Genomic DNA, 57,671 nt, shown 5'->3' on the forward strand with positions numbered 1-57,671 from the left:
AATCACTTTTGAGTTTACATGATTTCTAACGAGGTTTTATTTTTCGCGGCATTTATTGTTTTTATTCTGGGCATGCTTATGCTTGACCTGGGTGTTTTTAATAAAAAGTCACACATTGTATCTTTTCGAGAAGCCACCCTCTGGAGCGTTACTTGGGTAACGGTGGCAATTATTTTTTATCTGATCATAAGAAATTATGGACATGTGATGCATGGCATCGAAAACCAGGCGCAACTCAACGATGTTATTTCTAAATATAGTTCCCTTAAAGAAGCTCCCCCCTCAGATCCAAAAAATTATGAACAAAACCTGGACAACTATCGCCGGGTGATTGCACTTGAGTTTCTCACTGGATATTTGCTTGAATATTCACTTTCGGTAGACAACATCTTTGTAATTATTTTAATTTTTGTCTCGTTCAAAGTGCGTGAACAGTATTATAAAAAAGTCCTGTTCTGGGGCATTCTGGGTGCCATTGTCATGCGCTTTTTGTTTATTTTTCTGGGTTCAGCGCTTATTCAAAACGAAGTGGTGGGCAAATGGATTTTTTACCTCTTTGGTGGTTTCCTGCTCTATTCGGGGATTAAAATGTTTTTTGACAAGGATGATGGTGAAGCCATTGACACCCAAAAACATCCTATAGTAAGGCTTGCTTCGAGGTATTTCTCTGTGTTTCCCCGTTATGTGGGTGACCGTTTCTTTATTCAGCGTTATGGGCGTATTCAGATCACCCCTTTGTTTGTTGTATTGCTAATTGTTGAATTTACTGACCTTATTTTTGCTGTTGACTCTGTACCAGCAGTATTTGGAGTCACCAAAGACCCTTATATTGTATTCTTTTCAAACATATTTGCCATTTTGGGCTTGCGTTCTATGTTTTTCTTCTTGTCTAACATTATGCACATGTTCCATTACCTTAAGTTAGGGTTGGCCTTTTTACTTATTTTTATTGGAGCCAAAATGTTGTTACACAAATGGTTGCATTCTATCGGTTTCGAAAATCACTACTCACTCTTTGTTATTATTTTTATTTTAGGAAGCAGTATTGGTGCTTCGCTTGCTTTTCCGGCAAAAAAGAAAGAAGGAGAAGAGGCAAAAGAACAAGCAAGTGTGTAGCCTCTCTTCCATCTACCGATTTTATAAGCCGCTAAAAATCAACGTTCTATAAAATCGGTAAGTTGCTTGTAGAGCAGTGTCAAACTTGAAGCACCGATATGCATCGGTATCTAAGGACTTGTTGCTAAAAGCACCGATATGCATCGGCATCTAAGGACTTGAGGCTGTAGAAGCTCTTGACTATACATCTGTATGATATTAAAAACCCTTGTCTGAAGAGGTATGTCAGACAAGGGTTTTTGTTTGGTAATATTGAGTTTATGTGTTATTTTGCTTCTAACTAATAAATTTATAATATGTTGAAAATGAGTATACTATGAGTTTGTTAGTTGCATGTGGAACAGGATGTACCTAGTTCCTTGTCGGTGCTTAAGAGTGCCTCATTATCTCTTACCTTTTGCTCTTCTGGCAAATTTTATATCAATAATACTGAAGCCCTTATTGTATTTATCGTGGGTATGTTGTAGCCACTTTGCCCTTTTGTTTGCGGCATGCTCGTGCTCAAAAACTTGTATTTTAAGCTTTTTGTCTTCAAACTTTGTGTGAGTAAAGTCATAATGAACACTACTCATTTTTGCGTGTGAAGGATCAGTCGCGTGTATGGTGGTTTGGTGTGAGTGGTGAATCAATGGGGTAAGGTAGACTTTGATAGGGTGAGTCCAGTCAAAGTTATCTTCTTTATGAACCACAATATGCACAGGGTAATACAAAGCTCCAACAAAGCTCAGTGTGTCTTGCTCTATCACGTGTAAGGTAATGCTGCCATTGGCATCGGTGGCCAGCGAGTCGTCTTTATTGAGGTGGGTCAGCGAGTGCACATTTACTTGTGACAGTGGCAGGTGGGTTTCGGCATCAAACACTTGGAAAACTGCTTTACTTTCGGTTTGTGCAAATGTTGGAACAAGGGCAAAAACCAGAAAAAAAATGGTGAGAGAATGTTTCATATAGTAAAATTTAGTTGTTAAAACTCTTAAGCTCGTCGTCTAGCTTATCAGCCCACCACTCCAGATCAGCCACACAGGTAGCAAGCTCCTGATAATCCATACCGCGAATGTCACGCTCATAAGTAGCATAAATTTTATTGGTATCTTTAGCAATGGTGAGTTTTACTCCCAGATTTACATCATTCATCTCTAGTAAGTTGTTCAAAAACTTTTCACGAGCAGTGGTGCTTAGTTGAGGTACATCGGCAAGAAACGAGAATATGCGTAGGTATTCTCTGGTTTTTTCTTTGCCTACTTCTACCGATTGAATAAAAACTTCGATGTTGGCAGAGCCGTGCTTCCAATGCCATACACGTTTTTCACCATCATAAGTTTGTTCAGTAGTTAAGCCGATGGACTCTACATAATGCCCAATCATAGCTTCTACCATTTCAATACGAATTTCTTTGATTGTTTTCATTTTGCATAAATTTTTCAATTATAAAAATAAAAAAAACTATTCTTTTTCAAATAGCTTGTGGGTAATTTACTTCATGTTTTGTTTTGCTTAATAAGTTCAATGTTTCTGATCCTTATTTGCCAAAGGCACAAAAAAACACCACCTTGTTATTTAAAGGTGGTGTAATGAACCATACAGGCACAAATTAATTAATGACTTACTCTTTACCTTTTATCAGTGATGTTGCACATAGTGTTCCCACTTTTCCATAGCTTTTTGAAAATCTTTGGGCAACTCAGAGTCAAACTGAATAAATTTTTGGGTAGTAGGGTGCACAAAACCCAATGACTTGGCGTGCAATGCCTGACGAGGCATTACTTTAAAGCAGTTTTCTACAAAAGCCCGGTACTTTGAAAATACTGTACCCTTCAAGATCTTGTCTCCCCCATAGGTAGCATCATTAAATAGCGGATGACCCAAGTGTTTCATGTGTGCCCTTATCTGATGGGTTCGTCCGGTTTCGAGGTTACATTGTACCAACGATACATAGCGTAGGTTTTTTAGTACTTTGTAATGTGTAACGGCATGTCTGCCAAAGTCACCCTCTGGGAATGCTGCTGTTACCCGGCGGTCTTTCAGGCTACGCCCCAGGTTTACATCAATAGTACCCGCCTCTTGTTTGGGTTCACCCCATACCAAGGCATAATAGGTACGTTCTATAGTATGGTCAAAAAACTGTTTGGCAAGGTGTTGCAAGGCGTGCTCTGATTTGGCTACTACCAATAAACCAGAAGTGTCTTTGTCTATTCGGTGTACCAACCCAGGGCGACCATCGCGGTTTTCGGGTAAGTTTTTAAAGTGATAAGCCAAGGCATTCACCAACGTGCCTGTCCAGTTGTTGTAGGCAGGGTGCACTACCATGCCTGCTTCTTTGTGTACCACTAAGAGGTCATCGTCTTCGTACACAATGTTTATTGGAATATCTTCAGGGACTACCTCAGACTCGCGGGGTGGCTCTGGCAATGATATAATGATGATGTCTTCAGGGCGCACTTTGTAGTTAGGTTTAACCTCCTGATCGTTTACCTTTACAAAACCTTCACGTATAGCGTTTTGAGTTTTGTTGCGGGTAATGTTGGGTACCCTGTCCATCAAAAACTTATCTATTCTTACAGGTTCTTGCCCTTTGTCTACTACAATGCGGTAATGCTCAAACAAATCGTCATCTTCAGGCGAGTCAGCCTGTATATTTTCCGGGGTATTGCCTGGATTGTCAGCGGCTTGCCAGTCTTCACTAGGGGTCTTCTCTTCTTCCATTTTTTTTAGATGGGGAGTGTTTCAATATATTTATTTGCAAAAATGAAGATTTTCGAGCGTATAAAAAATTTAAAATGTGGACAAATGCATTTGAGGTAGTGTTTGAGTTATAAAAAAGGCAAAAGGAAGGGTAAGAGGGGTAGAAAAGGGGAAAGGCAAGGAATATAGAGCGTGCATTGTTACAAAATGCACACCCTGGATTGAGTCGTTAGTCTTTATCAGGAGAAATGGCCAGGCTGGCTTTTTCTGAATCATTCATCCGGCCAATATAAGATTTTAATGCGGCACGGGTATTTTTTAAAGCCAATTCATAGCTTGCTCCTGTTGCCCTGCATTCGGGTATTTTGGGAGCATAAGCTTCATAATGATTGCCTTTTTCCTCAATAATAATTTCAAATTTATAGCCCATGATAAACCAATAATTTGTTAAACAATAATGTTTGAAAACCCTCAATAAAATTGATGATATATTTAAACTACAATGATAACGTTTTTATATTTGTTTGAATATGTTGCAGGGTCAAATTTAGCATTGCAAAGGCCATTATACTTGGTTATTTGACATAATCTAAGGTAAACTTTTCGAATAGCTGGGCAAACAAAAACATCTCAGGGAGGTTACTTACCTTGATTTTACCCAACATAATGGCCATTTGTGGCTTGGTTTTGCCTAAGTTTACATCTACATAAGTTTGGGCTTTGGTGCGCACCGTGCAAGTAGGTTTGTTGTGGTGCCCTGTCTTTACTTCTAGTTTGCCATTTTGCACTTTTACTGTATACAAATAATTACCTTTAGTCTGGTCGGTTAGAGTAAAGTGTAAGTTGCTATCAATCTTGTGCTCCAGCGCTTTAGCTTCTCTAAACCTAATTGCCAATGTATCAAATATTTGTGTTGGCGTAACGTCTTTCTCTTCCATTAATTTATCAATTTTTTAAACTACCATTGGTTTTAGTGCTTGGTTGTATGGCTGTTTTTGCTAGTTCAAGCATCTTTTTGTTATCATCATATAACGCAGGGTCTTTTGTAATTATCAAAAAAGCCTGGCTAGGTTCTTTTTGTTTTTTATAATCCGACACCCAAATCAAATAAGCCTGTTCCTTTTCCATACGTTGTATGCTTTGATTTACCGCCTCTAGGGGCAATTGGTTGCGGTGGTAATAGTTGTTGCGTGAACTGGTTTTACCAAAGCTTCTAAACTGTGACCTGCCCTTGCCACTTATACTGGACTTACCATCATATACACTTACTGTCCAGTCTATTATATGGTATCCATAAGGCCCCCAAATGTTTAGTTGGTTGAGCCTTTGCGTTTTATTAAAGTAAGTCATCACTGCTTTGCCTTTGGTACGCGAGAAATTACTCTTAAAATAAATGATTGTAGCACCAACAATAAGAATGGCCAGTATAATTGTTTTTTTGTTCATAGTTAAAGTGTTGTAAGCCAGTAGCAACAAACGATAAGTTAACTTCAAAAAACAAAAGTTAACAATGAATAAAAAGCGTTGTGAAGAGATAAGGCTTGCCCCTAAAAATTAATCACTTTTTATCCTCGATGCTTTTAAGCTTTTTACGGGCTTCAGTTACAATATTTCGATTAGGCGAACGGGCAATGATCGAATTAAGGGTGGCTTTGGCTTGAAAATACTCCTTGAGTCCAATATAGTTATCAGCAATGAGCAGAAAGTTTTTACCCCGTAAATCATCGTCCATAGGAAACTCTTTGCTAAGGCGAAACAGGGCATCGAGTGAGGACTTGTATTGTCCTTGATTATAAAGTACGTGCGCGTACGAATAAAGTGCAATGGCTCCTGTTTTGTCTTTGGCACTTTCGCTTACCTTTTTAAATAACGGCAATGCTTCATTAAATTTATTTTCATCGTAATAAGATTGGGCGATATATAAGGTAGCCTTATTGCGTGAAGCGGTAGAGTTACCCTTTTCTATGATTTCGTTGGCATAATAACGCACCGAATCCAGTTTTTTCATTTCATAATAGGTATTCATGAGGCCTTCCCAGGCCTTGAGTTGGTTTCGCGAACTTTTGGTAATAGAAGCCAACATTAGGTAACTGTCAATGGCAGCCCGGTACTGCTCTTTTGCATAAAGCAAATCGCCTACCCGACGCATAGAACGTTCCATATAGGTGCTTTTTTGTTCTTGTACTACTGCCATGTGGTAACGCAATGCATTTTCATTATCACCACTGTTCAGGTAAGCTTCCCCCAGGTAATACTTGGCGTTAGGGCTGCCGCCTTCGGGGTATTTACTAATATAAGCCTTGAACAAAATGATGGCTTCGCTGTACTTTCCGTCAAAAAAGGCTTGCTCGGCATTGCGTAAGTCAATCGTAAGCAATGCTTTACTATTAGGGTTTACTTTTTTGTAATTACGTAAAATTTCGTTGAGCTCATCAGTTCTTCCTGCCTGGGTGAGCAAATCTTGTAAGCTCAACAATGCACTGGGGGCAGTACTATGAGTAGGGTGGTCTTTCAATATAGCCTTATAATCTTTGATCGCCTCATTGGTATTATCAAAGTTTTGGTAAGATAAGGCGCGTTTGAGAAGTGCATTAGGACGTAGTAGCGAATGTGGGCGTTCTTTCATCAAGGTAGAAAATCCTGCAATGGCTACTGAGTAATGGCCATTTTCCAGGTCTATCAAAGCTTTTTCGTATAAAGCCTGGTCGTAATAACGCGAATTAGGGAAGTTTTGGACTACATCCTCAAACTTTTGTTTGGCAAGGTCATAATCGCCTTGTGCTACCTTGATAACCCCTTGTTGGTAATAAGCATAATCCTGTTCGGGATGTTTGCCTGCAATGAGTTCGTCGTATAGATGTAGCGCGTTAGCGTATTTTTTTTGCACATAAAAACAATCAGCCAAACGAGTGACAGCATCACTGTAAGGGGTAGTTTCTTCTTCAGCAGCTGTGCGCAGTTGCCACGAAGTAACACACTGCTGAAAGTAAGGAAGTGCTTTGTCGTATTCACGCAGGTTATAATATGCATAGCCCAAGCCATAGCTTGCTTTCAGGGCGTATTTGTTTTGGTTATCGAAGGCTTTTCTTACTTGCAAATAGTAAGGGATACTTTCTTTAGGCTTTTGCGAAATAGCATAACATTCGGCAAGCCAGTAACGGGTTACATAGCTCAATTGTGGCAGGCGAATGTCTTGCAATGATTTATTGAACATAGCAATGGCTTGGCTATAAGCCTCTGCATTGAAATACTCTACACCACGGGCAAAGGCAATTTGTTGATAAGCCGATTTGATTTCATCGTTTCTATTGGGCAGCTGTTCTATATAAATCAAGGCTTTGTTATATTCTTTAGAGTGCATATATGCTTTGGTAAGCAGTACCTCAGCATCTTTGCGTTGGGGGTACCCTGCATAGCTCTTGATAAACTCCTCGAGGGTTTGAATACACTCAGTATATTGCTCCAGATCGTATTGTAGTTTGCCCAAAGTCCAGGTAGCTGACGACTCAAGACTGGCATCATAGTGCATTTTTCTTACTTGATCGAAAGAAGCCGCCGCAAAGCGTTTGTTATTCATCTTGATGTAACAAATCCCCAGGTAATAAGCGGCTTTTTGCCCCATTTCATTTTCTTGTGCGGCAATGTTCTTAAAACTTTCGGCGGCCAGTGAGTAGCTTTTGAGTTTGTAATGAGTAAAAGCAATCTTATAGGCAACATCGGCAGGTGGTTGATTGCTCAACAAGCCCAGGTAGCGATTAAAATAAGACATTGCCTTGTCGTAGTTGTTGGTATAATAGGCTGCCTCACCTGATAAAAGGTATAAAGTAGCAATTTCGTCTACGTTTTCATTACGTTGAAACAATGAGTCGGTATAAGTGAGCAGGCGGGGGTATTGCTGCTGCGCATAATAATTAGAAGCGATAAGTATTGGTACTGTCTTTTGGTAATCGGGCGATTGAGCGGCCATTTTTAGGTCATTGATAGAGCTTTGATAAGCTTTTTGTTTGTAACGAATATAGCCGGCATAATAGCTCGCTGCATAGCTGTAAGCGTGGTCGAGCACTTTTACCTTATCGAGGTAGGCCAGTGCCTTGTCGTATTTTTCAAGCTCAAAATATGCCTTACCTAGCCTAAAGTCAAGCTTGATCTGGCTATCGTTTGTTTGTACTTTGGCTTGTTGAGCCTGCAAAGTTTTCACTTTTTCTAAGTACTCTATTGCTGTAAGGTATTCTTTTTTTTCATAATAATAGTTACCCCAGGCGTAATGAGCTTGCGCCACTTTGGGGTGGGTAGGGTGAGTACGTACAAACTTTTGGTACAGCTTGGTAGCATTAGACTGTTCCAGTATAAGTGCCAGGTATGCTACATAAAACCGGGCTTCTATCAGGTTTTCCTGATGTTTGGTTTCTTCCTTATTTTTTTGCAGAAAATCCTCAAACTGTTGTTTGGCAGCAACATAGTTTTTTTTGGCAAACAATGCCTTGCCTCTTTTGAAGTAACGGTCAGGGTGTTTGAAAACATGGGTGTGTTGTGCATAGACCGTAGAGCTTAAGGTCACTACACAAAAAATAAACAGGTACAGGGTTTTCAAATACAGTGAATAACGTATGAGTTTTTGCATGTTATTTTTTTTTAGAAGCCAGAAGTCTCAAGCTTCAAGTGGTGGCCAGGTAGCCTTTGATAAAAAGTGAGCTTGACTTATGGCTTGTAGCTAATTACTTGTGGCGAGTTTACGCCAATATTTTAAAAACCAATTCTTGTAATATCTGAGCGTCAGAAGTGTTGCGGGTATTTACCCCCTTTGACTGAAGGTCGGCTTCGCGGAGGTAGTGAATGATATGTACTACCTTACCCAGCGAATAATGCCTCATTGCTACCTTATAGTCTTTGACAAAGTAAGGACTGACCTTAAGTACTTTTGCTAGGTTTTGATCACTTTTATCAGTGACTCTATGCCCCACCAGCAATTTACAAAAGTATTGAAATATCATAGCAATCGTAGGAATTAATGGCTGGCTTTTGGGGTTGGCTTCCCAATACATCAATATCTGACGTATTTTGTACCAATCTTTTACCCCTAAAGCTTTTTGCAGTTCAAATATATTATAAGCTTTGCTGATGCCCACATGTTCTTCTACCAAGTGCTCATCAATGGGTTTACTTTGATCGTTTACGTTTAGCAGCAGCTTGTCAATTTCGGTTTGTAAGCGTCCCAGGTCTGCCCCTATCGATTCGGTCAACATGGCGGTTGCCTTAAAGTTTGCCTGATAGCCTTTTTGTTTAAAATAGCCCTCTATCCAACCTCCTACTTGGTGCTCTCTTATTTTTTTAGACTCTACCACTACAGCTTGCTTGTCAAATAGTTTATAGAGGGTAGTGTTTTTATTGAAGCTTTTATGTTTGTGGTTAAACACTAACACAGTAGAAGGTTGAGGTTGTTTGATATAGGCTTCTATTATTTTTTTGCTGTCAGCCTTGCTCCAGTCAGCCAATTGTTGAGCTTCTTTTACAATGACCACCTGTTTTTCTGCCATCATCGGAAAGCGACGTGCGTTTTGTACTATAGTACCCAGGTTGGTGTCTTTGCCGTATAATACGATTTGGTTAAAACCCTTTTCGTGTTCTTGTAACACGTTTTTTTCGATAAAGTCTGAAATTTGGTCAAGATAATAAGACTCATCACCGTGTAAAAAGTAAATGGGGGCGTATTTTTTTGCCTTCAGGTCTTTCAGTACATTTTCTGGAGTTTGGGGCATATTTTTCTTTTTCTTATCATCATTTGTCAAGGGCAAATCGTTCCTTGACAAAGGTGTGTTTTCACTGCAATTTTAAAATTAGTAAAATTTATAATTTCCCCTAAAGTTTCACCTTCTTTCTTTGTTTATATAAACCTATTGTAGGCATTGATACCAAGTGGGGTAACTTAGGAAACAAGTACTTTGATGGTGTATTATCGTTGGTTTTTTGTTACATTTGTTAGCGTTTTTATTCAACTATTTGTGGGTAAAAGTCGCCATTTCCACACATTCATGTATAGGGTTATGCGATATTATTTTACAAAAAATATATGCCTTTTATTTATTGTATTATCAATCTGCAGTGTGCAGGCACAACCACCTTCTAAAAAAGCTGTAGACAGCCTAGTTAACTTACTTTCGTTGTCTGAAAAAGGCGAGAAAGTAGACGTATTTATCAAGCTTAGTTATTTGTTCAGTGGCGAAGATCGTGGGCTAGAGTATGGTATCAAAGCTCTAAAGCTGGCAAAAAAACTAGAAAATAAAAAGGGGATAGCCAAAGCACAAAACTGTATAGGAAACTACCACCTGCGGCATGAAAACTATGCGGCTTCTATCAAAGCACAACAAGCTGCTTTAGCCGCCTGGCAAGAGTTAGAAAATGAAAAAGCAATTGCAGATACCTATTGGTTTATGGGCAATGCCTATACTGACAAGTCTGAATTTACCTCGGCACTTAAGAGCTATGTCGAAGCCCGAAAGTATTTTGAAAGAACAGCAAGTGATGTACAACACGCCAATACTTTGCGAAAAATAGGAGTGATTTATTCGAAACTAAGTGAATATGAAAAAGCCCATGAATATTACCAAAAAGCCCTTAAACTATACAAAGCCAAACAAGATAATCAGGGCTTAAGCTCTACCCTCAATAACATAGGAGTGGTATACTCTAACCAAAACGAGCAAACCAAAGCTTGGGATTATTACAAAAAGTCGCGATTGATTGCCATGAAAACCAATGACCAGTTTATGATCTCGATAACCACAGGTAATATGGGCGAGGTACTATCAGCACAGAAAAAATACCGGGAAGCGTTGCCCTACTATCAAAAAGAGTTGAAGATTTTGAGAGCGCTCAACATCAAAAACCGTCAAATAGAACCCCTTGAGTATATGGCGCAAGCTTATGCTATATTGGGTAAAATAGATTCGGCAATATACTTTGGTACTAAAGCTTACAACCTAGGTACTCAGATTAAAGAGAAGTTTAGGATGATAGAAGCATCTAAAATCTTGTCGGACATATATTCCGAAAAAGGTTCACCTGATTCAGCTTTGATGTACTATAGGGTATACACCCAATACAAAGACAGCCTCTTTAACCGTACCCGTGCGTTGGAGTTGGCCGAAGTAGAGCAAAAGTATTATGCTGAAAAGTATGCCAATGACCTACAAGATCAACAGAAGCGGCGTAACTTTATTATTACTTTGGGGGCTTTGTTTGTCGTGTCTGTATTTGCTATTTTTCAATGGGTGTTTTTTTCGCGACAGCAAAAACAAAAGAAACAAGCCAGCGAAAACATAGAGTTGTTGAGTCAAATTGGTAAAGAAATCACCTCTTCGCTTAACTTAGAAGAAATCTCAGACAAAACTTATCAGCACCTTAACCAATTGATGGATGCCAGTATTTTTGGCATTGGGATCAATATACCCGAAGCTGAAATTGTAGAGTTTAAGCTTGCGTTGAAGGATGGTAAAAAAATGAAGCCTTACAAGCGAAGCTTACACTACAAAGATCAATTTGCGGTGTGGTGTTTAAAGAACAAAAAGACGGTATTTATCAACGATCTCGAAAAAGACTACAGCCAGTATATTGACCGTTTTGACACCCAGTTGGAAAGTACACTTAGTAAATTTGAAGATGGCACTTCTATTCCTGAGCAACCTCAGTCGAGCATTTATTTGCCACTACTTGCTGATGGCCAGGCGCTAGGGGTAGTATGTGTACAAAGTTTGAAAAAAAACGCCTACACCGATTATCATCTCAATATTTTGGAAAACCTGGCGGTGTATACAGCCATTGCATTGAAAAATGCCAGGGCTTATGAAGAGAAACGACAGAAAAATAAGCAAATAGAGAAACATGTAAAGAAGTTTAGGCAGGCAAATAAGCTTATTCAAGAGCACTACCGAGAGTTGAACCGTCAAAAAGAACACCTAGAAAAAACTAATATAAAGCTTAAGCAAAGCCAAGATTCCAAAGCCCGGCTTACTGCAATGATTGCCCACGACCTAAAAAATCCATTGAATGTAATATTTGCCTATAGCAGCGAAAGTGAAGCGATGAAAGCCGAAAACCCTCAGGTAAGAAAACAGATCCAGGACATACACCGCTCGGCGCGTAGAATAAAATCATATACCAACGACATGCTAGAGGTACAAAAATATGCCTCGTCTAACCTCACGTTGAGCAAGGCACAGCATCGTTTTCATAAAATTGCTCAAGAGGCAATTCACTATATGAAGCCCTTTGTCGAAGAAAAGAGCATAAAGGTACAAAACAATATTGCTGGGCGTTTGCAGGGCAAGTTTGATGCAGTATACCTTGAGCGGGTTTTTGAAAACCTGCTAACCAATGCGATCAAATATACGCCCATTGGCGGAGCCATTACCTTAAGTAGTGAAGAAAAGGGTGACATTGTGTGTATAAAAGTGGCGGATACCGGGCAGGGAATTGATCCAAAAGATTTTGAGAATATATTTGAAGCCTTTAATCAAGTAGGCAATGCCCGTGACTTTGCCAATACTGGGTCTACCGGGTTAGGACTTACTTTTTGTAAAATTGCCCTTGAAGCACATGGTAGTCAAATCAAAGTAGCTTCTACACTAGGCAAAGGTACCGTGTTTTATTTTAATTTGCCCAAAGTAGAAGTTACCGAAACGCTGGCTACTCCTAAAGACAACAAGCCGGAGCCTTTGCCTGCGACTGATGCGGAAGTTACTGGCGAGATAAGTCCTGAAGAGAAAGTGGTGATTCTGTCTTTTATCCAAAGTATAGCAGATGTGCCTTTCTATAAAAGAAAAAAACTGGAGGAATTGGTTGATCAGTTTCAGTGTGATCCAGCACAAACTGGTGTGCAACAATGGAAGTTGAAAGTACAGGAAGCACTGAGAAAGAGAAATAAGATAAGGTACCAGGAGCTCATCGATGAAATAAAGCCTGAGGCATAAACAATGACCTCAGACAATCACAAAGAATCATTGATGAGCGTATATCCATATTTGAAAAGGTATTACCTAATTACTTACCATCAAACATATAAAAATTATGCAAGCAACTGTGTTGATAGCGGACGATAGTATACAGAACTTAGAGATACTACAGAAATACTTAGATAATGCTGTATTTGAGTACGAAATATTTGAGGCAAATAATGGAGAAGAAGCTTGTGAGATTGCTGAAAATGAGGTGGTAGACTTGATTTTGCTGGATTGGGAAATGCCTGTAATGAAAGGGATTGATGCTTTAAGGCGGCTGAAGGCGCAGGAAAAAACCAAAACTATACCTATTATTATGGTAACTGGCAGAGCTGAGTCAGAAGACCTCAAAGAAGCATTTGACGCTGGAGCTACTGACTATGTAGAGAAACCAGTGCGCGAAAAAGAGCTACAGGCAAGGGTAGAGTCTGCCATTAAATTATATAAGGCGATGAGCCTGATCAAGGAACAAAACATAGAAATAGAAAAGCAAAAAGAAATGATAGAAAGTCAGGCAAACCGTGAACTGAGCGTTAAGGCAATGGAGAGCTATCAGAAAAATCAAATGCTTGAAACTATTTATGCTGAGTTGGGCAAAGTGTCGAAGATGACTGAGGGCGAAGCCAACAAAAAACTGCAAAAGGTGCTAAGGTTGATCAAAGAAAGCCTGGCGTTTGAAGATGAATGGAAAAACTTTGTAACTCATTTTGAGAAAGTACATCCTAGTTTTTTTAGAACGCTCAAATCACAGTGCCCCCAGCTTACTACCGAAGATTTAAAGCACTGTGCCTACATTCGTATTTACTTGTCAAATAAAGAAATAGCCCAGTTGCTCAATATCACTCCTAAGAGCGTAATTACCCACCATCATCGCATCAAAAAGAAGATGGCTTTGTCAGACGAGCTCAAGTTTGCCGATTATATTCGGTCTTTAGGAGAATAAAAAGTGCGTTTCTGATCAATATGAGCCTTCGAAACCGTGTTGTCAATACTTTGTCTATCTTTTTGTAGACCTTTTGTCAATACGGTTTTTTTTTCTCTCCCAACTATTTGCCCTACCTTTGTAATGTAATCAATGAGCCAGTTAGCAAACAAACTACAAGGTTCTTCAACCAAAATCCTTTAACACATTCTTTAACCAGCTCACCAGCTAGCAAAACTCAGTGACCACTTTACGTTACACTTATTGATAAAATTATTTTATTAATGTCTAAGGACACAAACAATATCAGCGGCATGAAAGATTATTTTGAAAATCCGAAAAAAGTTAGAAAACTAGGTATGGGTCTAATGGGGTTAAACCTGTTATCTGAAGAAGAAATAAAAGACCTATTAGGAGAAGAAGGAGAATCTTTATTAGAAGCCAATGCAATTGTTGAGTCAAAAAGATAACCAAATTATCAACTGCCCTAAAGATTATAAAAAAGAACAACCTAAAACAAAACATAATAAACAATAGACCAATAAACCACAAAACAAACATCCTTCAACCAGTATTGAAACCAGTTATGCAACTAAGTTTTTCGAAGGAATTTTAGTCAACTATGCCTTACTTTAACGAAGCAGCAACCAGTGGTCGCTGCTTCGTTTTTTTATGCCCTTATAAACATTTATTGGTAGTGTAATAGGTCTGCTCTAAACCCTTTACATTATTTTATCATCTTGTATTCCACTTATTTATCCCCAAGATTTATGCAATTTCTGTCCCAATAGCAGGGTACACATGATGAGCTACCATAATACCCTTGTTTTGTCTTCCTATTTATTATTTTACCATATTGATGCCACGCTTCAGGGGTTTCTGTGGTAACTATTTCACTATTTTTTAAGCAAGCATTTTCTATTGCCTACATTCCGTACAGCCACGGCGAGTTTTCAACTATGTTGTTCCCTCACTGAGTTTGACATATGAAACTAGTGCACTGGGGGTTCAATAAATGCGCTATTTATTCGAGGGTATTTTGTTTGCTGACGCACTTCAAAAAGTGCGCAGAGTTAGTTTACAATTCCGATGTATATCGGAACCGGAGCTACGCAAACTTTTTTAAGTAAAGTCAGCGGGCTAAAGACTCCGAGTAATATGGTAGGAATTTAGTCCCCAGTGCACTAGTGCATTAGGGATTAAATAAGTTGCTTATTAATTTGAATGAATTAACTACGTTGAGCTCGCGAAAAGCTCGGTTTTGTTTTCTGACGAGTCGTGAAAATGGCGGATAGTTCGCTTTCTGAATTCCGATGCATATCGGAACCTTAGCTATCTAACTTTTTTACGAGGAAGTCAGGGGGCAAAAGCTCACAGTCCTCCGAGAACAAGCTCGGAGCTGTGAGCCGAACTTGATTCGGGGACGCCAAATAATATGTGAGTAACTTAGTGCCTAATGCACTAGTGAAAGGTATGAAAGCTTTGGTATACCTGGGCGTTGGGTGAGGCTAACCAAAATCGGATTTATTTGCTTATTTTTACATTTCAAAATACAGTAACCCACTAAAGCATTATGAAAAATACACTTTATCTCTTACTTTTGGCAGGTTTATTATTTAGTAGTGGAGCTACTGCCCAAAGCGACCAAAAACAAATTAAAGAAACCTTAACATCTTATTTTACACTCCTCGAAAAAAATGAAATGATCAAGAGTTTAGATTATCTCTATCCAAGGTTTTTTGAAATAGTACCCAGAAAACAAATAGAGAAATCTATGAATGGTGTGCGCAACCGAGGCATCAGTTTTCAATCTCCTCTATTAACCAGCCTATCCGATGTTATTCAAGTAAATCAAGCAAAATATGCGCTGGCAGCTTATACTTTTAAATTACTCGTGAAAAAGAAAGGAAAAAGCGAAGTTGCTTTGCAAGACCTTGCCTCATTCTTTAAGCAGGTTTATGGCAACAACAATGTAAGTCTGGACCATGCAAACCAACAGTTAGTGATTCAGACCAAAGGTGAAATGTATGTAATCAATGACCCTGCTTATCAAGGCTGGAAGGTTTTAGAGAAAAAGAAAGAGGAACATAAAGTATTAAATAAATTATTACCCAAAGAAGTATTAGAAAAATTATGAAACGTATTGTATTAATTGGATTAGTTATCATAGCGTTAATTCAGGGAGTATGTGCCCAAGATACTGACAAAAATGACATTCGTAAAACCATGCAGGAATATGCCACGGCTTTGAAAACCAGTGGCAACAAAGGTGGTTTACTGTTTGTGTATCCCAAAGTGTTTGGGTTGGCAAACAAACAAGTAGTGCTGCAACGCATGGACAACAAAAAGGAGGCAAGTAAACACCTTATTTTTGAGCGAATTACCGTAACCCATATATCTAAAACAATGGTGGTAGATGGAGTGAAGTATGCGTTGGTAAACTATCAGGACGAGCACAGCCATAGCTTAGCCCAACCACAGCAAGTAAAAAATGCCCACAATATTGCTTCTGCACTTGCTGCCACCCACACGAGCTCTAAAAATCCCCAAGCGAAAAAAATGATTTTAACCAGTAATCGCCAGGCGTATGCAGTAAAAGAGCTGACTTATAAAGGTTGGAAACTGGTAGAAAAAAACGCAGCAATGAAAGATATTTTGCAAAAGGTGTTGCCCCAGCAAGTATTGAAATTGCCATAAAAAGGCTTGAGTAATAAATATGAATAACTGATAATTTAATTACCTTTCTGAAAAAATCAGAAAATCAATCAGACAAAATGAGTGTAGAAAAAGAATTGCTTGCCCGAAGCGAGTCGAAGTGTGAACTGTGTAGTGCTACCAATGGTTTAAGGGTGTATGAAGTGCCTCCAACTGCTGAAGGAACAGCTGAGCAAAGTGCATTGGTATGTAACACCTGTCTTGAGCAAATAGAAGCGCCTGAAAAAGCTGACCCTAATCACTGGCGTTGCCTCAATGATAGCATGTGGAGCCAGGTGCCAGCAATACAGGTGATTGCTTGGCGAATGTTGACGCGTTTGCAGGGAGAAGGTTGGCCTTCTGACTTGTTAGATATACTATACCTAGAGCAGGAAACGCTGGCTTGGGCAAAAGCTACTGGCGAAGGCAACGACTCTACCGAAGATGCCATTGTACACAAAGACAGTAATGGAGCCACCTTGCAAGCAGGCGATACGGTAGTGCTTGTTAAAGATCTCAATGTAAAAGGAGCTAATTTTACGGCTAAACGTGGTACTGCGGTGCGGAATATATCGCTAACGCATGATAATGCTGAACATATAGAGGGGCGCGTAAACGGACAACACATTGTTATTCTGACCAAATTTGTCAAAAAGTCGTAAACAATGAATATAATATTGTTTTAGCTAACAGAGTTGCAACAAAAAAAGTGACCCATTACATATCGCTTGTAGTGGGTCACTTTTTTTGTGTCCATTCCATAAAACCTGGCTTGTTTAAATTGTTGGAGCTTATAATCAGGCTACAAAATGGGTTATTTGAACATAGAAAATATAACAGCCAATGTTCAAACAGATGTTTACAACTTATCTACTACCAATTTATAAGTAGGATCTTCTACAATGTTTACATCAATGATACGCTCTGCGTTCTTGAGTAGTTTATAACAATCGGGGCTTAGGTGTTTGAGGTGTATTTTTTTGCCTACCTTCTCGTAGCGTTCAGTAATCTTATTCAATGCTTCAATGGCTGACATATCTACCACCCTGCTTTCGGCAAAATCGATGATTACTTCCTCAGGATCGCCCAATACATCAAATTTATCACTAAAAGTACTTACCGAGCCAAAAAATAAAGGACCATATATTTCATAGTGTTTTATTCCGTTGTCGTCAACATATTTACGGGCACGAATACGCTTGGCGTTGTCCCAGGCAAATACCAATGCAGCAATGACTACCCCAATGATTACAGCAAGTGCTAGGTTGTGCAATACCGCGGTGATCAATGTTACCAACACCATAATAAAAATATCTGATTTAGGCATTTTGTTAAGTGTACGCAAGCTTGCCCATTCAAAAGTACCAATTGATACCATAATCATTACTCCAGTAAGGGCAGCCATAGGAATCATTTCAATAATGCTGGAACCAAACATTACAAATACCAATAGTAGTATAGCGGCTACAATACCCGATAAACGCGCCCTGGCACCAGAAGAAATGTTAATTAAACTTTGACCAATCATAGCACAACCTCCCATGCCGGAAAAGAAACCAGAAAAAATATTGGCAAACCCTTGCGCCACTGCTTCCTTGTTGCCTCTTCCACGGGTTTCGGTAATCTCATCAATAATATTTAGCGTGAGTAAACTCTCTATCAAACCAACCCCTGCTACTATAAAGGCATAGGGAAGAATGATTTTGAGAGTAGCAAAAGTGAAAGGAATGACTGGGATATGAAAAGGAGGGAACCCACCTTGAATAGAGGCTTTGTCGCCTACTGTAGCTGTATCTATGCTCATAAAAAACACCAGGCCAAATACGACCAATATTGCAACCAGTGAAGAAGGTACGACCTTGGTCAGTTTGGGTAAACCCCAAATAATAACCATAGAAAGTAACACTAACCCAAGGAATATAAATAATGGTTCGCCTGTAAGCCAGTCTCCGGTAGGGCCTTTAAATTCGCCAAGCTGGGCGCTAAAAATAATGATGGCGAGCCCATTGACAAAACCAAAAATGGCAGGGTGTGGAATCAAACGGATGAGCTTTCCTAGTTTTAAAAAACCAGCTGTAGCTTGTATAACACCTGCCAAAATCACGGTGGCAAATATATACTCTGCGCCGTGTGTCTTGGCCAGGGTTACAATCACTGCAGCAATGGCACCAGTAGCTCCTGAGATCATTCCGGGGCGTCCGCCAAAAATAGCGGTGACCAACCCCACCATAAAGGCTGCATAAAGCCCGGTAAGTGGAGACAACTTAGCCATTAACGCAAAAGCAACTGCTTCTGGCACCAAAGCAATGGCTACGGTCAAACCTGATAAAATTTCGTTTTTGTAATTGACCTTTTGAGAAAGATCAAATAAGTTAAAATACTTTTTCATACAATAAGTCTAAGGAGCAATATAATCACTGAGAAGTCTTCTCTGGCCTTTTAATTTTGCAGGCGCGAAGGTAACAATTTTTAATGGAGCTTGGTGGCTTGCTGTCAAAGTTTTGAGGAAGTAGCATTAAAAGCTGATACAACATTGATTTTTGACAAGACCGAATATAATTCTAAAGGAAAAAATGGAGGTTATTTTACGATATACAACAGAAATAATCTTTAATTCATACAATAAAAAACTATTTTTGAGGATGTATACTTAGCTAAATATTAAAAAGGTCTTATTTTGAAAGTATATAGATTTTGTGGGTGTTTATTAAGTGAGAATGGGATTGTAAAACTTGTTTGGAGGGTGTGCTAAAGCTCTAAAGCAAAAAAACTTGAGGGAAGTAGATAATGGTTATCTACCGTCCCCCAAGATCCTTCAACCAGCTATGCATTACAAATGTAAGAAAATATTTTTAAAACACAATGTTTACATGTGAAAAAATATTAAACCTAAGGTTTTTATTGAGCCTTTCATCAACCATCGTTGGGTTACAACCAATCCCTTTTGAGCTTGTCAAAAGCAATGATGCCACTCAATACTGCTCCTGGAATGCCCTGCCCAGGGTAAGCAGTGTCGCCACATAAATAAGCTTTGTGTTGATCAAGACGAGCACCTACCATTTGCCAAGGTTTTGTGTTCATGTATTGTGGGTAACCACCCACAAATCCGTAGGCGCGTCCTGTCCATTTTTGCCATGACTTTTGGGTAGACGAATGACTATAGATAATATCTTCTTTGGCAAGAAAACCTTTTTGTTCCAATGTGTCGAGAATGACTTGTTCTACCAGATCTTTGTTGATGTTTGTATTTTGTGCAGGGTGGGCTATATGTGTGCTTATCGAAGCCACCATTTGTCCTTTAGTGTCACATCGACTGGGGTCTTTGGGGTGGCTTAGGCTTACAAAAATACTGTGTGAACCTACTTCGGGCAATGGCTTGGGTAGGTGTATTTGGTGATGAATGCAATTTTGTGGGGTATGTTTACCAGGTGTAAAACCAATGCCCATTTGAAAAGCACTGTTGAGTTTTTCAGAAGGTAAAACCTTATGCTTAAGTGTAGGCTTTACAGCATTTTTGTACAATTGTACCGTATTATTGAGTGGTACACCTGATATAAGAAAATCACAGGTATAGTTACCTTTTTTTGCTGTTATGTTATATTGTTGATTTACCGTATTGTATTCGATCTGTTGTACTCCATTTCGTAGTATTACTTCCGACCCATGTTGCTCTAAATATTCAATCAATGGATTGACGAGGTTAATCAAACCACCGGGCATATAATAGTTTTTGTAATTAGTATAACAAAGTGCGGTTGCTCCAAACAACACATTTACTTCAGGGTGGTAGTTTTGGGCGGTAATGAGGAGTTGCTCATCTACAAAATTGACAAACAGTTGATTGTCCAATAAATCAAACTTTTTGAGTAGCCACTGCATCGAAAAAAAAGCGTACCGGGCATAATTCACCTGTTGTACACTGGCATTGCGTATACATTGCCACCAGTCGGCTAGTTGAGTAGGAGGGAAGGCTGTTTGACGCAGGGAGGTTTTCCAAACGAATTGACTCACCTTATAGCAGAACTCCCAAAACTTGCGTTGATTTTTTTTGCCAAAAACCCGCTCTGCTTCTGTAATCCAGGCATCTAGTGATTGGTAGCGTTGTGCCACCTGCTGGTCTTTGAGGTGTACTTGCATGGGCAATGACAAATGGATAGTGTTTAGCTTGATGCCAGTCTGATTTAGTAAATACTGTAAAGGCATGTGTGGGTCAAGTCCTACCAGTGTAGTAGCACCACTTTCAAAAACAAAACCTTTACGCCAATAAGAACTAGTGCATCCACCAGGTAAATAATTTTGCTCCAGCACTAAACAGTTGAGCCCTTGTTGGGCAAGCAAACAGGCGGTAGTAAGAGCTCCCATTCCTGAACCCACAATGATGGCTTGATGATGAGTTGATTTCATAGAGTTATCGGCAAAGTTACACTTGTTTCGGTATCAGGCAAGCTGGTTGTTTGAACTTTGCAGATCAGGAGAATGTTTATAAAATTTAAAATTTTTTGCAAGTAGTACATTACAAATAGTAACTTTTGGTCTATATATAGGCAGGTACAAAACTTCACTTTATTTGAAAACATAATTTAGCGGTTTTTGCTAAGCTTTTTCGAGAAAGAAATTGTTCTGAAAAGGAAGGTAAATGCTTGAGTGACCACATAAAATTTTGTTTTTTTTTATTTTTAAAAACTTTTAATAGTTATAAGGTCGGAGTGATTCAAAAAAGCAAAAAAAAAACAACGGTAAAAATACCATTATTAGTAAAGCCAGTATTGGTGGCTTACGCTTTGCTTCTTAGAGTTGTTTCGGATTTATTTATTACATTGCAAAGAAAGTGAAACAAAAACAGTAGAGATATTGTTTGGTGTATGACTGCTTTCAAAATCATTTTTACTAATTTTTTTGTATTAGTAACACTTTATAAATGAGAGCAATAATTGCACGTAAAGAACACTTCAACGCAGCCTATCGTTTACATAACCCTGATTGGAGCGAAGAAAAAAACCAAGATATTTTTGGACCTTATAATAATCCAAATTATCACGGTTGCAATTTTGACCTTGAGGTACAGGTCATAGGTGAGATAAACCCTATAACTGGCTATGTAATGCGTACCGAAGATTTGGCTGTATTGGTGAAAACCCAAGTGTTGAATAAGTTCGACCATAAGAACTTGAATTTGGATCTTGAGGAATTTGAACGCCTGAATCCCACTATCGAAAATATCGCAATGGTTATTTGGCGAATTTTGAGAGAAAAGCTGGATCCTAAACTCGATTTAAAAATCAGACTGTATGAAACAGAGAGAAACTTTGTTGAATTCCCTGCGTCCTAATAATATGAATGGAAAGCACAAAAATGGAGTTCATAATCACAAAAATAATGACAAAATGAACATGGAGGAGATGGGGGACGAACACGTAGCCTCTTCTTATGAGACTCCTTTACGTGAGGATGCATTTGAGGTGAGCGATGATACTAAAATTAAACTCATTGAGGAGCGTTTTCGCGAAATTATGGAAATTATGGGGCTCGACCTAAGTGATGATAGCCTGAATGGCACTCCTCACAGAGTAGCTAAAATGTATATTAAAGAAATTTTTAGTGGGTTAAACCCTGCCAATAAACCAGCACCTACTTTGTTTGAAAACGTGTATAAGTACAATGAGATGTTGGTAGAAAAAGACATTACGTTTTTCTCTAATTGTGAGCATCACTTTGTGCCCATTTATGGCAAAGCCCATGTAGCCTATATTTCAAGTGGTAAAGTGATAGGCTTATCTAAAATTAATCGAATTGTTCAATATTTTTCGCGCCGCCCACAGGTACAAGAACGCTTGACTATTCAGATTGGTAAAGAATTGGAAAAAATGTTAGACACTGGAAGCGTTGCAGTGGTAATGGATGCTGCCCACATGTGTGTTTCATCACGTGGTATACAAGATACCAACAGTACTACGGTAACTTCATATTATAGTGGTAAGTTTCAGGAAGAAGCCACCCGTAATGAGTTCTTAAAGTATATAGGAATGAACAAATAAGTTGCTGTAAGACATACAAATAATATAAGAGGTTGGCTATGGCCAGCCTTTTTTCTTAACAATTGCTTGATAGTAAATAAACAAAAATTTAATTGGTAAGTGTTTGGCTATGAATTTTTTATGGGTTCAAAATGCACTTATCTGAAAAAAAACACCCAGTATTTGTCATTTTTCTGTCAGTAGAGCATTGTTATTAGTGGAAGGATTTTATAATCACCGTTTTTCTAAAAAAAACTAATTCGGGACCTCTTTTTGCCTGATGTAGAGGTACCCACCAACATAAAAGGCATCTGAAACTTCAGATGCCCTTTATCAAAAAATATTGAGGGAATTATTATAAATAATGTTAATCCATTTTTTGCCTGATGGATTATACTTTCACTTATCAAGTACATTTTACCTATCCAATCTCTCCCCCCTTTGTAATAAATTTTTAATGTTTTTTGCAATAGGGGGAAAGATCAGGATAACCTACTCACCTTTACTACCTCATTCCTTAAAGTAACTTACCTAAATTTCATTTCAAAAAAATACCCTCCAGAGAGGGTAACTAATCATTATTCCTTTTTTAGCGGTTTGACAATTAATCATCATTTGTGTCAAAGTCCTTGTCGATGCCATGTATTTTGTAAGAAACCAAACGGCTCAATGGCAGCTGTTTGTTGGTTTTTTTGTTCATTTTTTGGATAAAATCAATGGTAACTCCGTGTATTTTGCACGAAATTAACCTGGAAGCAGATGCTTCTTGATAGCCTAGTTTATTGAGTGCTTGTACAAACTCAGGAGTTACTCCGTGAATCTTAAAACTGGTAAGTTTAGATGCACTTAGTTGGTTATATCCCATTTTCTTAAAATCCTTGACAAATTCAGGCGTGACTCCGTGTATTTTAAACGCAATAAGTTGAGCAGCAGATAAGTTGGTTATACCTGTTCTTTTCATGTCATTCATAAATTCTTCTGTCACTCCATGAATTTTAAAACCTGTAATTTTATTCATAGAAATGTCGCCAAACTTCTCACGCGATGCTTTCACAAATTCAGGTGTGACCCCATGAATTTTAAAAGCAATCAGTTTGCTTGCTTTAAGGTCGCTACCAGCGACTTTTTTCATGGCATTCATAAACTCTTCTGTCACTCCATGTATTTTGAAAGCAATTAGTTTATTCAATGAAATATCTCTAAACCCGGCATTGTGTATTTTTTTGATAAACTCTGGAGACACATTGTGGATTTTTAAGGCAATGAGTTTAGAGGTGGAGAAATTTTTGTACCCCGTTTTTTTAATGTCTTTCACAAACCTTCTACTTACGTTGTGTAGTGTCATTGCCATGAGTTTGTTGTTGCTTATTTTGTCAAAACCTTCCTTTTGCAAGAAATTGCGAAAATCCTGATTGGGTTGAAAAGTAAAATCACCCGCACCTGCCTTGCCTACAAAAGCTCCGTTAAAGCTAAGTTTGCCCGCATCGCGACTGAGCGTGAAAGTATGGTTTTCTTTGCTGTTGGGTTGGAGCCCACTAAATTCCTGTTGTTTGTATGATGAGCTACTGTTCCAACGACTATGCTGCCCATTGTCTCCTTCGCGGTTTATGGTCATCTGCAGCCATACTTTGTTATTTTTTCTTAGTTTGGCTACCCATTCACCTTTTACATTGGTGGTAGATGAATTGTTTTGAGCATTGATTTGGCAAGAAGCCAACATAGTTGCCAGGATAATGAGTGATAATATGCGTTGCATAAAGTACATGGTTATATAGTTTACTAATTGATTATTTGATGCGTTATTTTAAAAATCAAAAAAGGAAACTATTACTTTAGAGAAAGGTTACAGGCAGACCATAAGTTTTCTTGAAAATGTGTATCAGACCAACCACTGTGTAGGCTTGTGTTATGTATAAAAGCAAAAAAATAAACATTAAGTTAAACAACAAATACCAGGTGAGGCGTTTGTTGTGGAACATGAAATAACTGACATGATGAAGAAAAAACTACGAATAGCTCTACTGATACTTTGGTTTATGCCTGGTATGATGTCCAATGATTTAAGTTTTGCTCAAGTAAATGTATCACATACTGGAGCACAGCTTTCTTATGGAACCCGGTTCGACGATATCACCACTGGGCTCAATACCCAGAATGGGCAAATGCTTACCTTTATTATAGATAATTTCTCTACCTGGCCTTACGGTGATAATTTTTTCTTTGTAAACTTCTTTTCGGGTCAGTTTTTAGACGCCAACAATCAACCCACGGGCAACAACTACAGCTTGTATGCCGAGTGGCAACCGCGAATTAGTCTTAAGAAAATATTTAGTGGAGGGGGAGAAGACCCCAAGAAGCGTTACCGGATTAAAAACCGTCAGGCAATCAGTTACAACAATGCGTTTGGCGTAGACGATATTTTATTGGCAGGGCAAATCAACCAGGGTGAAAACTATCATGCTCGAATGATTGGATTATCGGTCAACTTCAGGGTGCCGCTATTCAATGTGTTTTTTATCAACGGGTACTACCGTTATGACAACTCCGATTTTAAGACTTATCAAATTACCGGAGTTTGGGGGTTGCCTATTCGTATTAGCAATCGATTAGAGTTCTCCTTTCAGGGCTATTTTGACATGTTTCAAAGCCAAAACGATGGTTTTGATATTTTGACCCAACCCAATATTGCCTGGAAGGTAAGCAAGCTTTTTAGCGAAGACCCTCAAAATACTTTTAAAATAGGGGTAGAGTGGTTTTATCACCGAAATAGTACCTGGACAACAAGCACCCCACAGTTTTTTGTGCGCTGGGCGTGGTAAATTTCAGCGCATATTTTTAACAATTTAAACGAACTATGTGCATGAGTATTTTTAAAAAGTTTTTGAAGGATTTGGCAGATGATGCCGAAAAAGAAATCAATGGTTTTTTGGATAAATTAGAGGAAGAAGCCAATACACAAAAAACACCATCGCCATCTAATGGAGAAGGCAGTCACTTTCACGACTCTTACTCTAATACACCTCACACCGACGAAGAAGAACAAAGTAGTGGTAGTTATGAGCCTGACAAAACCTGTTGGAAATGTAAGCAGGCTACAGTATATCATCTGGGGACTGATTTTGTCAATGGTAATCCAATGACTGGAGCCAGCGATTGTGAGGTAGATCACATTTATCGTTGCAAAAGCTGTGGAAATAAATGGACAGAATCTTATTAAAACAAAAGGATACATCAACAAAAATATTCTTAAATTGTATCTTCAATAGGCTTTTGATTTATTAACCAAAGGCCTGTTCCTTTTTGTAATTCAAACCAATTATTGTGAAAAAAAACTTGACAGGATTTGCTGTATGCCTCTGCCTTTTGTCTTGGTTTACAGGCTGTGGTAACGCTCAAAAAAATACCGCAAAGGCCGCTTTTTTAGCCGAGCCTGCGGCAATGAAGCAATCACAAATTACCGCACCTAAAACTAAAGTGTACCCTATGTTAGACAGCATTGCTACCCTTACCATTGGTGGGCACAAACTAGACATACGTAGCCCAAAAGGGGAGGTAAAAGGAAATATTGTAGTATTGCCAGGCTGGAACTTCCCTAAAGAAGATTGGTGCAACAAATCATCTTTGTGTAAAAAAGCACTTGAACAAGGGTTTAGGCTAGTTTTGCCCGAAATGAGTAAAAGCGTGTATTCGGCAAAATTTTATCCGCAGACCCTTTCAGGTTGGAAGAAATACCCTGACCTCAATTGGGTAATAAAACAAATGCTTCCGGGTTTACAAAAAGACTATGGTATACTGCTTACTTCACAAAAAAACTTCTTGTTAGGGTTGTCTACTGGTGGGCGTGGGGTAGTAGCCATAGGCATGGCAGCACCAGCGTTGTTTGTAGCAGGTGCGGCGCTTTCGGGTGACTATGACCCTACCAAAATGACTGCTGATCGTTTGATGATTGGGTATTTAGGGAGTTATGGGCAGTTTCCGGCACGTTGGAAAACAGGAGCAGAAAACCTGGTATACCACGCCAAAAAACTAAAAATGGGTTTATACATAGGACATGGCAAGCAAGATCGTATTGTGCCCTTTGCTCAATCTTTGTTGTTATACAATGCCTTAAAAAAAGTAACCCCTGACCTTAAAGTGAAATATCATTGGACTAAAGCAGGACATAATTATAAATATTGGAACTCAGAAGTAGACAATATGCTGGCTTTTTTTTGCGAGTTTTTGTGAGAAAGGCAATGGTTGGTTAATAATACCTCTCTCTGGCTGATTAACCAGAGAGAGGGAAATGTTTAACTATCCCTAGAAAGAAGGACAAGGGAAAAAGGTTTTCTTCCTTTTCCTGGCTTTTTTCCAGGTATAAATCACGCTTATTTCGTGGGCATTGTTCAACCGCATATCCTTACCGTTGATACCTGCATCAAAGCTATAGCTAATGCCCCAGTTATTGAAGCCAAGCCCTGCCATGAGCACTATAGCATCGTTATTAGGCAAATCGTGCGCGTACTTTTCAAATACCCACCCTCTGTATACAACTCCCGCAATGCCTTGTACATTACTGGCGGCTTTGTGTTTATACCTAAAGGCATAACTGATAGGAAAATGGGCATAAACGCCCAAGTCCATTTGCTTAAAACTTCCTTGTTCCTTGTACAAAAAAGTAGGGCTTAACGAGCTGTTAATATCGTGAAATAAAGGAATGCGTGCTCCTGCGTAAATAGTAGCTCTGGTAGCCACCCTGGTGTTGAGCTGGTCTTGAGCAAAAAAGCTTTGTTCAGGGCGGTTCAAATGATTGACCGATACACCTGCCCAAAACACCTCGTTGTGTAGTAACAATCCAGCGCCTACACTAGGGTAAAATATACTTTCGCTGATGAGTTTTTCGGAGTTATTTGGGTTGATTAAGCCTGAGTTGTCAAACTGATCTACAAATTTAAGGTTATTTTCCAACCTTTTGTTGATCACCCCAGCTTCCATAGCGGTGCGCAACCGCCAGGTTTTACTCAACTTGATAGCGTAGCCATACTGCATTGCCACGTGATAGGCTACTACACCTACTTTTCCCTGTTGGTCACGTAGTATAAAACCACCCACATTGCTTCCACTTTTACCAAAACTATGGTCGAGAGATACCAGCGTGGTATTCATTCCGCTTGATACCTCCGCCCATTGTGCACGACTGGTCATAGCAAAACGAGTACCTGCAGTACCTACCGATGCAGGGTTGTGGTACAAAGGAACGTTATAAAATTGTGAAAACTGGGGGTCGGTTTGTGCTTGTGCGATCATGTGCAGGCACATAAATAAGCACATGAATATATTGTATTTAATTAACTTCATGGGGAGATAATTCTTTAGCTTTATGTGTAATACAGGCTGTCTCATTACTCAAACGTTGCCAAATTTTATATCTGGTAGATTTCAAAAACCCTCCAGTTATGGTTAGTATTTAGAGTAGTATCCTTCTAAAATCTCTTATGAGATAGCCGCAAGTAACTTATAGTATTGAGTGTTGTTTTTATACACAAAGGCTTGTATTAAATAATACCAATCCTGTCTGATCACTTACTTGTTGATATGATAAATATACACCTGTATAACAATTTATTTGTTGCTCTGTGGATTGGTATATGTATTTTGAAAGCCTTGGTGCTTAGTAACGTGTTCGCCCCGTAAACGGGATTTCGGGCATAGCCCTCAACAATAACTGTCCGATTTAGAATAAATCCGCTTTACTACCTTTCGTTATTTTTATTGCCCGTAGTACCGTCCCACGGTCTGGCTCAACATCCCCCGGATGTTGCCTTGAGCGCAAAAACCGATGGCTAAAGCTTCGCTTTGCCGAGCTCTGCCAAAGGCTAAATGCCTCAGTCAGTTGTGCGTATTTGTCCTAAAAACCAAAAACTTATTTTGAGCACGTTACTTAGCAAATGTTATTTTACCAAGTGGATCATGGCTTGTTTTTCTTTGTTTTTACCATTGATGCCCCGGTACACTACTTTACACCTAAAGACGCCTGCATTGGCAATCTGTCCTTTTACGGTGCCATTCCAGGCACTGTCTAGCCTGTTTGAGTGAAAAATTAAGGTACCCCAACGGTTATAGATCATAATATCAATGTGTTCAAGGTAGCGCCCAAACACTTTGAAAAAATCATTGTTTCCGTCTCCATTGGGTGAAAAAGCCTCAGGGATATACACGATCGGGTCGCAAAGTGTGGTTACCTTGATGCTATCCGTACGCTCACAGCCATGTACTGTTTGGGTGGTGACTGTATACAATCCTTCTTTTGCAATAGTGATGTACCTTGAGGTTTCACCCGTATTCCAGGTATGCCCATAATTTTCGCCCCCATCCAGTTCCAGGTTTCCTATGTCTTCCAGACATACCGTAGTATCTTGCTTGGCAATAGGAGCAGGCAATTCGTGTACTGTAACGGGGACTTTAGTAAGGGGCGATTCGCAACCTTTGGCATCTACTATATTTACATAATACTGAGTAGAGGTGATTAATACTGGAGTTTGATATAGGCTATCTGTCACTCCATTGATGGGTGATGTTTTAAGCGAATCATTATACCAACGGTACTGCCCATTCGCTGCCCCGCTTATTTGTAATATAACGCTATTGCCTGTACAACCCTCATTTGCAATGATTTGAGGGGCATTAGGCAATGGGTTTACGATTGCCTGAGCCAAAGTGCGGGGACTTTCGCAACCGTTCACTCCTACCTGCGATACATAAAAGTTGGTGGTACTTGTCAGTAGATCAGTAGTATAAGTTTTCTCTGTACCAGCCTTAAATGGAACTGTACTGGTGCTGTCAGTATACCACCTGTATTCATAAGTATTGTTTTCATTGATGGTAAGGGTGATTTTACCACTCCCGCATACTTCTTGATTGCTGCTAACTATAGGAGCCCCCGGAGTAGGTTTTACATCAGCTATTACTGCGGTCATTGGACTTACACAACCATTATTGCTTACAGCTGCCACATAGTATGTGGTGTTTTGATAAATGGGGGGCGTATTAAACGTGGCAGAGTCTGCTCCAGAAATGGAGTCGACAGTATTGGTAGAGGTATACCAACGGTAAATGCCACTGGTGCTACCACTTGCTTGCAATAATATACTATTGCCCGCACAACCTTTGCCTGGGGTTACTGTAGGAGCTGGGGGCAAAGGGTTTACTGTTATTAACACCTCGGTACGGCTACTTTCGCAGCCAGCGGCTGAGGTTTGCGATACATAATATTTGGTGTTAGCAGTAAGTGCCCCGCTCGTAAACGTTTTAGCACCAGAAGATTGAAAAGCAGTGCCTCCTGTCGCTACATTGTACCAGTTAAAAGTATTGGTGTTGGTTTCGTTGATAGTGACAGTAGCATTTTCTCCACTACAAATGCTAACGCCTGGTACTTTAGGAGCTGCCGGAGGAGCCTCTACTTGTGCCACTACTGAGTCGAGTGCGCTGGTACACCCAATGGTACTTTCGGCGGTTACATAAAAAGTAGTGTTGGTAGCCAAAGGCGGTGTAAGGTAAGTGCTATCGTTAGCCCCAGCGATGATGTCTGCGGGGTTTTTGGATGTATACCAGTTGTATTTGCCTTGTACCCCTCCACTTACCTTCAATAATATTTGTTCGCCAATACAGCCTTTATTGTCAATGACCTTTATCACGGGCAAGGGATGCACTTGCCCGGTAATTTTGGTACGGGCACTTTCACAACCATTAACCGCACTTACCTGCGACACATAAAAAGTAGTATCTTTGCTAAGTATCCCAGTAGTAAAAGTTTTGTCAGTAGATGCTTGAAAGGCAGTGCCTCCTATACTGTCTTTGTACCAGTGATAAGTATTGGCATTGGTTTCATCTACTGTAAAAGTAATGGTACCTTGCACACATACATCAGTTACTGTCATTTTGGGTGGTAGCGGTGTAGACAACACTACAGTACTCATGGCTACTTTATCACTTTCACACCCATAATCATCCACTGCTGCTACATAATAAGTGACACTGTTGGTGGCAAACGGAGGATTGTAAATATTGGTCACTTCCCCGCGAATAGAATCTGCCGAATTGGTAGATGTAAACCATTTATACCTACCATTTGCACTGCCGCTGGCTTCTAGCTGTAGGTTTGCCCCACAAGCAGGTGCCACAGGCACGGGTATGGGCTCGGGTACTTTGGGCGATTTGGGTGGAATCACTACTGAAGCCTGAGTCTGGCAACCACTTACTGACTTAAGCGTAACGGTGTAAGTATCACCAGGGGTAGGGTTGGTTACAAACACGCTTTGTCCGGTTTGCCCATCCGACCAGTTATATTCGTCATAGCCTATAGGTGCTGAAAGAGTTACCCCATTGATGTTGAAACAATAACCACTGACCGACACTGACTGAAGCGAACATCCAGTAGTAAGGTAGCAGTAGCCAAAGTGCCCACCCAACGTACAGTCATTGGTGGTAAATTTAATCGTGATTTTTTGCCCAATGTAAGGCATCAGGTCTACCGCCACGGTTGTCCAGTCTTTGTAGCGAATGCGCCCTTTAGACTGAAAACCTGGGATATTGCCCCCCGAAACAAATTTAACCGAGCTACAGGGAATAGGTTGCCCTAAAGCATCGAACATGTTAAACTCCAGCCCCGGTTGTTGGTGGGGTTGATGGTTGGGGTCTTCCAGTACTACGGCATATTGATATTGAAAAGTTGACTGAGCGGCAGTTACTGTAAAAGTAATTTCCATTGATTCAGCCTTTTTGCTTGAGGCGTCATTGCCTAACCTTACCGAGTGTGTTGCACCAGCAGGTACAGTCGGAATTCCCACTAAGGGGTCTACTCCTGGAGTCATGATAGTATGTCGACCATTGACCAACCCAGGGGTTGGCAAAGTGATCACTCCACTACCGTCAATACTTCCAGTCTGGCCAGTCCATGCACCAAAAGTTCCACTCTCGAAACTAATATCAGTACAGCTCACTATTTGTGCTTGAGCATACGAGGTCAGCAGCCCGCTTATGATTAAAATTAAGCAGGCGATTGTATATTTTCTCATCGATGTATAGTATAGTATATAAAGAAGGGCTGCTGAGCCTAGATATTTACTTGAGTAATAGAATGTTGATGTGGGGCTTGCCAACAGGCAATAGAATAGAAGGCGTTACCCGGTATGTTGGCAGGTAACGCAAAAGTATATTTTGCTAAATTCATATTTTATAAAATTTTGTGGCGTAAAATAATATGTAAAGTAAGAGAGTTGTAGGAAGGTAAAAAAGTGTCTTTTTGTAAAAAACTTACAAATGTTAGAACTTTTTTTGTTTAGGTGGTATAATTAAAGGTTAATTTTGTGTATGTTTTAGTTAATATAATATTATAAAGGTGAGCTTAATTTTTGAATAATGTGGAGAGGAACTGCGTAGCATCAATCCCTCAGACAAGTAGTTAATTATTGAGTTTATATTGTATTGGTAATCTGTAAACTTAGATAAACCCTTGTTTTTGTGTTGTAAAAGTTCACTGATGTATTTTGTCTTTTCCGAACTTATTTTTTGGAGGCTAAGTGGGGCACATCTAAGTGTACGCTAGACTACACCAGCGTAAAAGTGTGTAGAGTTAGCACCTTGTTTTTTGAAGTAAACCTTGTATAAACTTAGGTCGCAGGCGATGGTTTTTGTCGATTTTGAGGCTTTATATTACAACTTTTTGTGTAAGTAAGCCTGGTAGTAGTCTGATTATGATAGCGTTTTTAATCACTTTACTTAACATAATTGATTATTATAAGACTTGTTGGTCAAAGCAATTTACCTCAACTCTAGCATTGTTACCAGTCCTTTGGTGACTTGTTGAACTTCTACCCAAGCAATTTTGTCAAAAGAGCTATGTATTAGAGCCAATGATGTTTCGTCGGTTTTGCTTAATCCAGTAAGCATTGTCAACGCCAGCATCAATTTTACTGAGGGTTGGTATACTTTTAAGCCAAACTTTACCACGCCTTGCGGGGTGAGCCATAGCGAAAGAGCCAATTGGGTAGTGTTATAATGCTCTAGTATTTCTTGTAGATAAGGAGGGAAGGCGTTAACCTTATATAAGTCTGCCAAAGCAAGTGCATGGTGATACTGGGTAACAAGCGTTTGTGTAGCGTCAAACAAGAGTTCTATTTGTTGAATACCCACTCCAGAAAAATCTTCTCCGTATTGAATGCCCTTAAATGCGGGCTGGTATTGGGTCCACCTATAAAACAAGCGTCGGTTGAGGCTGTCTTCATCAAGTGTAGCAAGTATTTCGGTTGCAGTTAAATTTACGGGAGCATGCCACCCGGCATTTGCTCCCAAGGTGTTTAGCTCTATCCAACTCCCCAGTGTGTTGGGTTGCCAGCGTTCGCCCAGCGTTTCTAGTCGTTGCAAGCGAGTCATTGCCACCCCTAGTTCTTGATGATAATAATTGGCGTGACTTTCTAAAACCTCAAGTGTTTGTCCCTGCGTACTGAAAGTAAGGCAGTTACGTTGTTGAGTTGTGGCTGCACTAAATAAAGCAGGAGGTACACTCAGGTATTGCCACCATTTTTTTAACAGGGCAATGTTGGTGTCGTTTTGCAATGGGGTGTTGCCAAGCATCCACTGCATTTTTTGATCAAACTGAAGTGTAAGGTTTTTTGAAAGACTTTTAGAAAACATTGATGTGTAATAATTTAAAAGTGAGTGAGCTCAGGTGTTATTAAATCTCCGATAATAACTGAAAGTGGTTATTGCCTACCTCTACTACATTTACTACTCGACCACTATTTGGTCCCGTGCCATAAGTAAAATTGATACCAGCAGGTGCCACGGTACTTACCGAAGATTGTCGCCACCAGCGTATTTCTATGCTTTGCCCCAGTGCGGTACATATTTTATCTACAATATTGAAGTTATTCTCCAAAAAACCTTGATGGTACACTCCTATAGTGTCCCTTATCTGCAAGGCTTCTTGGTTGGTGAGTGCTCTGCCTATACCTGTAGCAATAGAAAATACCAAACAATTATTATTATTGCCTGATACATTGGTTACCCTAAAAAGACTGGGTAAATGCTCGCTGGGTGTGTCATTATTTACTATTGAGTTAGTTTCAAACCACGACAAGGTTTTGGAGGATTTTTTCTTTTTTCTTTTAGTGGTCGTTTTATTCTTTGGAGCGCGACCTTTAGATTTTGGCGCAAGCTTGTTTGGTTTTGTGTCTTTTTTCTTCGAGCGCCCTCCCGATAAGTCAGTTGGACGATGGAGTAAAGTTTGCTCTTGACCGTTCTCATCAGTCAGGGTTATGTTTTTGACTCCTGTTGTAACATCCTCACTTTGATAGCCTGATAAAATATTGATGATATAATCTATTTGGGGCACGCAGGTACTGCTAATGGCGCTTGTAAGTGCTGCTAGTTTTTCGGGGGCGTTTTGCTCTATGTTGGATATAAGGCGATTCAAAAAAGTAAAGTCAGGGGTGTAGTCTTCCACATCCTCTTCTTTTTTCTTGCTGAGTTGGCTTTGTACCTTATTTACTTTCATTTCCAGGTGGAGCAATGCTTCTTCTGCCTCTTCTTTGTGTTTTAGATAGTCTACGGACTCTTGAGCAGTAGGCATTTTTCGGCTTACATCGTATTTTACAATAAACGGACGAAAAGCAGGGTTTTGGTTGGATATGGCATACTCCAGCATGCCAGTATAATGTTTAAAGCCTAGTTTTTCATATAACTTTCGTCGAACATTTCTGCGTAACTCACCTCCTCTAAAGTCGTCAGCAAAATCTTTGTTAGTATATTTGTCTTTAGGTTTGTCAGGAGCTCCAAATAACTCATCCAGGGCAGGAGCTACTCCGGTAGCTCCATCAGTCAGCGATATTTTAAGCATTACTTTAGAAAACATCTCTACAATAAACGCCCGATTAAACACATCTTTAAAGTTCACTAACCCAGCCTGAGGCCCTTCCCTTACTCCTTTGTCAATGCCTCTGATAATTTCTTTGCCAATTTCTTTGTATACCTTGCGCATTCCATACTCCCCGGCTTTTTTACCCAATAATTCCATGCGTTTTTCGGGGTTGCCAGTAAATCGGTCAAAAAAAGACGCCTCATTGTCTACATTTGCCGATTCCAGCGCGTCAATACTTTCGGTACCTAGCCAACTCATATTTTCAAAAATGGTTTTAAGTTCAAAACCACCCATCAACACCCCCGATAAAAGTGCCCCTTTGACACCTGTCCAGGCGGTTTCGCCAAAAGTGCCTCCTATGCTGTGTTTATAAGGATCAAGTACCGAGTTAAGCAAGGTAATGGCCATTCCTTGCCCGGTAAAAAATGCTGAAATCACCAACTTAGCTGCCAGTGCACTGCCTATGCCTAAACCAGCCCCAAAAGGCACAAAAGCCGCAGTAGATAACATCCAAAGCATTTTACCAAGGTTTTTTCGGTATTTGGCCGCTTGTTTTTCATAGCCTTCCTGACGTTCTTCTACATCATCGAAATATGTATCATAAAAGAACCCTTTATTTTCGCCAATGGTCGAGTGTATTTTGCCTTTATCACGGGCGCTGTCTAGTTCGCGCATGGCACTTACCAAACGAGCGGCGCCTTCTTTACGTTCGGTACTTTTCACTGTGAGGGCTTTCCATTGAGTAGTCATAGAGCCCCCTGTCAAAAACTTCTCTTTTTCTTGCGAAGCAAGGTACTTATAAACTTCAGTCAAAGTCACCATGTCGCCCGATTGGTAGCCTTTTTCTTTCAAAGCATCAAAAAAGCTTTTATCAAACTCCGCCGAATTACTCAAGTGCAACAACAGGTTACGCACCATGTCCATATATGCACCATCGTTCGGAAAAGCATTTTTGAGTTGCCTTAGTCGGTCTTGCCGAGGCATAGGTATACATTCGTTGCTGATGAGGGTGTTTAGTTTGTTGTAATCTGTTTCTAAGTCGTTTATTCGCCTTTCATTGGGCTCTTTCTGGCGTTTTTCATTTTTGATAGCTTCTTTTAACTGGGTGCGGTGGGCAATCTTGTCACGGTGTTCACGCACATTGGTCCATTCTTCCAGCAATACCCTGCCATTGAGGTTGGTAAAAGCTGCTCCAGCCCCACCCTTATCTCGCCCTGAGGCAGGTCTAAACCAGCGATAATTGCTTTTGAGAATTTCATTGATCAGGTCAAAATCGTGTCCATACATGCTAGTGACAGTGTTTACATTACGTGAGGAGCTTTCTTGGCGGTAGTTAAATTTAGTTAACTTTTCAAACTTTCGGTAAGCCTTAAAATCACTGTGTAACAAATTACTGTATACCTCTACAAAGAAAATGTTTTTACGTTGCTGGAGCGAGCGGGCGTAGGTTGGGTAAGAATGCTCGTCTCTCCTGAAGTTAGGATTACGCCATTTGGTAAGGTTTGCGTTGAAGTGTACCTTTGACATCACAAATTCATCACCTTTTTGCCATACATCAAGAGCTGCCTGTAATGCCTTGTTATAGTCGCTGGTATTTTTTATTATTTGGGCAAACCGAGCGGCATACGTTTTAACTTTTGCCCGGTACGCTTTGTAAGACAGTTCTTTGACCCCTTCCAGGTTATCCAGGTCGCTTTGTTGGTCACGTCGTTTTGTTTGTTCCTTGCCTATATCATCGTTTACATCCTTAGACTCCACATAGTCGAGGTGATAGCGTTTGTAACCACTATCTGGCAAACGGTTTTCTTCACGGTTGAGGTCTGATGCTCCGTCACTTATATCCTTTCTGATGCGTTTATCGAGGGTGTGTGAAGTTTTCTTTTCCAGCTTTTTATAACTCCCCTTACTAATATTCTGTCCATCATTGCTCCAGTCGAGCAAAGGGTGAATATGCAAGTGAGCTTTCAGGCTATTAAATCGCTCTACAATGCTTTTATTACCCAATTTTCGTTTCCACGAAATGCCCAAAAAAGAACTTTTCAGGTGTTTGGCAAACTGACGCTCCAGCCCTACATGCATTTCTTTGTCTGTTTGAGCAATTTTCAGTTCTTTATCATTGAGCTGAAAAGCCAATGTCACCACCTTATGCGAGCTAAAGCTTTCTTTGCCTGCATAACGCCTCAATTCTAAATAAGTAGGAGAGACATCGCCCCCATACCTCAGGCTACCTACTACTTCATGTATTTGTTTAGGTGCTACCCGCAAGGCTATCAATACTCGCCTTACCCAATCCAATGCCCAGTCGGTGCGGTCGTTGGCTTGTTGGGCATCGGTGGCTTTGTCTAGAGATTGGTCTTTGGGCAAAAAGGCATTCAAAAATTGAATTTTCCAGCGGTCGGGCAGCTTCATCAGCGATTTTACCAAGTCTTGCCGACGGTTGATTTTATACCTTTTGGCGTTGAGTGGATTCCATTTATTATCCCAGCCTCCGCCTTGGTAAGTAATGTCTGCTTGCCGGGCAATATTTACCAGTGCCGCCAACATTTCAGGTTCAAATTCTGCCCCACGGGTTTGAATAATGTGGCGTACTGTATTTACAATTTGCTTGAGATCTGAAGCTTGGTGTCCTTCTATTCGTTCCTCTTCTAAGCCTGGCAAGTAAGCCTTTCGGTCAGGTTTTTTTGAGTTGGTAGGCGCAGGTTCGTGTCGGTTTTCTGTGTCGGGGTGATCGTCTTGTCGGTCGTTGTTGGCTGTACCTGCCTCTAACATATAGCGCAAAAATTTTCGGTCGCCTGAGTTCCAGCCCATCTTATTGGCGCGGTACTGTTGTTTTTGATTGTCAGACAAAAAGAGGGTATACCTGCCCAAAGACAAAATGTTGGTCGCAAGTGCGGCGGGGTATTGAAAAATGGCTGCAATGGAGCCACCCAGTTTGCCCCAAAAACCTTTGCCAAGCAATGCTTGCCCCTCGCCAATAGACTGGAGGTATTTGGTAGGGCTAGGAGGGGTAATATTTATTTCTTCGTATTCCTTGTTCTGGTCCTTGTCTTTGAATGTACCAATGGGTTTGAACTGAACGGTTTGCCCCGATATGTAGCGACGAATGACAGGCTGGTTATTAAAATAAGTTTTTTCTTCTTTAGCAATGGTTTTGAGCCAGGCTTCTACAGCTTTGGCAAGGTCTTTTACTTTGCCATCGGTTTTGGGCAACGAAAACCCAAATCTTCCCACGTATTTGCTGGCGCCAACACTAAAGTTTTTGACAATGGCTGCCAATTGCTGGTCTTTTTGTGTTAAAAAAGCTGATACTCCATCTTTGTCCCTCAAAATATTGGCTTGCCATTCGCCCAGTTTATTTTCCAGTGCCGCTTTTTTTTCTGGGTCTTTTTCTTTGCCTATTGCCTTGGCAGTGGCTTTGATGGCAGCATAGTGCGTATTAGAAATAACAAAATTTTTGACTCTGCGATAGTTGTAGGTGTTTAGGCTACGTTGCATAGTAGCCCCATAAATATTCCAGAGCTTTTCCAATTCGTGTGGGTCGCACAACTCAGCCAGTCTTACTACCTCTTCTTCGTCAGACACAAACCTGGCCCAAGTACCCCGTTCCATCAGCCCCAGTGATACTGCCAGGCGGGTGGCATTGGTGGCTTTCCCTCCATTGTCGAGTAGTTCAAACAAGTATTTGGCGCGTTGCCCCTCTTTGCGATCGTTGTCTACATTGGGCATACCATAACGTTTGATGAGTACTTCACGCAAGGTTTGGTTGGTAGTATTATCAGGCACATTTATAAAAGCAGTTTCTACCTTGTGTGTGTCAGGGCGTGACATAAGCCTGATTGCTTGAATAAAACCAATTTGGTCTTTGGAAAAACTCACCATCAGCAAATTATATAATTGCTGGGCGGCTGCATTGATCGACATGCTTTTCTCCAGCAAAGTAGCCTTTAATGAGCTTTGTCCACCTGGTTTCTTTTCCGGATTTTTTTGGCTTAATCCTCTAAATTCCCGCCCTCTGTAAGGGGCGTACACCTTGTGAAGTGTTTGGTCAGAATCACCATTAGCTTCAGCCTTGTCACCAATATGTATTTGCCCTTTAGAAGCTATCAAGGCTTGTGTTTCGGCTACCAGCGCGGCTATAGTTCCATCCCAAGTGTTTTTGAAGTTGTTTGCCTGAGTAGTGAGCTGGGCAAGGCGTTGGTCTATGGTTTGGGTAACTGCCTTTTGTTTTTTGAGTGTGTAGGGAGCCGACAAGTTAAGTGATAAAGCCAACGATACATCTTGTACTGCCTGATGTATATCCTGATGGATGTTTTCAATGGCTGTTTTCACTTCTTTAGCTACCATTTTTAACGTAGCGAGGGTAGGGTCGCTGTTATGAGTTTTAAGAATGGCTTCATCTAAAGTATGTAAATATTGATTAAGCCTACTGATTGCGGTGATGGCATAGTTACGGTTTTGCTCAAAAATCTTTTCTCCATCATTTATCTCCCGTGCCGAGCGTTCGTAGCCCATGTCACCCCCGGGTAGTTGGATGGGACTCACTTCTTTCCGACGATTTTTTGATGCAGGTGCAGGGTTGATTTTTACCTCTGGCAAAGGCAGGGTATCTTTCTTTATCTTGGGTGGGACATCTTTGACAATAAGCGACTGTGGTTTTTTGAGTGGGGGAGTTGACTTTTTCTTCCTTCTTCTTTTCCTTTTTTTCGGGCGTTCACTATGGTCAGGGAAGTAATCTTCTCTACCTGTGTCAAACCTCTCTTCATAGTATAAGTCTATTTCTTCGTTAATCTCATGCTGCCAGTGTTGTTTTTTGGCAGCTCTTCCGTGATTTTTCTTTCGTTGTATGGGCGTTTGTTTGGCAGTTATAGGGCGTTGTTTGGCCTTGTGTTTATTGGTGCCAGCATTGGTTTTGGGTGATGTATGCTGTGTCCTGTTTTCTTGGATCGAATCAGTTTTCTGGGTTGACTTGGGCATCGGATATTTAATAAATAGGTGTAATAATAGGGCGTTCTTTTATAAAACCCCTCCCTCGGTTAGTGATAATTCCCTGCCGCCAAAATTGTGCATCTTTCCTCTTTTTCTTAGGACTATTTTTTTTTGATGATGATCATATAACATCACCTTATAAGTAATTAAATAACTTATTTTTTTGTAAAATGTTTATAGACAATTACTTAAGTTGAGTATGAGTTTCAAAAAGGAAGATTTTTTGAGCTCAACATTTGTGTGAGTCATTAGAAAAATATATATTTAGATAATTATCTAACTATTGAATTAAAATGAATAGTACATGAAAAAAATTTTCAAGGCGTTGGATGATCCTACTCGGCGTAAAATTCTGGATTTGCTCAAAGACAGCGACCTGACAGCAGGGGAGATTGCAGACCATTTTGATATGCGCAAGCCCAGTGTATCATATCATCTTGACTTGCTTAAGCAGGCAGAGTTGGTAGTGTCGGTCAAAAAAGGGCAATATGTATATTATTCGTTGAGTACTTCAGTGCTTGAAGATATAGTGACCTGGCTAATGGGGCTCAAAGACAGTGAGGCTCCTTCGAGCGACCAGGCAATGAGTGATTAATTGTAAAACTTTAACATTAAAAAAATATGACGGACAGTAAACAACATACCTTGATTTGGTGGGTTTGGGGTGGGCTCACCATTGCCTTACCAGCAGCAATTGCGGCGTTACTTTGGAGCAAGCTCCCGGCAGAGATTCCAGTACATTGGAATATTCACGGCAAACCTGACTCTTATGCGGCTAAAGAGGTAAGCATTGCCCTGTTTATGGGCATCAACATTGTATCGTATGGCTTACTTTTTTTGTTGCCTAAAATTGATCCTAAGAAAAACTTTGAGCAGTTTAAAACCGCTTTTCGTTGGGTGATCTTTTCAAGTACTACGCTCATAGCGGCCATTACCTGCCTTATCTTTATCCATTCGGCAGGTGTTCAGTTTCATTTATTCAAAGCCATCCTCACCCTTATTTTGTTGTTATTTTTAGTCTTGGGCAACTTTATGGGTAAACTTCGCCCCAACTATTTTGTGGGCATTCGTACCCCTTGGACTATCGAAAACGAAAATGTTTGGGTAAAAACCCACCGTTTGGGCGGACAGGTTTGGGTGGTTACGGCACTTATATCTTTGGTCATGCTCTATGCTATACAATCGCCAATGTGGGTTTTTATGATAGGCATTTTAATCATGGTATTGGTACCAACCGTGTATTCTTATATTTTACACAAACAACTCAAAGAAGACTAATTTACACCATAAACCCACCTATTATTAGCTAAGTTGCAGTATAACTCTTGACTAAACTACTCATGATAAAATTGAATCATTTGCATACATTATTATTCATTGCTTGCTTTATGGCAACCCTTATAAATAGCCAGGCAATAGCACAAAACAAAGCACATACTGAAGAAGAAGTCATTTTTAAGAATGCTGAAATTACCCTGAGTGGTACCCTTACTTTGCCCAAAACCAAGGGCAAACATCCCGCAATAGTACTTATTACGGGCAGCGGACCACAAAACCGTGATTCGGATATTTTGGGGTTCAAAATATTTAAACAAATTGCTGATGAACTTACTGCTAAAGGCATAGCTGTGTTGAGGTACGACGACCGAGGGGTGGGCAAGTCTACAGGAAAAATTATGCAGTCAACCACCGAAGATTTTGCCGAAGATGTGGTAGCAGCCATTCAACTGTTAGAAAAAAGAAAAGACATCAACCCCCAACAAATAGGTGTATTGGGGCACAGCGAAGGGGGTATTGTGTCGCATTTGGTCTATGCCAAACATCCTGGTCTTGCCTTTATGGTATTGATGGCAGGACCCACGGTGGCAGGCAAAGAAGTGATTTTAGAACAATCGGATGCTATGCTAAAAGCCCAAGGCAAGTCAGACGAAGAGTGCAAAGCGCAAAGAAAACGTTCGTTGATGATGTTTAAGGCTTTAGAAACAGGCAAAGGTTGGGATGAAGTGACCAAGGCAAATGTGGCTTATTTGTTAGAAGAGATAAAAAAGCTACCCAAAGAAAAAACTGCCCATATTACCAAGCCTAAAGTGTATGCCGAATATGTGATTAAACAACAGCTCAAAGGAGTGAAAAACCCCTGGTACAAGTTTTTTATCAGTTATGACCCTCGCCCAAATATGGAGAAAATTATTTGCCCAGTGCTTGCCATTTTTGGTGAAAAAGATTTACAAGTGCTGACCTCACAGAACCGAGAACCTTTGGAAAAAGCTCTAAAAAAGGCAGGAAACAAAGATGTAACCATCAAGGTACTCAAAAATGCCAATCACTTGTTTCAAAAAGCCAACACTGGTTCACCCAGCGAATACGCCAAACTCCCCAAAGAGTTGTTGCCTGAGTTTTTACCTGCTGTAAGCAACTGGCTACTGAAACGGGTAACAGTAATCAAGTAGTTGACGAATGGTACAAAAACACCCTTGACTTATCTTCATGATTTAGTCAAGGGTGTTTGTATTTTGTATAAGGTAAAACTTGTTTTTAACCTACAAGTGAATCACCTCATCATAAGCCGCAGCAGTAGCTTCCATGATTGCTTCTGACATAGTAGGGTGGGGGTGAACCGCCTTCAAAATTTCGTGTCCGGTAGTTTCCAGCTTGCGTGCTACTACTACCTCGGCAATCATTTCGGTTACATTGGCACCAATCATATGCGCGCCCAACCATTCGCCGTATTTGGCATCATAAATTACCTTGATAAAACCATCAGGTGCTCCACCCGCCTTGGCTTTACCTGAGGCAGAGAATGGGAATTTACCCACTTTAAGTTCATACCCTGCTTCTTTGGCTTTTTTCTCAGTATAACCCACCGAGGCAATTTCAGGAGCGCAATAAGTACATCCTGGAATATTGTCATAGTCTAATGGCTCAGGGTTGTGTCCGGTCATTTTTTCTACACAAATAATTCCTTCAGCCGAAGCCACGTGTGCCAAAGCAGGTCCCTTTACAATATCGCCAATGGCGTAAATATTAGGAATATTGGTTTGGTAAAACTCATCTACTACCACCTGTCCACGATCAGTTGCCACGCCTACATCTTCCAGACCAATGCCTTCGATGTTGGTGCTTACACCTACCGCTGATAGTACCACATCACACTCTATTATCTCTTCGCCCTTTTTGGTTTTTACGTGTACTTTGCACTTTTTACCTTTAGTATCCACCGAGGTTACCTCAGAGTTGGTCATCACCTTCATACCCTTTTTCTTATAAGTGCGCTCCAGTTGTTTCGACACGTCTACATCTTCATTAGGCACAATGTTAGGCATGTACTCTACAATGGTGATTTCGGTGCCAATGGTGTGGTAAAAATAAGCGAACTCGATGCCTATAGCACCAGAGCCTACCACTACCATTGACTTAGGCTGCTTGTCGAGCACCATTGCCTGGCGGTAACCAATAATTTTTTTGCCATCTATAGGCAGGTTAGGCAGTTCGCGGGCGCGACCACCCGTGGCAAGTATGATATTTTTGGGTGAGTATACAGTTTTGGCGTCTTTGTCGTCGGTTACTTCAACTTTGGTACCTTTAAGTACTTTTCCAAAGCCAGCAATATGATCGATTTTATTTTTTTTAAGCAAAAATTGAATTCCTTTGCTCATTCCTCCTGCTACATCACGGCTACGCTTTACCATTCCGGTAAAATCAGTTTCAGCCTTACTCACTTTTACTCCATAGTCTTCGGCGTGGGTAATATAATCAAATACCTGAGCACTTTTAAGCAACGCTTTGGTAGGAATACATCCCCAGTTCAGACAAATACCCCCTAGCTCGGCTTTTTCTACTATGCCTACTTTCATTCCTAGCTGAGAAGCACGAATAGCAGCTACATAGCCTCCCGGACCACTACCTATTACAATAAGATCATATTGTGTGGACATATTTTTATGTGTGTTTAAGATGTTGAGAAATCAATTCGGAATAGAATTTTTCATATTTACCATTCTTTGCCAAATGATTAATTTTTTTGAAAAATTCTACAATGCATACAAGTCCTTACAAAGGTAGCAGAAATGAGAAAAAAAAGAAATTTAGCAGGAGTTTAGGGTGAGGAGAGAAAAACGAGTTTTGTGCTATTGGTTGCTTATTATGCCAGATAAAAACACCCCTTAATTTTTAAGAAGTGTTTTCTGGGGTGAGTTGTTGAGCCTGGTTCGAGGCGAATGAATGATTTACTTTAGCTTGTCCGCAAAGTTCTTTTTAAGTTTTTCTACCTTGGGATCAATCACATATACACAATACCCTTGTTTTCGGTTATTGTTGTAATAGTTTTGATGAGAATCTTCTGCCGGATAATACACCCCCAAAGGAGTAACTTCGGTGACAATTTTATTAGGCCATATACCTGCAGCATCCGCTTCTTTTTTAGATTTTTCGGCTATTTTTCGTTGCTCTTCGCTATGGTAAAAAATAGCCGAACGATATTGCGTACCCACGTCGTTGCCTTGACGATTGAGCGTGGTAGGATCATGAGTGCGCCAGAATACTTCTAATAGCTCAGCAAAGCTAATTACCTTTGGGTCAAACGTAACCTGGGCTACTTCAGCGTGCCCGGTAGTACCTGTACAAATTTCGCGGTAAGTAGGGTTTTTGGTGTTGCCACCTGTATAGCCCGATTCTACTTTAGTTACCCCTTTTAGTCTTTGGAAAACGGCTTCTACACACCAAAAGCAGCCTGCCCCCAGTGTAGCTTTCTCCAATCCTTCAGGAGTAGGTTGGTTGTTTGTTTGAGTCATAGTTGTTCTGTTACTAACCTTATTTTGAGAATTACAAGCCATTGCCAGGCACATAAGCCCAACAAGTAGCATTTTTATTTTGAGTAAGTTATACATAAATCATTATAAGTTATGGTTCAGGTAAAATGTTTTAACACAGCACCTGTCTCGACTTTTTGGGTATAGGTGAGGGCAACAGCAAAGTGTGCTATTTGTAGTTCCTTACTAAAAGGCGAGCCAGGTTCATAGTTTGATAGGAGCATTATACCTGTTTTTATTTGGTTTAACTGTCGGCTAACAGACATACGAACAAACTGATTGACTGTCTTGGGGAAGAGTTGTTAATTATTTGATAAGAAAAATCGCTAATGTGAGTTTTGACTTGAAATAGTGCTATTTTTTTGCTGTATTTTATGCTAATTGCAACATCAAAAAAATCTGAAAAAGAATAATATTACTAAAATAAAAGTGATCAAATACCATCGAACTATTCATAAACCACAAGCTTAATAATGAAAAATACAAAAGAATGGCAGTTAGTCAGCATGTTTGCTGGCTTTCTGATGTTTGCCTGCCTGATAGCTTTAGGAGGTTACGCCGCTATGAGCGGAAATAAAAAAACTTTTAAAGCAACAAGCGCAACAAATTTAAATCAGAAAATAACTGTGACCGACTCCGTTCAAAAGGCCAATTGATGGCTTTGTGAAGTAGGTATCTGTGTACTAAACTAACTCCTTTTCCCTGTCAGTAGGATCCTGGCAGGGATTTTTTTGTCTTTTTTTAAAATAGTGCTAACTGATTCCTGTAAACTACAAATGACTCTTTTTCAGTTAGTTAAAACCTTGTTATAATGGTTGTTGTATTTGGCTGGTTGGGTTGATTTGTGTAAATCTACTGTTTAAACATTACCTGCTTAACTTATTATAATTCAATAACATTCAAAGTAATGAAAAAACAGTTATTAGTTTACATCAGCGCATTAGTTTTTATAGTAGCGGCTTGTGCCAAAAAAAATGAAGAGCCTCAGCCAGTGACAAGTGTACCCGATGGTGATGGTTACGACATTGTCTCAATTGTGCCTGCCAATGGTAAAGTGGGTGACGAGGTAGTAATTACTACCAACCAAATACAGGATGTGGCAAGGGTAACCATTCATGGGCTTAGAGCCAGTATTTCTACAATTGAAAATGAAAAAATCACTGTAACTATTCCACAGTATGCCACCAGTGGCAAAGTAAAACTGGAAGTACGTGACAAAGCATTGGAAGCCGAAAGTAAGGACGATTTTGTTGTAGAATATCCTGCCAATCAACTTGCTTTTGTGGGTGGTGATACTCGCTATGGTGCCAGTGGATTTGCCATAGGTACTAAAATATATATGGGTTTAGGGTTTCGGGGTCAAGACGATTTCTGGGAGTACGATACTCAAACCAATGCCTGGAAACAACTGGCGAACTTTCCGGGAGGCAAACGTGGCTTTGCGGTAAGTTTTGTGATAGATGGCAAAGGGTATATGGGTACAGGGCGCCTCTATAACACAAGTGCTAACACCTCTACCTGGTACAAAGATTTTTGGCAGTATGATCCTGCGACCGATCAATGGACAAAAAAAGCCGATTTTGCAGGTTCAGCACGCACCGAAGCAGTAGGCTTTGCCATCAATGGTAAGGGGTATATAGGTACAGGACTTGACGAAAGAGGCAACCAAAATGACATGTGGGAGTATAACCCAACCATTGATCGTTGGACACAGATGGCTGATCTTACAGATGATAACTTTTTTGGGTTAAGTCGTAAGCAAGCAGTATGTTTTGTAATTAATAATAAAGCTTATATAGGTACTGGCAATACTGATCGCAAGGATTTTTGGGAGTTTACTCCTACGGCTACAGATCAATGGCGTAAGGTGGCCGATTTTGGTGGAGTAGGGCGTGGTAGTGCTTTGGCATTTACCATCAGTGGCAAAGGCTATGTAGGCACAGGGTATACAGAGTCGGGCTATAAAAACGATATGTGGCAGTATGATCCTGCGACCGATCAGTGGACAAAAAAAACGGACTTTAGTGGTGGTCAAAGAATTTGGGCAATAGGTTTTGCCATAGGCAATAAGGCTTACATTGGTACAGGTTGGGGCTTAAATAATTATACCAGCAGCTATAGCCCAATGCGTGATTTTTGGCAGTATACTCCTTAAAATATTTTAACACTCATAAAAAGCTTTAATAAAACTACCTTGATTAAAAGAATCAAGGTAGTTTTTGTGGTTTATAAGTCAGGTGTGTATTACAAATGAGCACATTTATTGATATGAGTATCTTGTCATCAAAGTGTATTTTTATGACTGTTATGCTCTAATCCAGAAACAATGAGAAACCCTACAAAACAAATTTTTATAACGTTGATGGTCATTTATTTGTGCAGTAGCATTACCTGCTATGGTCAAATACAAATAATAAAACGGCAACAACCAGTGCAGGTTATTTCTGAATATGCTTATTGGGTGAGTTCTATGTGTGAGCAAGGGTGTACTAATATTGACCTGGGACCTTATAAGCTTACCAAATCACTGAAAGACATTCCGCAATACAAACGAGGAGTAGTTGTATGGGCAAAAGGGCAGTTTGTATTGGTCAAAGACCTTCCCTCCATTGCTGGTCCTCGTGCTAATAAAAGTATGCGAGGGCAAAAAGTCGTAATGCGTAAAATAGATGTTCAAAACCACAAAGAAGTAAAGTTTGTACATATAGCTATGTCCAAACAGGCCAAAAACAAGTTGGCCAATCAAGAAGACTTCTCCATTGATTTTACATTTGTTAATCCACTGGCAAAACCTATACAATTTAAGCTCACCGTAGGGGATAAAACCAATAATGTGGAGTTAGGTGCTGACGGTAAAAAAACAATTTCAGTAGATGTGCCTGCCGAAAAAAGCAAAAGCTATTTGAACTATATGGTAGTCAATGAAAACTTTGTTTTTAAAAAGTATGCGGCCAGTTTAAAGGTAGCAGAACGTAGTGGGTTAGTAATCTACTTGAATGGTTCGGTTTACCCTAAAAGCTTGGCAAAAAAATAAAAAATAACTTTATATAATTCTGAATTACCTGCGTCGTTTAATTCTTGTGTGACTAATATTAATAACTTCTTGTATATAAGGTTGTCTTTTTTAGGCAACCTTTTTTTTGCTTCATCGTTTAAAGGTTTTCTCTACATAAAGTATTCTTTTTTAGCCCTGTTTTCAGCCCCTGTATTTTACGTCTTACACTACCTGATTTTGAGTTAGCACATCCTTGAAAAATTTTATTTTCAGACCACACTGTTTTTAAGAAAATATACGGTTTTTTGAACGTCATGTTCATGAGAGTTGCCATATAACTAAAGAGCGTTTTTTTTCAAAGGCGATGGGGCTATGCTACTAGTTATTTAGCTGGATATACCTTCAAATCGTGTTGATTTTATCGTAAGCGATGTTTTATGCTTAGGATAAGCCATTGACTATACATAGAAGAGTACATTAGGATTGTACTTTTTGATGTGTGTTAAGAGGGGTTTTAGGGAAAATCAGGTGTTTATAGCTGCTTTTGTAAATCAAGTATTTATACTTGGGTTTTTTTGTAAAAGTACAATCGTTTTTTTCTCATTAAATAGGGTGAAACATTATTCAAACTCAATAATTTTATGTAAGTTTGCTCAAGTTTTTATTGCGAAGAGGAGAGTTTCATCAATTACTCTCGTGATTTTTTTTACAAAAAATTAACAAATACGTGTTTACCTTATCCACAAAAACAGGATACAGTTAGAAGATTTCCAAAAGCTAAGCCTATAAACGATTATTTTATAGAATTATTTTAACAGCATCTATAAATGTAACGGGTGAGTACATATTTCAGTTTTTGGCTTTATATGTATACATAAAAGGAATTAAAAAGCAACAACTACAAATATACCGCTAGAATTTGGTTGAACCAGCACTGTGCAATGCAGAAAAGACACAATACACTTAATTAATAGTCAATATCTTAACACTAACAACAAAGCAGAATTACAAGCAGGAAATATACCCTTACGAATTAGTGTAAATCAGGTATGTTTTCTTTTTTATATTTTCATTATCCCAACTAAAATAGTTTTTTTAAAAGCATAATTAACCAAATGAGAAAAGTAGCAACAACTATCAAAGCAACGTTGGTAGTAATGGCTCTTGGACTCCTCTCAATACAGGCACAGAGGAATGGTTATTTCGATAACTTGTCCATTAAAAGCTGGTTTTCTTCTACTAAGAAGAATCCCACTGCCACGAAACCAAAACTAACACCCAAAACGCAACAAACTCCAACTAAACTAGTCAATACCTTCTTACCCACACCTAAACTAAAGACAGATTTCTTTATGGGTGGTTTGGCTAAGCCTCTCATCAAAAATGGGAAAGCATGCGACTGTGTTGAAATCACCACTGAAGGTCGTGATCAACGCGGACGTGTTTTTTCTTATGAGAAGCTTAACCTCCGCAAGGACTTTGCCTTAGAGTTGGATTTTTATTTTGGAACTCGTACCGACAATGGTGCTGATGGCCAAATTCTAATGATTCATAATGATCCTCGTGGAAACGATGCCCAAGGTGATTTTGGCGAAGGTTTAGGATATGGTACCGGACGCAATTCAAAGGGAGTTGCCCCATCTATAGGAATAGAGATGGATACCTGGCAAAACCCTGCCAGAATGGACCCAAGCGAAGACCACATCGCTTATCTGGAAAATGGTGTGGTCACTCACAATGATCCTACATTTCCATTGATCAAAATGCCCGAAATGGAAGATGGTAAAGAACACCGTCTTCGTTTTGAATGGTATGCTTCTGCTAAAAAAGTAAAAGTATATTGGGACAAGAATAACGACAAAGAAATTGATAAAACTTCTGAGTTATTATTTGAGGTAAACCGTGACCTGATTGACCTATTAGGTACAGCCACTCCTTATTGGGGTATTTCTGGTGCTACAGGACATAGCTACAATTTACAGTATTTCTGTAACCCACACGGCAAGCTTATTTTTACTCCTACCGATTTCTGCGCTACTTACGAAGGTTTGCAAGACAAATCATCTGTAGAAGGTCTGGGCAAAGTTCACCCCCTCTTAAATGTGAGCACTGGTCGTGGCAAAGCACAGGTTTTATATCAAGATGGTCGTAAAACCATTTATACTGCACCCAATGGCAAAGACAAAGTAGTCAATGGTTGTTTAGGCAATGGAAAAGGTTTTGCTGATACTGAATCTTCAAAAAAGAGACTACATGACTATACATTTACATTTGAAAACAATGCAGCTGTAAAGAATTTTTCTATGCAGATGTTGGATTTTGGCGACTATAATGCTGCCAAAGCACAAGTTCAGTCTGCTATATTGGTAGGATACAATGCAAAAGGAGAAGTAGTAGATACTGATTCCTTGATTGTAACTGCGACCTCACATGGTAACCTCAAACTCACCGGTGATGCCTGTACTGCCAAACCTGGTGAACCGGGCAACTATACCTTTAAACTTGTAGGTGATGGGATGACCAAAGTAAAGGTTCTGTATTATAATGATGGCAAAGGCACTTACGCTGGCAACCGCCCTTCTGATCCTAATATTGCCATTGGCAATGTTTGTTTCACTATGGATGCCAACGCCTCGCCTAACCCTCCGGCTAATATGCCTGATTGTAAAGCTTATGCTGTAAATACCGATCAGGGTAATAGTCAATTTTATACTGTAGACATTAATAATCACAACTTTGTCTTGCCTTTAGGCGATGCAAATGCTGGTGCCGATATTCAGGGAGTTGAATTACACCCTGTACATGGAGTGTTATACGCTGTGTCTGGTTCGGCTAATGCCAATAACCAAAAAGGACATTTGTTTAAGGTAAACACAAGCACAGGTGAGTTGACTTCAATAGGAGCTACTGGTTATACTAACCTTACTTCTTTGGCATTCAATAGAATGGATAACCACTTGTGGGCTTGGGCTACTGGTACTGGTTTGGTACAAATAGACCTTGCTACTGGTCAGGCTACTGTAAAAGCAGCTTCAAACTACCAGGTAAGCGGTTTGTCCTGGGACAAAGATGGAGATAAATTATATGCGACTGTTGGGGCTAAGCTGTTTGCTTATGATAACAACACGCAAAAAATTACTGAGGTAGCTCATAACCTGCCAGGCGAAACTTCGGCTTTAGAGGTAAGACCAGATGGTTTGTTGATGGGTGCTGTATCAAAAAGTGGTGCAATGACTGTTTTTGTGTACGATTTGGGAACACTTCAAACCGTAAAGAAAGAGCGTTTAACTACTTCTTACAATAAAATTACTGCATTTGCCTGGGCTGACTGGTGTGACATCAACGACGACATCGTAATTCCTGCACAAAACTGTGTAGCGTTTGATAATATTACTCCTGGTACTGTGGTAGAAGGTATGGGTACTGCGCATCCTTTGTTAGACATTACGACTGGTGGTGGACTTGCCAAAAGGTTGAGCGAAGGTGGTACCGACATAGTATACATTACTGAAGGCAAATTGGCCAATGGTTGTATTGGTGCTGGTTTTGCCGATACTCGTCCATCTGCTACCCGTACTCACGACTACGCTTTCAAGTTTAAACCTGGTACTACTGTAAACAGCTTCTCTTTAAGGTTGGTTGATTATGGTGACTGGAACCCAGCCAAGGCTACTGAGCACTCAGCTAAACTGGTAGCTTACGACAAAGACGGAAATGTAATAAATACCGATGAGCTTAAACATACTACTCAAGCAGGTAAAACTATTGGTAAGAAAGGGGATGCTTGCGGCGGACAAGAAGGTGAATCAGGAAGATATACATTCACTGTCACTGGAAATGGAATTGCTCAGGTAAAATTAGAATTCTCTAATAATGGTACTACTCAATATGGTGGTAACCGTCCTTCTGATCCTAATATTGCCATTAACAAAGTTTGCTTTTTCGTTGAAACCGACGTTGAACCTCCTTTGATTCCTTGTGAAGCAAGTGTTTATTATGCCAACCATACCAATGGTGTAAACTCTAAAATTTATACTACTCAAACTGACCTTACGAACAAAACAGTAACTTTTAAAGAAATTGCTGAACTACCATTTAGCGATGCGCACATTGCATTGAGTTTAGATGGTAAGCGTTTGTATGCTGTAAAAGGTAGTGGGAATAATGAATTAGGTTACTTAAAGCTAGACGATAACACTTACCATACAATAGGATATTTGAACGTGGGTAAAATCACTCAACTTTCGTTCTCTCCTAATGGCAAGCTTTATTTTACCGACAACTCAAGCAATGAGGTGTATGTGATGAACAACATCGAGGCTACGTTGTATACTAATTTGGGTAAAATCAACCTTAATAATGGCTTCCTGAACATTCAGGGTGGAGACATTACTTTTGCTCAGGATGGGACCTTCTACGTATCTACTGCTGCCAATGGTGGTCGTGTATACCGTGTAGTTACCCAAGCTGGTGTAATGACCGCTGAAGAAATAGGAAGTACTCCAAGAAGCCAAATCAACGGTATAGCTGTATTGAATCACGGTACTGGAAGCCTGGTATATGCTGGCAAAGGTAAAAAAGGTTTTAGTGTAGTGGATCCTTCTACAGGCGCTACTTACGACCTTGCCGCCAAAGGTGACCTAAGTGTATTGGGTTATGGCGATATGTCTAGCTCTTGTATGGATGAATTGCCAACCGGACCTGATCCAGGACCAGGAGATGGGGAACCATTGACTTGTGGTAAAATCAGAATTGAGAAAATTGGCAACAATGTGAAGATCAACAATGATCACGACAAACAAATAGTGGTTTACTATACCATTACTGATGCAGGCAATGATACCAAAGGCAGATTAATGGTGGATGCCAATACATCTGTTGATTTTCATACTCAAGTACCTGCCGATGGCAAGATTGTATTTGATATGGGATCAGACAATATTCAGGACAGCACTGTAGCTACGGGCGATTTCTGTGCAGTAAAAACAGGCACTAAAACTGTAGAAGCTGGTGAGCGCATAGACACTATTCAAGTATATGAAGGCAAAACTTACGATGCCCGTGACCTTGATTGGTTTGTGTTTAAAGAGCGTCAGCAGTTATTAGACCGTAATGGTAATACAGTAGCTGAGTCTGATAAGGGAGTAAGCCTTCCTGACTTGCAGACAATGGCTGACGAAACCAACCTGAAAGTAGATTTTAAAGCAGGTACTATTGCTTTTACCAACACGATTGTATGGTTTAAGATTGAAAATGGATTACCTAAAGATCCTTATATATTAGCCAATGGTTTGAGAAGCAGTGTGACTACTACTGGTACTTTGCCAGGCACTGTTCCTGCCGGAACCCAAATGGGATTCTTGTTGGTAGGTGCTACCGCTCCTCACAACCCATTGGCCGAAAATCCCAATGCTAAATTGCGTTTCTCTGGAACCAAGTTGCAATACTCTACCAACAATGGTTCTAGCTGGAGTGATATACCTGAAACCAAGATTGTTTACTCTATCAAAGAATGGAACCGATACAAGAAAGAAAGTGTAGTAGCAGGTATTTCTGATCACCCAACCAAAGCAGGGGAGAAGGTATTGACTATAGTTTTTGAAGACATCGTAAGTGGTGGCGACCGTGATTTTGAGGATGTACACTGTACAGTATACATGCAAGGAGTAACCAAGCTAAAAACCAAGGTGGTGAAGGAAACTAAAGAGGTAGATGTTTACACTGAGATTCCTTGTGGCAACTGTTCTGTAACTATTCAGGGCACTGAGCCATTGACTTGTGACAACATTGAGATTACCAAAAATGGCAACGATGTAAAAATCAATAACAAGAATGCCCTGGATGCTTATGTGTACTACACTGTGTATGAAAACAATGTAGCTACTAAGACTGGCGACTTGTTGATTAGCCCTAACACGGTTATCGACTTTGATACGCCTGTGCCTTCCAATGGTAAAATTGTATTTGCCATGGGTGCAGAGAGCATTCCTGACAGTACAATTGTTACAGGTGATTATTGTGCCATCAAAACTGGTACTAAAATTATAGAAGTTGGCGAGCGTGTAGAGATCATTCAGGTATACGAAGGCAAAGTATATGATGCCCGTGACCTTGACTGGTTTATCTTTAAAGAGCGTCAGAAACTGCAGGATCGTGAAGGCAACCTTGTACCATACTCTGACAAAGGAGTAAGCCTTCTGGACTTGACTACTATGGCAGATGAAACTAATCTTAAGTTTGATTTTAAAGCCGGACGTATAGGTTATACTGATGCCATTATTTGGTTTAAGATTGAAGGTGGGCTTCCAACTGAGCCGCATATTTTATCTGCTGGTTTGACTAATATGTCAACGGCTACTGCAACACTTCCTGGAACCGTTCCTGCGGGAACTAAAATGGGATTTGTATTGGTAGGCGATGTGGCAGCTAAAAACCCAATCGTTCAGAACCCTACTGCTCAACTACGTTTTTCTGGTACTCGCCTGCAGTACTCTACTGACAATGGTGCTACTTGGAATACTATTCCTGAGCATCAATTGGTGTACAGTATCAAAGACTGGAACAGAAACCAACACGAAGGTGTAGTAGCAGGTATTTCTGATCACCCAACCAAAGCTGGTGATAAAGTATTGACTGTAGTATTTGAAGATATTGCAGGTGGTTATGGCGACTTAGACTACGAAGATGTACACTGTACGGTGTATATGCAAGGGGTAACTAAGTTGAAAACCAAGGTGGTTAAAATCACCAAAGAAGTAGACGTTTATACTGAAATCCCTTGTGGTACTTGTGAAGTTACCGTAGAAAGTGGTGACAACTCTACTTGTCCTGACGATGCTTACCGCTATAAACTAAGTAATGGCAGCCCTGATGGTGAAAACTATCACGTATGGATGCCTAACTTGTTTGTTCAAGGACAAACTACCCGAATGACTTTTGAGAAAGAGGCTTATATGGACATCAAGAGAGATGGTTCTAGTGCTCGTCTTTATGGTTATGCTACAGTAACTGGTAGTGGCGGATCAAGCATGGGAGCCCGTTATTTGGTAGATGCTACTTTCCATAAAGCTACCAACAACATGCAGCCTAAGATTACCCTTCCAACTCAAACTCCTGATGTAGTAAAAGATTGGAAATACTTTGAGATGGACGCAAGCAAGTCTACAATCTCTTTGGTAGGAGGTAATCAAGTATTTAAACTTACCCACATGCCTGCCAACAAACAGTTTGGCTTGCAAGTAGGAGTAAGCGCCAGTGGTCAGAATGTGAAGTTTGGCGCAGCTGCCTGGTTCTTCTGGGAAGAAGTAGGCACAGACAGAAAAGGGTCTGGTGACTTTATTATGGACATGGAAAACCTTTGTCCTGATGATACGCTGGATTGCCCTGACAATGCTTTCCGTCACAGACTGAGCAACGCGGTATCTGACGATGCACACAATGGTAACCACGATCATAGTATCTGGATGCCTAACTTGTTTGTGTCTGGACAAGATGCCAAGTTTACTTTTGATAACAACGCCTACATGGACATCTTAAAAGATGACAGTAAGGCGCATATATATGGTTATGCTACCGTAACAAATGGTGGTGGTACTAGCCAGGGAGCCCGTTATTTGGTAGATGTATGGTTTAACCTTGCAACTAATCCAATGACGGCTAAAAAAGAGTTGAAGCCTGGTTACCAGCCTGACGAAGTAACTAATAAGTGGAAGTTCTTCGAAATGGATGAAACCAAAGCTACCATGACCAAAGTAGGAGGGAGTCAGGTAATTAAACTAACTCACAAGCCTGCAAACCGTAAAATGGGCTTACAAGTAGGCTTTACTGCCAACGGTAAGAACGTGAAGTTTGGTGCTTCTGCCTGGTTCTTCTGGGAGATAGTGGGTGAAGGGAAATCAGGACACGGTGACTTTAACCTTGACCTTGAAAATCTTTGTCCAGGACAACCTTTACCTGATTTGTGTGAGCCTCCAATAGAAGTAATTTATGTGTTGGATATGTCGGGTAGTATGAAGTGGGAGTATCCAAAAACTGACGATGCTGGTAAAACAATCAGTCGTTTCCGTGCAGCCCAGGATGCTTTGATTTATGCGAACTCTGCACTTGCTCAACAAGGAATGTCAAGCCGTTCGGCGTTGATAGTATTTAATGATACTACTGCTCAAGTAATGTCTGGATTTACAAATAACTTCCAGCAATTGAACAGTATAGTAGAAAACCTTGGCGCGCCTAATGGTGGTACTCCAATGTCAAAAGGTATGTTAAGTGCCAAAGAGTTGTTGAAAACGCGTAGTGCTGATAAAAAGCCTGTAGTTGTATTAATTACAGATGGTGTGCCTACTTATGACTTACGTAACTTCCCTTACGACCACTTGAAAGTGTCTGCAGTAGACATTTTTGACCCTGTGGCTCAGGTTTTTCGTATCAAAGAGGTGGTAGCTAAAATGGGTGGATTAAATACCTGGATTAGCTCATCTTATGGCTTGTACAACGGTCAGGTGTTGTCAGAAGTAATGGGAGCAATTGATGAAATCAAGGCGGAAACTCCTGATGCATTGATTTATGGACTAGGTATTGACCAGGATGCTGGTAATAACGAAGCTTCATTTAATGATGATATTCTGGAGTATGGAGCTCACAAAACTGGGGCGACTTATCATACAGTAGACAATGCCGAATCAATGATCAAGGCAATGGCCAACATCTTGTTAGATGCTACTTGTAACCCACACAATCCATCAGAAGATCCTGCTTGTGAACTTTTGTTAAATGGTACGCCTTTGAATGACTCTACACAGTTAAATACTGTTTGGAATGGTCAGGATGATAAGGTGACAGTAACCATTGCTAATATTACTGAGCCAGTAAATTATACCTGGAAGCTTACTTTCCCAACTGATCCTTCGGTTCAGGCAGTGGAGGTTTCTGGTACTTTTACTCAGGATGGAACCTACGAGATTACTATTCCTATTCCTCCAAAGGGTCAATGGGGTAATGTAGCTACAGATGGTTCTGGTTTATTTAAAGCCAATATCTCTTTCAATATCAGTACTCCTTGTGGAGACCAAAACTGGGAGCGTATTTATTATGCGACAGATGAAGCAGATGTTCAAGTGGTAAAAACTGTAGACAAAGCCACGGCAAATGTAGGCGATACCCTTACTTATACTATTACAGTTACTAACAACGGCCCTAGAAAGGCCAATTCAGTTACATTAACTGATGCACTTCCTGATGGATTGAGCATTTTGTCAGTAACTGGTGGTTCTTTTGAAGAAGATACTATGGACTTAGGTTCAATCAACCTTGGAGAAAGTAAAACCATTAAAGTAACTGCTATCGCTACTGCTACTGGAACAATCACAAACACTGCTACGGTGAGTGTGGGTTCTCCTGTTGATCCGGATACAAGTAACAATACTTCTTCGGTGCAAACAGTAGTAGTGGCTAAGCCAAAAGCTGACCTTGCCATTACTGGAACAGGTCCTGCTACCATAGGTGAGGGTAAAGAGGCTACTTATATCTTTACAGTGACTAATAACGGTCCTGACAAAGCTGATAACATCAGTATTGCAAATGCGATCCCTACGGGAGCTACTTTGATTTCTTCTACCCATACTACCATCACAAGCCTTGATTTGGGTGCTTCGGCTACCTTTGAGGTGAAGTTGTTGATGAATAACCTAGGTACTTATCAGCTTACTTCAAGTGTGTCAAGTACAGTAGAAGATCCAAACCTGGCAAATAATACAGCGGCTGTAACTACTGAGGTTACGTTTGATACTTCTGATGAGAAGTGTTATGCAAGTGGGGTATTGAATCATACTCCAGGTACCAATTTAGATGGTTCACCTGTTTTACCTGAGTTGGGTGATAAATCTAAGGTGACAAACAAACCTGAAAGAACCAATGCTATAGGTACTTACACAAGTTTAGGTTTTGGTGGAGACATCACAATGACGTTTGCAATGCCAATTAAGAATGGTACAGGCAATGACCTTCGTATAGTAGAGGCAAGCCCAGCAGGAACTACTTGTGCTTCCAACCCCGAAAAAGCAGATGTATTTGCTTCTCAGGATGGTCAGAAGTGGGTATACCTGGGCAGAGCTTGTGGTGCTAACAGTGACTTTGATTTAGGCGAACTTAACTGGGCGGTTTATGTGAGAGTGATTGATGTAAGTAACCCAACTCACTTTACCGATGCAACTGCCAACGGTTTTGATGTAGACGGAATGGCTTGTTTGCACGGAATGCCTGATACTTTTGATCCTGCTCCATTGGTTTCTTGTGTAGCGGCTAAGCTGGTATCGTTCAAACCTGGACAGAACCAAGATGGTACTGACCTGGATGATGGCAATGATCCTAACAAAGCATTGGGTGATGTAACTAATCCTGATGATGCCAACGAAGCTGTATCGCTTGGTTTTGGTGGAGAGTTGATTGTTAAATTTGACTATGTAATCTTTAACGGAGACAATGATGACCTTGAGATCATCGAGCATAGTCCGATTAGTGATTGCTCTACCAATCCTGAAAAAGCAAAAGTGTATGCTTCTCAGGATGGTAAC

Annotated in this window: 36 protein-coding genes (1 of these 36 only partly in view); 19 read left to right on the plus strand and 17 right to left on the minus strand. The window is 40.1% G+C overall.

Annotation, left to right across the window (positions count from 1 at the left end):
• Positions 1-18 precede the first annotated feature (18 nt).
• Positions 19-1,116 (plus strand): TerC/Alx family metal homeostasis membrane protein, encoded by a 1,098-nt coding sequence (locus tag M23134_RS20630; protein WP_002699481.1) that lies wholly within the window; start codon positions 19-21, stop codon positions 1,114-1,116.
• 383 nt (positions 1,117-1,499) lie between these two features.
• On the opposite strand, the gene M23134_RS20635 is transcribed toward M23134_RS20630, so the two are convergent.
• From M23134_RS20635 to holA, 8 genes are all read right to left on the minus strand, one after another.
• Positions 1,500-2,060: a hypothetical protein gene (locus M23134_RS20635; protein ID WP_002699484.1), complete on the minus strand. Its 561-nt coding sequence runs from the start codon at positions 2,058-2,060 to the stop codon at positions 1,500-1,502.
• Between the two features lie 10 nt (positions 2,061-2,070).
• Positions 2,071-2,520: a YbjN domain-containing protein gene (locus tag M23134_RS20640; RefSeq protein WP_002699486.1), complete on the minus strand. Its 450-nt coding sequence runs from the start codon at positions 2,518-2,520 to the stop codon at positions 2,071-2,073.
• 213 nt (positions 2,521-2,733) lie between these two features.
• On the minus strand, positions 2,734-3,816 hold the full coding sequence (locus tag M23134_RS20645; protein ID WP_002699487.1) for an RluA family pseudouridine synthase: 1,083 nt from the start codon (positions 3,814-3,816) through the stop codon (positions 2,734-2,736).
• Between the two features lie 208 nt (positions 3,817-4,024).
• Positions 4,025-4,225 (minus strand): hypothetical protein, encoded by a 201-nt coding sequence (locus M23134_RS20650; RefSeq protein ID WP_002699489.1) that lies wholly within the window; start codon positions 4,223-4,225, stop codon positions 4,025-4,027.
• 145 nt (positions 4,226-4,370) lie between these two features.
• Positions 4,371-4,733 carry an SCP2 sterol-binding domain-containing protein gene (locus M23134_RS20655; RefSeq protein WP_002699491.1) on the minus strand — a complete coding sequence of 121 codons (363 nt, stop codon included), beginning with the start codon at positions 4,731-4,733 and terminating at the stop codon, positions 4,371-4,373.
• Positions 4,734-4,740: 7 nt separating this feature from the next.
• Positions 4,741-5,241, minus strand: a complete 501-nt coding sequence (locus tag M23134_RS20660) for a hypothetical protein (RefSeq protein ID WP_045114001.1) — start codon at positions 5,239-5,241, stop codon at positions 4,741-4,743.
• Positions 5,242-5,353: 112 nt separating this feature from the next.
• Positions 5,354-8,416 carry a tetratricopeptide repeat protein gene (locus M23134_RS20665; protein ID WP_002699493.1) on the minus strand — a complete coding sequence of 1,021 codons (3,063 nt, stop codon included), beginning with the start codon at positions 8,414-8,416 and terminating at the stop codon, positions 5,354-5,356.
• Positions 8,417-8,525: 109 nt separating this feature from the next.
• Positions 8,526-9,551 carry a DNA polymerase III subunit delta gene (gene holA / locus M23134_RS20670; protein ID WP_045114002.1) on the minus strand — a complete coding sequence of 342 codons (1,026 nt, stop codon included), beginning with the start codon at positions 9,549-9,551 and terminating at the stop codon, positions 8,526-8,528.
• A 345-nt stretch (positions 9,552-9,896) separates the two neighbouring features.
• Here holA and M23134_RS20675 point away from each other — a divergent pair, with 345 nt between their 5' ends.
• The 6 genes from M23134_RS20675 to M23134_RS20705 all read left to right on the plus strand — a co-directional run bounded on the left by M23134_RS20675 (position 9,897) and on the right by M23134_RS20705 (position 17,066).
• On the plus strand, positions 9,897-12,761 hold the full coding sequence (locus M23134_RS20675) for a tetratricopeptide repeat protein (RefSeq protein ID WP_002699496.1): 2,865 nt from the start codon (positions 9,897-9,899) through the stop codon (positions 12,759-12,761).
• Positions 12,762-12,858: 97 nt separating this feature from the next.
• Positions 12,859-13,731: a response regulator gene (locus M23134_RS38575; protein ID WP_002699498.1), complete on the plus strand. Its 873-nt coding sequence runs from the start codon at positions 12,859-12,861 to the stop codon at positions 13,729-13,731.
• Between the two features lie 263 nt (positions 13,732-13,994).
• Positions 13,995-14,180: a hypothetical protein gene (locus M23134_RS20690; RefSeq protein WP_045114005.1), complete on the plus strand. Its 186-nt coding sequence runs from the start codon at positions 13,995-13,997 to the stop codon at positions 14,178-14,180.
• A 1,103-nt stretch (positions 14,181-15,283) separates the two neighbouring features.
• Positions 15,284-15,847 carry a hypothetical protein gene (locus M23134_RS20695; RefSeq protein WP_002699502.1) on the plus strand — a complete coding sequence of 188 codons (564 nt, stop codon included), beginning with the start codon at positions 15,284-15,286 and terminating at the stop codon, positions 15,845-15,847.
• Positions 15,844-16,407: a hypothetical protein gene (locus tag M23134_RS20700; protein WP_002699504.1), complete on the plus strand. Its 564-nt coding sequence runs from the start codon at positions 15,844-15,846 to the stop codon at positions 16,405-16,407. Before M23134_RS20695 ends, M23134_RS20700 begins: the two co-directional genes overlap by 4 nt.
• A gap of 77 nt (positions 16,408-16,484) precedes the next feature.
• Entirely contained in the window at positions 16,485-17,066 is a 582-nt protein-coding gene (locus M23134_RS20705; RefSeq protein WP_002699506.1) for a PhnA domain-containing protein, read from the plus strand.
• A 197-nt stretch (positions 17,067-17,263) separates the two neighbouring features.
• Here the strand turns inward: M23134_RS20705 and M23134_RS20710 are convergent, their stop codons facing one another.
• Positions 17,264-18,793 carry a SulP family inorganic anion transporter gene (locus M23134_RS20710; RefSeq protein WP_002699507.1) on the minus strand — a complete coding sequence of 510 codons (1,530 nt, stop codon included), beginning with the start codon at positions 18,791-18,793 and terminating at the stop codon, positions 17,264-17,266.
• A 539-nt stretch (positions 18,794-19,332) separates the two neighbouring features.
• Positions 19,333-20,808 carry a phytoene desaturase family protein gene (locus tag M23134_RS20715; RefSeq protein WP_002699511.1) on the minus strand — a complete coding sequence of 492 codons (1,476 nt, stop codon included), beginning with the start codon at positions 20,806-20,808 and terminating at the stop codon, positions 19,333-19,335.
• A 514-nt stretch (positions 20,809-21,322) separates the two neighbouring features.
• Here M23134_RS20715 and M23134_RS20720 point away from each other — a divergent pair.
• Positions 21,323-21,733: a 6-carboxytetrahydropterin synthase gene (locus M23134_RS20720; protein ID WP_002699514.1), complete on the plus strand. Its 411-nt coding sequence runs from the start codon at positions 21,323-21,325 to the stop codon at positions 21,731-21,733.
• A gap of 4 nt (positions 21,734-21,737) precedes the next feature.
• Positions 21,738-22,439 (plus strand): GTP cyclohydrolase I FolE, encoded by a 702-nt coding sequence (folE, locus tag M23134_RS20725; protein ID WP_002699515.1) that lies wholly within the window; start codon positions 21,738-21,740, stop codon positions 22,437-22,439.
• Positions 22,440-23,022: 583 nt separating this feature from the next.
• On the opposite strand, the gene M23134_RS20730 is transcribed toward folE, so the two are convergent.
• Complete coding sequence (locus tag M23134_RS20730) at positions 23,023-24,174, minus strand: hypothetical protein (RefSeq protein ID WP_002699517.1); 1,152 nt, start codon at positions 24,172-24,174, stop codon at positions 23,023-23,025.
• Positions 24,175-24,409: 235 nt separating this feature from the next.
• On the opposite strand from M23134_RS20730, the gene M23134_RS20735 reads away from it, so the two are divergent.
• From M23134_RS20735 to M23134_RS20745, 3 genes are all read left to right on the plus strand, one after another.
• Positions 24,410-25,237 carry a hypothetical protein gene (locus M23134_RS20735; protein ID WP_002699519.1) on the plus strand — a complete coding sequence of 276 codons (828 nt, stop codon included), beginning with the start codon at positions 24,410-24,412 and terminating at the stop codon, positions 25,235-25,237.
• A 41-nt stretch (positions 25,238-25,278) separates the two neighbouring features.
• Entirely contained in the window at positions 25,279-25,635 is a 357-nt protein-coding gene (locus M23134_RS20740; RefSeq protein ID WP_002699520.1) for a hypothetical protein, read from the plus strand.
• A 221-nt stretch (positions 25,636-25,856) separates the two neighbouring features.
• Positions 25,857-26,645 (plus strand): prolyl oligopeptidase family serine peptidase, encoded by a 789-nt coding sequence (locus tag M23134_RS20745; protein WP_198145063.1) that lies wholly within the window; start codon positions 25,857-25,859, stop codon positions 26,643-26,645.
• 72 nt (positions 26,646-26,717) lie between these two features.
• Here the strand turns inward: M23134_RS20745 and M23134_RS20750 are convergent, their stop codons facing one another.
• From M23134_RS20750 to M23134_RS20765, 4 genes are all read right to left on the minus strand, one after another.
• A complete protein-coding gene (locus M23134_RS20750; protein ID WP_075164057.1) occupies positions 26,718-27,755 on the minus strand; it encodes a PorP/SprF family type IX secretion system membrane protein in 1,038 nt (345 codons plus the stop codon).
• Between the two features lie 593 nt (positions 27,756-28,348).
• The gene (locus M23134_RS20755) at positions 28,349-31,471 is read right to left on the minus strand and encodes a T9SS C-terminal target domain-containing protein (RefSeq protein WP_002699523.1); all 3,123 of its coding nucleotides are present in this window, start codon (positions 31,469-31,471) and stop codon (positions 28,349-28,351) included.
• A gap of 745 nt (positions 31,472-32,216) precedes the next feature.
• Positions 32,217-33,089 (minus strand): hypothetical protein, encoded by an 873-nt coding sequence (locus tag M23134_RS20760; protein WP_002699525.1) that lies wholly within the window; start codon positions 33,087-33,089, stop codon positions 32,217-32,219.
• A 40-nt stretch (positions 33,090-33,129) separates the two neighbouring features.
• The gene (locus M23134_RS20765; protein ID WP_002699526.1) at positions 33,130-39,288 is read right to left on the minus strand and encodes a hypothetical protein; all 6,159 of its coding nucleotides are present in this window, start codon (positions 39,286-39,288) and stop codon (positions 33,130-33,132) included.
• A gap of 316 nt (positions 39,289-39,604) precedes the next feature.
• On the opposite strand from M23134_RS20765, the gene M23134_RS20770 reads away from it, so the two are divergent.
• From M23134_RS20770 to M23134_RS20780, 3 genes are all read left to right on the plus strand, one after another.
• Complete coding sequence (locus M23134_RS20770; protein WP_002699527.1) at positions 39,605-39,895, plus strand: autorepressor SdpR family transcription factor; 291 nt, start codon at positions 39,605-39,607, stop codon at positions 39,893-39,895.
• Between the two features lie 26 nt (positions 39,896-39,921).
• Complete coding sequence (locus M23134_RS20775; RefSeq protein ID WP_002699529.1) at positions 39,922-40,578, plus strand: SdpI family protein; 657 nt, start codon at positions 39,922-39,924, stop codon at positions 40,576-40,578.
• A 62-nt stretch (positions 40,579-40,640) separates the two neighbouring features.
• Entirely contained in the window at positions 40,641-41,750 is a 1,110-nt protein-coding gene (locus M23134_RS20780) for an alpha/beta hydrolase family protein (RefSeq protein ID WP_002699531.1), read from the plus strand.
• A 90-nt stretch (positions 41,751-41,840) separates the two neighbouring features.
• On the opposite strand, the gene lpdA is transcribed toward M23134_RS20780, so the two are convergent.
• A complete protein-coding gene (gene lpdA / locus M23134_RS20785; protein WP_002699533.1) occupies positions 41,841-43,235 on the minus strand; it encodes a dihydrolipoyl dehydrogenase in 1,395 nt (464 codons plus the stop codon).
• Between the two features lie 291 nt (positions 43,236-43,526).
• Positions 43,527-44,090 (minus strand): peptide-methionine (S)-S-oxide reductase MsrA, encoded by a 564-nt coding sequence (gene msrA, locus M23134_RS20790; RefSeq protein WP_045114008.1) that lies wholly within the window; start codon positions 44,088-44,090, stop codon positions 43,527-43,529.
• 491 nt (positions 44,091-44,581) lie between these two features.
• On the opposite strand from msrA, the gene M23134_RS20795 reads away from it, so the two are divergent.
• From M23134_RS20795 to M23134_RS20810, 4 genes are all read left to right on the plus strand, one after another.
• Entirely contained in the window at positions 44,582-44,764 is a 183-nt protein-coding gene (locus M23134_RS20795) for a hypothetical protein (protein ID WP_045114009.1), read from the plus strand.
• A 251-nt stretch (positions 44,765-45,015) separates the two neighbouring features.
• A complete protein-coding gene (locus M23134_RS38580; RefSeq protein ID WP_002699541.1) occupies positions 45,016-46,263 on the plus strand; it encodes a Kelch repeat-containing protein in 1,248 nt (415 codons plus the stop codon).
• A gap of 171 nt (positions 46,264-46,434) precedes the next feature.
• Complete coding sequence (locus tag M23134_RS20805) at positions 46,435-47,142, plus strand: hypothetical protein (RefSeq protein WP_045114010.1); 708 nt, start codon at positions 46,435-46,437, stop codon at positions 47,140-47,142.
• A 1,076-nt stretch (positions 47,143-48,218) separates the two neighbouring features.
• Positions 48,219-57,671, plus strand: the 5' portion of a protein-coding gene (locus M23134_RS20810) for a lectin-like domain-containing protein (protein WP_082226627.1). 501 nt of this gene lie beyond the right edge of the window; the window shows 9,453 of its 9,954 coding nt (coding positions 1-9,453); it begins with the start codon at positions 48,219-48,221; its stop codon lies beyond the right edge, outside the window.

The organism is Microscilla marina ATCC 23134, from assembly GCF_000169175.1.
GTDB lineage: Bacteria > Bacteroidota > Bacteroidia > Cytophagales > Microscillaceae > Microscilla > Microscilla marina.

What these genes read in the sequence shown, in the direction of transcription:
- M23134_RS20630 (WP_002699481.1), top strand. Translation starts at nt 19, where the DNA reads ATGATTTCTAACGAGGTTTTATTTTTCGCGGCATTTATTGTTTTTATT.
- M23134_RS20635 (WP_002699484.1), bottom strand. Translation starts at nt 2,060, where the DNA reads ATGAAACATTCTCTCACCATTTTTTTTCTGGTTTTTGCCCTTGTTCCA.
- M23134_RS20640 (WP_002699486.1), bottom strand. Translation starts at nt 2,520, where the DNA reads ATGAAAACAATCAAAGAAATTCGTATTGAAATGGTAGAAGCTATGATT.
- M23134_RS20645 (WP_002699487.1), bottom strand. Translation starts at nt 3,816, where the DNA reads ATGGAAGAAGAGAAGACCCCTAGTGAAGACTGGCAAGCCGCTGACAAT.
- M23134_RS20650 (WP_002699489.1), bottom strand. Translation starts at nt 4,225, where the DNA reads ATGGGCTATAAATTTGAAATTATTATTGAGGAAAAAGGCAATCATTAT.
- M23134_RS20655 (WP_002699491.1), bottom strand. Translation starts at nt 4,733, where the DNA reads ATGGAAGAGAAAGACGTTACGCCAACACAAATATTTGATACATTGGCA.
- M23134_RS20660 (WP_045114001.1), bottom strand. Translation starts at nt 5,241, where the DNA reads ATGAACAAAAAAACAATTATACTGGCCATTCTTATTGTTGGTGCTACA.
- M23134_RS20665 (WP_002699493.1), bottom strand. Translation starts at nt 8,416, where the DNA reads ATGCAAAAACTCATACGTTATTCACTGTATTTGAAAACCCTGTACCTG.
- holA (WP_045114002.1), bottom strand. Translation starts at nt 9,551, where the DNA reads ATGCCCCAAACTCCAGAAAATGTACTGAAAGACCTGAAGGCAAAAAAA.
- M23134_RS38575 (WP_002699498.1), top strand. Translation starts at nt 12,859, where the DNA reads ATGCAAGCAACTGTGTTGATAGCGGACGATAGTATACAGAACTTAGAG.
- M23134_RS20690 (WP_045114005.1), top strand. Translation starts at nt 13,995, where the DNA reads ATGTCTAAGGACACAAACAATATCAGCGGCATGAAAGATTATTTTGAA.
- M23134_RS20695 (WP_002699502.1), top strand. Translation starts at nt 15,284, where the DNA reads ATGAAAAATACACTTTATCTCTTACTTTTGGCAGGTTTATTATTTAGT.
- M23134_RS20700 (WP_002699504.1), top strand. Translation starts at nt 15,844, where the DNA reads ATGAAACGTATTGTATTAATTGGATTAGTTATCATAGCGTTAATTCAG.
- M23134_RS20705 (WP_002699506.1), top strand. Translation starts at nt 16,485, where the DNA reads ATGAGTGTAGAAAAAGAATTGCTTGCCCGAAGCGAGTCGAAGTGTGAA.
- M23134_RS20710 (WP_002699507.1), bottom strand. Translation starts at nt 18,793, where the DNA reads ATGAAAAAGTATTTTAACTTATTTGATCTTTCTCAAAAGGTCAATTAC.
- M23134_RS20715 (WP_002699511.1), bottom strand. Translation starts at nt 20,808, where the DNA reads ATGAAATCAACTCATCATCAAGCCATCATTGTGGGTTCAGGAATGGGA.
- M23134_RS20720 (WP_002699514.1), top strand. Translation starts at nt 21,323, where the DNA reads ATGAGAGCAATAATTGCACGTAAAGAACACTTCAACGCAGCCTATCGT.
- folE (WP_002699515.1), top strand. Translation starts at nt 21,738, where the DNA reads ATGAATGGAAAGCACAAAAATGGAGTTCATAATCACAAAAATAATGAC.
- M23134_RS20730 (WP_002699517.1), bottom strand. Translation starts at nt 24,174, where the DNA reads ATGCAACGCATATTATCACTCATTATCCTGGCAACTATGTTGGCTTCT.
- M23134_RS20735 (WP_002699519.1), top strand. Translation starts at nt 24,410, where the DNA reads ATGATGAAGAAAAAACTACGAATAGCTCTACTGATACTTTGGTTTATG.
- M23134_RS20740 (WP_002699520.1), top strand. Translation starts at nt 25,279, where the DNA reads ATGAGTATTTTTAAAAAGTTTTTGAAGGATTTGGCAGATGATGCCGAA.
- M23134_RS20745 (WP_198145063.1), top strand. Translation starts at nt 25,857, where the DNA reads ATGAAGCAATCACAAATTACCGCACCTAAAACTAAAGTGTACCCTATG.
- M23134_RS20750 (WP_075164057.1), bottom strand. Translation starts at nt 27,755, where the DNA reads ATGAAGTTAATTAAATACAATATATTCATGTGCTTATTTATGTGCCTG.
- M23134_RS20755 (WP_002699523.1), bottom strand. Translation starts at nt 31,471, where the DNA reads ATGAGAAAATATACAATCGCCTGCTTAATTTTAATCATAAGCGGGCTG.
- M23134_RS20760 (WP_002699525.1), bottom strand. Translation starts at nt 33,089, where the DNA reads ATGTTTTCTAAAAGTCTTTCAAAAAACCTTACACTTCAGTTTGATCAA.
- M23134_RS20765 (WP_002699526.1), bottom strand. Translation starts at nt 39,288, where the DNA reads ATGCCCAAGTCAACCCAGAAAACTGATTCGATCCAAGAAAACAGGACA.
- M23134_RS20770 (WP_002699527.1), top strand. Translation starts at nt 39,605, where the DNA reads ATGAAAAAAATTTTCAAGGCGTTGGATGATCCTACTCGGCGTAAAATT.
- M23134_RS20775 (WP_002699529.1), top strand. Translation starts at nt 39,922, where the DNA reads ATGACGGACAGTAAACAACATACCTTGATTTGGTGGGTTTGGGGTGGG.
- M23134_RS20780 (WP_002699531.1), top strand. Translation starts at nt 40,641, where the DNA reads ATGATAAAATTGAATCATTTGCATACATTATTATTCATTGCTTGCTTT.
- lpdA (WP_002699533.1), bottom strand. Translation starts at nt 43,235, where the DNA reads ATGTCCACACAATATGATCTTATTGTAATAGGTAGTGGTCCGGGAGGC.
- msrA (WP_045114008.1), bottom strand. Translation starts at nt 44,090, where the DNA reads ATGACTCAAACAAACAACCAACCTACTCCTGAAGGATTGGAGAAAGCT.
- M23134_RS20795 (WP_045114009.1), top strand. Translation starts at nt 44,582, where the DNA reads ATGAAAAATACAAAAGAATGGCAGTTAGTCAGCATGTTTGCTGGCTTT.
- M23134_RS38580 (WP_002699541.1), top strand. Translation starts at nt 45,016, where the DNA reads ATGAAAAAACAGTTATTAGTTTACATCAGCGCATTAGTTTTTATAGTA.
- M23134_RS20805 (WP_045114010.1), top strand. Translation starts at nt 46,435, where the DNA reads ATGAGAAACCCTACAAAACAAATTTTTATAACGTTGATGGTCATTTAT.